Source organism: Vibrio spartinae (assembly GCF_024347135.1).
In the GTDB taxonomy this organism is placed as follows: domain Bacteria; phylum Pseudomonadota; class Gammaproteobacteria; order Enterobacterales; family Vibrionaceae; genus Vibrio; species Vibrio spartinae.
Map to the genome: position 1 here is coordinate 574,424 of NZ_AP024907.1, position 57,175 is coordinate 631,598.

The following is a 57,175-nucleotide window of genomic DNA, read 5'->3' on the forward strand; positions in this document are numbered from 1 at the left end:
TGCTTTGCTATAGCAGTCAATATCCGGAGCTGACGCGGTGGTCGGATAATGTCAGAATTTTCGAGTCATTGATGATGGCCGGGATAATGTCATCGGAGCAGATGCAAGCACTCATTGAGGCTTATACCACAATGAGAGACCGAATCCATCATCGTAATTTGCTGAATCTGGATGCGGACGTGAGTCAGGATAAACTCTCGACAGAACGTGAAGTGGTGATTCAGACCTGGCAACAGTGGCTGGGATAATATCTCGGAGCGTGGTTATTCAGCCTGTGATAGGGCTGTGATAAACTCTGAACAAATCGAAAAACTGGAGATTTCTAATGAAGCCAATTCTACCTGACTATAACCAAGCAGGTGTTTTAATTGTTGGTGATGTGATGTTGGATCGTTACTGGTATGGTCCGACCGGGCGAATTTCACCGGAAGCCCCGGTACCGGTTGTGAAAGTCGAACACAATGAGGAACGTCCGGGTGGGGCAGCAAACGTTGCTATGAATATTGCATCGCTTGGCGGTCAGGCGCATATCGTCGGATTAACCGGCCAAGACGAGCCTGCCGCAGTTTTGGAAGAAAAGCTGACTTCATTAAATGTTCATTGTCACTTTGTGGCTTTACCGTCTTATCCGACGATTACCAAGTTACGTGTCTTAAGTCGTGGTCAACAGTTAATCCGTCTTGATTTTGAAGATAAATTCGAGAATATCGACCCTGAGCTGGTACTGTCCAAGATGGAAAGCTCTCTCCCTCGGGTGCGCTCTGTTATCCTGTCTGATTACGCCAAAGGTGCACTGGAGCATGTGCAGCAGTTTATTCAGAAAGCGAAACAGTTCGGTGTGCCTGTCTTTATTGATCCGAAAGGCGCCGATTTCGAACGCTATCGTGGGGCGACTCTGCTCACCCCGAATATGGCTGAGTTTGAGATGGTTGTCGGTAAAGTTCATTCAGACGATGAGCTGGTTGCTAAAGGGTTTGCATTGATAGAGCAATACGAATTCGATGCATTGTTAGTGACGCGCAGTGAGCATGGAATGACCTTGCTACGTCGTGATCATGAACCGTTTCATTTACCGACACTGGCGAAGGAAGTTTATGATGTGACGGGGGCCGGAGATACGGTGATTTCTGTTCTGGCAGCTTCGGTTGCCGCTGGCAAACCGTTGGACGAAGCCTGTGCGTTGGCAAATGCAGCCGCCGGGATCGTCGTTGGCAAAGTCGGGACATCAACGGTATCGACGATTGAATTGGCGGAAGCGATTCATGGTAGTCAGGACACCGATTTCGGGGTTGTGAGTGAGAAAACGCTGATTGAAGTTGTCAAAAAAGCACAGGCTCGTGGTGAGAAAGTCGTTATGACCAATGGGTGTTTCGATATTCTTCATGCCGGACACGTTTCTTATCTCAATCATGCGGCACAACTGGGAGATCGTCTGATTGTTGCTGTGAATACCGATGAGTCGGTGAAGCGGTTGAAAGGGCCCGGTCGTCCGGTCAACCCGACGGATCGTCGGATGGCGGTTCTGGCTGGATTGGGTGCGGTCGATTGGGTTGTCCCATTCAGCGAAGATACCCCGCAACGTGTGATTGCGACCATATTGCCCGATCTCTTGGTCAAAGGTGGCGATTATCGTCCTGAAGAGATTGCGGGTGGTCAGGAAGTGATTGCTGCTGGTGGCGAAGTGCGAGTGCTGAACTTTGAAGATGGCTGCTCGACCTCTGAAATTATTGAAGCAATTAAAGGTGGTCGTGGCTAATGCCTCTATAAGCAATTGCATTCAAATAAAAAAGCCAGCAAATTGCTGGCTTTTTGGTCAATCATCACTGGTTGTCTGACGTACCCTGAATGATTTCAGAGCGATATTTATTTCAGACCTGCATTGATAGCGAGAATATCTTGCTCGTTTAGCGTTCCAACCGACTGTTTTAACTGAAGTACATTCAGGATGTAGTCATAACGCGCATCCGACAGGTTTCTGTTGGCATCATAGAGGCGACGGGTTGAATCCAAGACATCTACGATGGTCCGAGTTCCAACATCAAAACCAGCTTCAGTGGCTTGCAGTGCCGATTTTGCCGATACGACTGCTTGTTGGTAAGCCCGGATGGCTCCGATGGAAGCATTGATGTTGTTATTGTATGCACGAACGTTTTTAACGACGCTACGATAACTGGCTTCAAGATCTTCACTGGCTTGCGTTAAACCATATTCCGCCTGCTTAGTCTCCGCAGTAATTTTACCACCGGTATAAAGCGGAACGGAAAGGTTCACACCCACACTGACATTATTGATCGGATCGAAAGCGTCATAATTCGCATTGGATTGCTCATATTCATGCTTGGTACTATAACCGGCATCCAGACTTAGGCTGGGTAAATGCCCGGAACTGGCTAAAGCAATTTTTTCACGCGCAATATCTTGCGAGATTCTGGCCGTCAAAAGCGATAAATTCTTCTTCTGGGCTTCATTCACCAGCTCAGTCATCGTTTGGTCCATTTTACTGGCAGAGAAACGCTCGGTATCCAATGAGCTGAGTTGGTGAGGTTCCTGACCGGTAATTTCCCGAATGGCTTCGTAACTGTTGGTCAGGCTATTTTCAGCTAAGACTTCATCAGCCAGAACACTATCGTATTGTGCCTGAGCATCGTGGACATCGGTAATCGCAGATAAACCGACTTCAAAACGTTGTTTGGTCTGTTCCAGTTGGCGAGCAACCGCATTTTTTTCGGCACGCACAAAAGCAAGGTTATCTTTGGCTCTCAGCACTTCAAAGTAGGCTTGAGCGACACGTAAAATGAGGTTCTGCTGTGTTTGTGCATATTGAGAATCGACTTGGCGTGCTGATTTCTCAGCGATTCCCAGATTCAGCCAGCTGTTTCGGTCATACAGCGCTTGAGATAACGTCACACCCGCAGACCATTGCTTGCTGTCTGCAACGTCTTTATTACTACTGATAATGTTGTAACCTGTTGACAGGTTAATTTGTGGTAATAGTTCTCCCCGAGTTGACTTTATTGCTTCATAGGCTGAGTCTCGTTGTGCCGCAGCGCTAAGCAACTGGGGGTCATTTTGTTTGGCTTGGTCATAGATGTCCGCAAGGGTATCTGCCCAAACGATGGGGGACAGACTTCCCAGGGTGATACTGACGCATAGTGGGAGCAGTTTTTTCATTCTTCCTATTCCTGCAATATTGTCATGAGAGATTGCGCTCGATAGTTTAACTTAAATTTGCTAAGAAGTGCTCAGGGAGTTTGTCATTTTTCTGGTTAATTATCCATCTGTATAGTAAACAAATTACTTAATTTAACTATTTTAGTAATTTTTATATAAAAAATTGAGCTGCATCCTTGGTGAGTAAACTCTTACATGGTTAAATTTAAAGATTCAAATGGAGAATAGAAAGAATGCGATCATCACGAAAAGAGCCGACACAATTTTCTGCTCAAGATTTGCAGGTTGTCAAAAAAGAGACACTTTTTAACGGCTTCTTCAAAATGGTAAAGTATTATTTCAAATATAGGCAGTTTGAAGGTGGCTGGAGTCGGGTTGTTGAACGGGAAATGTTTGTGCGGGGGCGTGCTGCCGCAGTGCTTCCTTATGATCCGGTGCTTGATCAGGTTGTCTTAATTGAGCAAATCCGTGTTGGCGCGCTTGAAAACCAGCATCCATGGCAGTTTGAAGTCGTTGCCGGGATTGTTGAAGCGGGTGAATCTTCGGAAGACGTGGTTCGTCGCGAAGCTGTCGAAGAAGCCGGCCTCAACCTCGAACAGATTGTTCCGGTGACGTCATACTATCCTTCATCTGGCGGATGCAATGAGATGATTGATGTCTATGTTGGTGAAGTGGACGCCGCTAAAGCGCATGGGGTTCATGGGCTGGACGGGGAAGATGAGGATATTCGTGTTCATGTGTTAAGTCGGGAAGAGGCTTATCACTGGGTGAAAACGGGTAAGATTGAAAATGGGGCCTCCATTATCGCGTTACAATGGTTGGCGTTAAATTGGGAAGAACTGAAGACACAATGGCAAAAGTAGCAATGAAAAAGCCGTATCACGTTGACTTGCCGGAATTGATGCGGGTTTATGAAACAAACTATGCAAAATTGAATGCGTTGTTGCCATCAATGCACAGTGCTGAGGATGTGCGTTGTTACCAAGCCTTGCGTATGAATTATCAACTCGAAGTCATGGAAGTGACCAGATATACGACATTGGTCAAGATATGTCAGAGTGATGATGTGGCTGTATTTCCCCTACCGACCATGTCTGTCAGGTTATATCATGATGCGCGTGTTGCCGAGGTATGCAGTGCTGAACAGGTACACCGATTAAAGCCTCGTTACGATTATCCGAACGATAGCATGGTACAAAAAGATGAAAAGGCTCAGACCAACCGTTTTTTGGGGGATTGGCTGACCTTTTGTTTAAAGCATGGTATTACTCGTGCACCGATTAATATCCGGGATCGATCATCTTCATAAGGTTAAGTAGATTTGGACGTATCGTTTTACACCGAACATCTTGATAGTATAAAACTGCTTCAGATGACCGATACTCATTTGTTTGCTTCTGATGAGGGCAGTCTGCTCAGCGTCAATACGGCAAATAGTTTTAAAGCGGTCGTGCAAGAAGTTATCGCGAGGAATGTCGATTATCAGCTCATTCTGGCGACTGGTGATATCTCTCAGGATCATTCTCAAGCATCTTACCAGTTGTTTGTTGACAGCATTGAGCCGTTACAGAAGCCTTGTTTGTGCCTGCCGGGAAATCATGATGAGCAGCACGCAATGAAAACCATTCTGGCGAATTCTCAAATCACCCAGCCGAGACATGTAACGGTGGGGGCCCACTGGCAGATGATTTTGCTTGATTCACAGGTCTCCGGAGTGCCCTATGGTTACATCAGCCCGGAGCAGCTCCAACAGATGGATGACATGTTACGTGAGACGCAAGCAAAACATACGCTTATCTTACTCCATCATCACCCGCTGTTAGTCGGCAGTCGTTGGTTGGATCAACATACGCTGAAAAATAGCGATTCATTCTGGGAGATTCTGTTGAAATACCCTCACGTTAAAGGTGTAGTATGTGGTCATGTTCATCAGGTGATGGAACGCGATTATCATGGGATTCAGGTGATGTCGACGCCTTCAACTTGTGTTCAGTTTAAACCGCACACTGATGAATTTGCGCTGGATCTGGTCTCTCCCGGCTGGCGTGAGCTGGAACTTCATCCTGACGGACAACTGACGACACAGGTTGGTCGTGTGAAGCAAGGTCTTTTCTTACCTGATTTCTCAGCAAACGGATACTGATAACAGCGAATGACTTACGTGAACAGAAGATGAGGCAATCCATGCGTAAACCTTCTTTATTGATCTATATTCACGGTTTTAACAGTTCTCCTTTATCTCATAAAGCGATGATTATGCAGCAATACTGCCGTGATTATCGTCCTGATATGCGCGTGATTGTGCCACAGCTACCCTGCTTCCCTGACGCTGCCGCCCAAATGCTTTCTGAGTTGATTCGAGAGAAACAGCAACAATATCGTATTGGTTTGGTGGGAAGCTCGCTCGGGGGATATTTGTCTGTCTGGCTGAATTCTCAGTTTCAGCTCAAAGCTGTGGTCATCAATCCAGCCGTTCGCCCTTACGAATTGTTACAAGACTATCTTGGCGAACAAGTGAATCCATACACCCATGAAAAGTATACTCTGGCGGCTTGTCATATCGAGGAACTTAAAGCATTGGATATTGAGGCTCTGCCGGACTCTGACCAATTTTGGCTATTACAACAAATGGGTGATGAAGTGCTTGATTATCGTCAGGCTGTTGAAAAATTCCACGATGCCCGACAAACCGTAGAACAGGGCGGCGATCATAGTTTTGTTGGCTTTGAACGTTACGCTGCTGCTATTCTTGAATTTCTGGAACTTTGACATGCATTGAGAAAAGTGTCAGAAACTAAGGCCGAAGCCAGACAGAAGCTTGACAGGAAGCCTTCTCTTCCAGACTATACCTCAAACATCGATGGGAAAGGAGAGGATTGAAGTCTCTGTCATTTCCCACGGATGATGAGTCCCATACAAATAAACTTTTTCAGTGACAACTGTAAATAATCTCGAAATGTTTACAGATTGAGCGCAAAGTTAGAATCATTGATTGATATAAGCATCCCGAAATATGACTGAACAATATAATGCTGGTGCCATTGAAGTATTGAATGGTTTAGAGCCAGTACGTCGCAGACCTGGGATGTATACCGATACCGCACGTCCGAACCATTTAGGTCAGGAGGTCATTGATAATAGTGTTGATGAAGCGTTAGCCGGTTATGCATCGAAGGTACAAGTTATTCTTCATTCTGACCAATCTCTGGAAGTGAGCGACAATGGGCGAGGTATGCCCGTTGATATTCACCCGGAAGAGAAAGTCTCAGGCGTTGAGCTGATCATGTGTAAGCTTCACGCCGGAGGAAAGTTTTCCAATAAAAGTTATCAGTTCTCCGGTGGCCTGCATGGGGTGGGTATTTCGGTCGTCAATGCCCTGTCCAAACGTGTCGAAGTCACAGTACGGCGTGACGGACAGGTCTATGATATTGCGTTTGAGCATGGCGATAAAGTCTCTGATCTGACGGTGACCGGCACCTGTGGGCGTAGGAATACAGGAACCAGCGTTCACTTCTGGCCGGATAGTGTCTACTTTGATTCCGGTAATTTTTCAGTCTCTCGGCTGATCAATAACCTGCGTGCCAAGGCGGTATTATGTCCCGGTCTTGAAATTACCTTCGAAGATAAAGTCAATGGGAATGATTACCGTTGGTTCTACGAAGACGGTCTGAAAGATTATCTGGCAGAAGGGGTGAAAGGGTATACGCTGTTGCCCGAAGAACCGTTTACCGGTGAGTTTAAAGCTGAAATCGAAGCTGCGAGTTGGGCTGTCATTTGGCAACCTGAAGGTGGTGACATGATCACCGAAAGCTACGTCAACTTGATTCCGACCGTACTCGGCGGGACACATGTCAACGGGTTGCGTCAGGGATTACTCGATGCCATGCGTGAGTTTTGTGAATTCCGCAACTTGTTGCCGCGTGGCGTCAAGCTAACAGGTGATGACGTTTTTGAGCGTTGTTCCTATGTATTGTCTGTCAAGATGCAGGATCCGCAGTTTGCCGGTCAAACCAAGGAGCGCCTGTCATCGCGTCAAACCGCAGCATTTGTTTCCGGTGTCGTCAAAGACGCATTCAGTCTATGGCTGAACGAAAAACCTCAACTGGCGGAGCTATTGGCGGAAGTCTGTATTGCCAATGCCCATCGCCGGATGCGAGCCAGTAAAAAAGTCGTCCGCAAAAAAATCGCTTCAGGGCCAGCTCTGCCGGGGAAACTGACCGACTGTACGGTACAAGATCTAAGTCGTACAGAATTGTTTTTGGTGGAAGGTGATTCTGCCGGAGGGAGCGCTAAACAGGCCAGAGATCGTGAGTTTCAGGCTGTGATGCCACTACGGGGTAAAATTCTTAACACGTGGGAAGTCTCAGCCGATCAAGTCTTGGCTTCACAGGAAGTTCATGATATTTCGGTGGCTTTGGGGATTGACCCTGACAACGATGATCTGGACAGTCTGCGTTACGGTAAAGTCTGTATTCTCGCGGATGCGGATTCAGACGGGTTGCATATCGCGACCCTATTATGCGCGCTATTTACGCGCCACTTTCCTGCATTGGTCCGTGCCGGACATGTCTATGTTGCGATGCCACCCCTTTACCGAATCGATTGTGGTAAAGAGGTTTATTATGCATTGGATGATCAGGAAAAAGATGGCGTACTAGAACGTCTGAGTCAGAAAAAAGCCAAAATCAACGTGCAGCGTTTTAAAGGACTGGGGGAGATGAATCCACTTCAGTTACGTGAAACAACCATGGATCCCAATACGCGCCGTCTTGTCCAACTCACGATCGACGATATCGAAGCGACTGATGAGATGATGGACATGCTCCTCGGTAAGAAAAGAGCTGATGACAGAAGATCTTGGTTGCAACACAACGGTGACTTGGCAGAGGTATAAACATGGCAACAGAAATCAGTTTTGACGGAGTAGAACAGCTGCCGTTACGTAAATTTACGGAAGACGCATACCTGAACTACTCGATGTACGTCATTATGGACCGTGCACTGCCTTACATTGGTGACGGTCTGAAACCCGTTCAGCGCCGTATCATTTATGCGATGTCGGAGCTTGGGCTATCGGCTTCGTCCAAATATAAAAAGTCGGCACGGACCGTCGGGGACGTGTTGGGTAAATATCATCCTCATGGTGACTCGGCCTGTTATGAAGCCATGGTTCTGATGGCTCAACCTTTCTCTTACCGTCACCCGCTGGTGGATGGTCAAGGGAACTGGGGGGCGCCGGATGATCCGAAATCTTTTGCCGCGATGCGTTATACCGAAGCCAAACTGTCTCGTTTTGCGGAAGTTTTATTGAGTGAACTCGGGCAAGGCACGGTTGAATGGCAGCCGAACTTTGATGGCACCATGAACGAGCCACAAATGCTGCCGGCTCGTTTACCACATATCTTATTGAATGGCGTGACAGGGATCGCTGTGGGGATGGCGACTGATATCCCACCACATAATGTCCGGGAAATCACAGATGCTGTCATTCATCTCATCGATAAACCTCAGGCGGGCTTAGATGAGATCATGGGCTATGTTCAGGGACCGGATTATCCGACGGAAGCGGAAATCGTCTCTGTGCGTACCGATATTGAAAAAATATATCGAACCGGCCGCGGTAGTATCAAAATGCGGGCGGTTTGGCACAAAGAAGGCGGTGATATTGTCATCACTGCGCTGCCTCATCAAGTTTCCGGTGCGAAACTGTTAGAGCAAATTGCCAGCCAGATGCGCGCGAAGAAATTGCCGATGGTCGAAGATCTGCGCGATGAGTCTGACCATGAGAATCCGACGCGGATCGTGATTGTACCGAGTAAGAAAAGAATCGATTGTGACGTCCTGATGAATCATCTGTTCGTTTCGACTGATTTAGAAAAAAGCTTCCGTGTGAACCTGAATATGATTGGTCTGGATAATCGTCCTCAGGTGAAAGGTTTAGTGGAAATCTTGTCCGAATGGCTTGAATTCCGCCGCAATACGGTCAAGCGTCGCTTGCAGTACCGACTGGACAAAGTTCTGGCAAGATTACACATTCTTGAAGGTTTGTTGGTTGCCTACCTGAATCTCGATGAAGTCATTGAGATTATCCGCAACGAAGATGAGCCGAAAGCCGTTCTCATGGCTCGTTTCGGGATTTCTGAAATTCAGGCGGATGCGATTTTGGATACGCGCTTACGTCATTTAGCGAAACTGGAAGAATACAAAATCAGTGCTGAGCAAGAAGCGCTGGAAAAAGAGCAAAATCAATTAGAACAACTGCTTGGTTCGGAGCGTCGTTTGAATACGCTGCTGAAAAAAGAGCTGAAAGCCGATGCTGAGAAATATGGGGATGAGCGTCGTTCTCCATTGGTTGAAAGAGCTGAAGCCAAAGCATTGACAGAAAGAGAACTGGTTCCGAGTGAACCGATTACGGTCATCTTGTCGGATAAAGGCTGGATTCGCCATGCCAAAGGCCATGACATCGATTGTCAGGGGCTGAATTATAAATCGGGTGACCAATACTTGACTCATGCTTGTGGGAAAAGTAATCAGCAGGCGGTGTTCTTTGGCAGTGACGGACGCAGTTATTCACTCGAAGCGCACACCTTGCCGTCAGCCCGCTCTCAGGGAGAACCGATTACCGGGCGTCTGAATGTCGCTGAAGACACACAAATTCGTCAGGTGGTCATGGGAGATGAAGATCAGTTGTGGCTGGTGGGCTCGGATGCCGGATATGGCTTTGTGTGTAAAGGGAGTGATTTTCTCTCCAAGAACCGTAGCGGTAAAGCATTGGTGAATTTGCCGGATAACGCCCTGATCATGACACCACAGCCGTTGAACCATTTAGAATCGGATGAAATTCTGGCGATCACCAATCAAGGTCGAATGTTGTTATTCCCGATAAAAGATCTGCCGCAACTGGGTAAAGGTAAAGGCAACAAGATCATTAATATTCCTTCAGCGAAAGCCAAAGAAAGAGAAGAATTTGTTTCTCATTTGATGGTTCTGCCGCAAGGCGCTGCAATGACGATCTATGCCGGTAAGCGTAAGCTCGGGCTGAAGCAGGACGATCTGGAAAACTTCCGTGGTGAACGAGGCCGGAGAGGGGCATTACTGCCGCGGGGGCTGCAACGGGTGACCCGGATTCATATCGAAGAGGTAGCGGCTGAGGAAAATGGGCAAACATCTGGCAGTGATGATGCTTGATTGAACCAATCGACTTCACCGCAATGGAAAAAATCACTGGGCAATGAAAATTGCCCAGTTTTTTTTATGGCTCAATTTTTATTGATGGGCCTAGTGATGGCGGCGAAAACGCAGCAGATGATCCAGTGATATCGCTCCCGCACCCTGGTACATAATCCAGGCACTCAGCGCCAGCCAGGTGGCATGTGTCGGATAAGCATCCGGATAAACAAAAATCTGAATCACCAGTGTCATCCCAAAAATGCCCAGCGCGGCAAACCGGGTCATCAATCCGGTGAGCAGTAATATGGCCAGCAGATGCTCGGCAATGGTGGCCAGATAAGCGGCCCACACATAAGGGATGATCGGCAGGTTGTATTCATATTCGAATAGGGCAAATGTGCTGTCTTTAACCGTCGGCCAACCCAGATCAATTGGGCCGGAAATCAAATTGAAAGCAAAACCTTCAATTTTGGTCTGTCCGGATAGCCAGAAAATTGCAGCGAGACCGAAGCGGCTCAGCAATAAAATGATCGATACTGTCCACGGAGAGGCCGAGATTTTCTTCAGCAATGGCAGTGACATAAACAGGCTCCTATTGTGGCAAAATCGCGCGGATAATGGGTTTCTGTAAGAGTGTTGTAAATAACGCGGGAAAGTGATCAGGCACGATGGTTTGACTCGCTTGCGCTAGCGTGATGCCTTGCTGTAACTGCTGAAGTAAGTGGTATTCATCTGCAGAAAGCGCATAGAAAACCCCATAGCGCTCTCTTTTGGTGAGTAGTAGGTACTCACTTTTATCCCACTGGATATCTTGAAGTCTGAGCGCTGAATCTGGCTGGTGGGCCTGATAGATTAACCCGACCGCATAAGATGTCTGCCATAACAGACAGGGCTCGGTAAGTTGCCAGACCGATTGTGTCGGATCGGCGCATTCTGCCAGATGCTGTTGAATATCGGTGATGGAGAGCACCGGGCTATCCGCTGCGTGGGTCAATTGCAGTAATTGATATTCCAGTCTGGCTAATTCACTGAAATAAGGCAGTGATGAAAGCTGAGGGATTGTGCTGGAAAATTCAGCAAAATGTTCACCATATTCGCTTAAAACTGGCGAGGTTGGCGGATAACGTTGAATGAAACGTCCTGCCAGCATTCGAAAAAAATCCTCACCGACAAGCTGCTGGCAGACCGGGTAAATCTCTTCCAGCGCTTCGGTTAGTGAATGATAGATATTGTTGCGGTAAACGGTGAAGCGTGCTTGTTTTTCCGCGATTGACGTGGCGTCGATTTGTGACAGGGCCTCATCGCTTTGCATCAGGATTGACTGGCTAAATTGTTGTTGCATGGTCTGCCCCTGAATTTGATTGACTTAGCTTCGATTGAAAAGTGTCTTGAATGCGAGTCCGTATCTGATCAGCCATGGTAGCCTGTTGTTGCAGCACGGCGAATTCCGGCAGTTGTCCGTCCCATTCAATCAACGTGGGCTTATCTCCCCACTTCTGCAAAGTATATTGATATAGTTGCCAAACATCGTCAGTGACTTCTCGATCATGACTATCGATCCTCAGTGGGACTGTCTCATTCTGGTCAATCGCATATCCAGCCAGATGAATTTGTCGCACAGACTGGCCGGGAAATTGATCGATATATTGGTAAGGATCCTGCTGATGATTGAAGCAGGAGACGGCAACATTATTGACGTCAAGTAACAACTGGCAACCGGTCCGCTCGATGATCGTTGTGATAAATTCCAGCTCACTCATGGTGGTTGTGTTGAAACGCAAATAGGTGGATGGATTTTCCAACAGCATCGGGCGTTTCATTTGCTCCTGAACCTGATCAATGTGTGCACAAACTTGTCGGAGCGTTTTTTCCGTGTAAGGGAGTGGCAGCAAATCGTTAAAAAAATGATCGAAGTGGCTGGACCAAGCTAAATGCTCAGAGAAGACCAGCGGTTCGATCCATTCAACCAGTTGAGCGACTTTTTTCAGGTGCTCTCGGTTTAATGGTGACTCGCCACCGATAGAGAGGCCAACCCCGTGAACGGTGATCGGATAGTGTTCCCGAATCTTTTCCAGATAGTAGCGGTTAGGCCCTCCGGCGGAGAGATAGTTTTCGGCATGGATTTCAAAAAAACCGACTGACGGTTTTTCTGCCAAAATTGTTTGATAGTGACAGGGTTTTAAGCTCACCCCACTTCGGCGAGGAAAGCCCGAAGACGTTTGCACGTCTTCGGTGGATTGGGTTAGACGAGATATAATCATCGCGAAAATCCCGACTTAGAATGCTTTGAGCAGACCATGGCCTGTCGGCGAGGTTTCTGATTTCATCTCCATGCAGGTCCCTTTAGGAACAAACTTCCAGGCATCTCCCTGATAATCTGTTTTTGATGTCCCGGCACAAGAGGTTCCGGGGCCGGCTTTACAATCATTTTGCCCGGCAAGTGCAATTCCGTAGCATTTTTCTTTACTGGCGGCTTGAGCCGGCAGTGTCACTGCCGAAAGTGCAACCGCAGTTGTCAGAGCGAAAGCAAGAGATGTTTTTGATGTGTTCATAGTGTTTTCCTCACAAGTGTACTGTCTAATTCCCTTATTCGACGGATGAACAGGGGTCGGTATTACACAAAAAATGAAAAAAAATTTATTCTTCTTTATCTTTTAATTCCGTGCACATATAAACCTTTGATAATGAACGGATATCATCCATTTGCTTCCCAAAGCGGCGGCAACTGCTACACATGCTCGTATGGAGACGCAGCGCTAATTTTTCTTTGGTTGTGAGTGTTCGCTCCATTCGTTCGGAAAGAAGGCGTGTGGCTTGTTTACAGTTCATCATCATCGTTCCTCCGACAGATACCAGTTATTTTCTAAACACTCCCTGAGTCTGAGACGAGCACGGTAGAGCGTGACATTGAGGTGACTAACCGATATCTCTTCATGATGACAAATCTCGGGGGTTTCCAGTTCAAGGAACTCTCGCATCATGAATAATCGACTGTAGCGTTCCGGTAAAGCATTCAGGCAAGCATCAAACACGCGCCAAAAATGTTCGTTTTCAATACAATTGTCAGGTTGTTGCCATTTCACAGGACGCTCATGTTTATGCCAGTGGCCATGTTGATCAAACAGTTTTTCAATCAGGGCATCGCCTTGAATACCGTCCCCTTGCTCAAGCTGACTGGCGACAGTGATGCGCTTTTCTTTTCTCAGTAAATCGATCAACTTATTTTTGAGAATGGCAAAAATCCAAGTTTTCAGCGCAGCTTGCTGTTCAAACTTATCGATATGTTGATACGCGGCAATCATCGCTTCTTGAACAGCGTCCTCGGCCAGTTGCTCGTCTTGAACCTGCAACCGAGCAAATTTCAACATCTGCTGCCTTAATGGTTGGATAAACTGCTCATCATCAAAGAGACGGCGTGAGTGTATGTTTGGTTGAATCTCTGAGTCGGCTAATGTCATTCAATATCTCAATTCAATATTTCAATAGAAAGGAACTCTGTTAGTTTAGACGAATCTTGAATCAATTCCTTACAGTACATTTTTATTTTTATAGTTTTGACAGCCGCGCAGGGCTCTGGCGTTGCGTCGCGTGTTGAAATAACGGGGGATCACTGATGCGCGAGTCGGAGCGGATTCAGGTCTGAGCGGTGATCAATAGAAAGAGGAAAATTGATAGAGGAAATAAAGACATCCGCCCGATTCAGGCGGATGTGAAGGTTAATCGAGATCGTCTTCTGACCAATCTTCCGTATCGGATATATTGGGTGCACTGGGGATGGCATTCTCTTCATTTGCCCAACTGCCAAAGTCGATCATTTGGCATTGTTTACTACAAAATGGCCGAAAGGGGCTTTGCTCACCCCAAATAACAGTGTTGCCACATTGAGGACATTGAACGGTGGTAATTTTTGGATTCGTCATAATTCTCTATATAGTTCGTTAGAAACATCGTCTGTTAGAAACATCGTCCGTTAGAAACATAGCTCGTTAGCAACAAACCGCCAGCTCAAACTGAATATCACTGGCGCTGGCTTGATTCGTTTCAAATTCAATAAATTTTATCGCAAAACGATTTTTGTGTCCTGAAATCATGGGATAAACCCCATATTCCAGAGGAATCATCAGGCGGAGAATGTTCGCACCCTCAGCATCGCTCTGATAAAAGCCTGATTTTGCTGTATAAGCCCGGTACTGACCGGTTTCCCGGGCAAGTTTCAGCCATAGACTCAGTGCCGATGAGAGTGGTTTCAGGGTTTGGAGCCAAGCAGAAGCATCCCGCTGTTTTTGTTCCGTCGGTGTATGCAGCCAGTAATGCAGGGCCGGCAGATCAAAACAGCATGAACCACCGGGAAGATTGAATCGCTGGCGAACAGAGAGCAGAAAGCGATCTTCTTTGAGTGAGATACCAAAGCGTTCTGAATTCATCAAATTTGAATGGACTTCATCGACTTCTCTCAGTAACGCCAGTAATGTATTTTGATCGACACCGTCAACATTCAACCAATTGCGGTACATGATTCGCTGCTTTTCGATATCTTTTGCCAGTTCACTGCGGAGCTGAATTTGTTCAAAAATATCAAGCAGGTCAAATAATGCCCGGAAAAACAGCTGATATTGGTCACTATCATCAAATTGAGATGCACGATGAAGTTGGGCCAGCAGGGCTTCGACTCTCAGATAAATTCGAGTCTTTTCATTCAGGGGATGTTCGAATTGATGGATCGTCATTTCGCTAGCCTTTATTTATATCGATATTATTTTCACAAATTTCTGCCGCTCATGGCTAGGTACTTTTGATGCAATTCTGTGATTTGAGGCAGAAGTTGGTGGTTTTCTGCACTATTGTTAATCACATCATCGGCCACTGCAAGGCGTTCAGCTCTTGTCGCTTGGGCAGACAGGATGTTCTGAGCGTGCGGATAACTGATTCCGTCACGGCGCATTGTGCGCTGGATTTGTATCGTTTCATCCACATCGACGACTAAAACTCGGTCCGTCATCGACTGGAGTTGATTTTCGACTAAGAGTGGGATAACTAACAATGCGTAGGGAGAGGTGGTATGAGCGAGTGCATACTGCATTTGTTGTCTTATCATCGGGTGAAGCAGTTGATTCAGCCATGATTTTTCATGCGCATCGGCAAAAATAATCTCTCTTAGCTGCGAGCGATTTAATGTACCGTCATGGTTAAGTATGGTTGGACCGAAATGTTCTGTAATAGCAGCCAGCCCCGTTGTACCCATGGCAACCACCTCTCTGGCAATGACATCTGCATCAACGACATCAATCGCAAACTGTTGATGAAAGAGATTGGCCACCGTTGTTTTCCCGCTTGATATCCCTCCGGTTAACCCGACGACGAATGTCATATTATGCTCCTAACACGATTGATGTATACCAGCTCATCATGGGCTCCCCCCAGATGAGACAGATCCATCCGGCAATCGCCAGAGAAGGGCCGAATGGAAAGCTCTGATTACCTTGCTTTCTTATCAACAGTAGAGTGGCTCCTAAAATGATGCCAATCACGGAGGACAATAAAATCACCATCGGTAGCGTTTGCCAGCCGATCCATGCACCTAAGGCTGCAAGATATTTAAAGTCGCCGTATCCCATGCCTTCTTTTTTGGTCAACAGTTTAAACATCCAGTAAATCGACCAGAGAGATAAATAGCCGGCCACCGCGCCTATCAGCGCATCGGATAAAGGGAGTGGGTTGATGTGTGTCAGTGATAGTAACAGCCCAAGCCAGATTAATGGGATGGTTAAATTGTCAGGAAGTAACATCTGGTTGAGATCGATACATGCCGCGGCAATGCTGATGTAAGTAAAGAGAAGCAATGCCAATGTATAATAGGTCATACCGCCATGAATCGCGATGATGCAGCTTGCCAGTGCCGTCACGAGTTCTACCAGTGGATATTGTATCGATATCCGTTCGCCACAATCTGTACATTTGCCACCGAGCAATAACCAGCCAAACAGTGGAATATTATGCCAAGGCCGGATTCGGTGATGGCAGTGTGGACAGAATGATGCAGGGAGACTGAGTGAAATTTTTTCCTGCTTCGTTGGGGAAGGAATATCGTACTCGGGGAAAGCTTCGGCAAATTCTTGCTTCCAGTTTGTGACCATCATTTGTGGTAAACGATAGATGACGACATTGAGAAAACTGCCGATGATGAGCCCGAAGAGGCTCGCAAAAACAGGAAATAACCAAGGATAAATCAAAAATGCATCCATTCAACTGTGCTCAATGTTATTCGATAATCCACCCCGTTTGACGAGGTGGCTTCAATTCAGATCGGTCGCTCAGTGTGTCTCTGAGTGGACAACCGCGGGCATTATACTATCCCATCACCTGCATTAAGTTAAAGACAGGTAAATACATTGCGATGACTAACCCCCCGATCAAGCCGCCAAGCAACACGATCAAGCAGGGTTCAATCATTTCTCCGAGCTGTTCAATACACTGATCGATGTCTTGTTCGTATTGTTGGGCTACTTTCGTCAATACTTGACCTAATGTACCGGATTCTTCTCCGATGAATACCATTTGTGTGACAAATTCAGGAAAATGGTGACTGTTCTGCATTGCCACATATAAGCTGCTTCCGGCAGACACTTGTACTAAAACTGTTTCTAGTGCTGCTCGATACCGCAGCGACCCTGCAATATTTTGTGCGCTTTTCAGGCTATCCAGTAAAGGAATACCGCAATCATAACAGGTTGCCAGAGTGCGACAACAACGAATCATAATCGCTTTTGTTCTCAAAGGGCCCAATAGCGGTAGCTTAAGTTGGAGTGTTTCAGTCATCGTTTGGAGTATCGTAAGGCGATGCCAGAGACACCTCAACAGGCAAAGCGCACCAATCATGAAGGCGAGCATCCACTTTCCCCAAAATCGTAGCACGTCTGAGATGGTCAGAACCTGACGAGTCAACCAAGGTAACTCAGCGTGCATATGGGCAAACATCTGAGCAAATTCAGGGATGACTTTGGTTAACATCAGTGTGGTGAGTAGCAGTGCGCTCGTCAGAACAATCGACGGATACGTTGCTGCTTTGATCATTTTTGCCCGGAGTTGTGCATGTTTTTCTCGGTAGTCAGCAATTTGAGTCAGTGTCTCAGCGATTCTCCCGGTCATTTCTCCGGCATGGATCATGTCACCATACAGACCACGAAAAGCGGGTGAACTTTGTTGGAGTGCATTGGTGACTGATGCACCGTTCATCAGTGCATCGTGTGCTTGTAATACAATGAGTTTTCCGCCAAAACGAGAGAATTGTGAGGCCATCAAAAGAAGCGCTTGAACAATGGGGATCCCTGCGTTCAGCATGATTGCCAGTTGTCGTACAAGGTCTGTGATATCTTTCACGCGAGCGCGATTGAGCCAGCGGGTGAGTGGATTGGGCGGATCTGGGCGAATGATGTGAATCGCTGTCAGCGTTTGTTGCAACTGGCGGAGTGCTTCTGCCTGAGAGAATGCCCAGAGATGTCCGGTTTTCCGCTGTTGATCGAGATGAATACCTTGCCAGTAATAGCGATGAAGTTCAGGCGTTGGGGACGGCATCATGGTCTCCTCTGTCTGTGGTGTGGAGCAATGGTCTCGGCTGGTGGTGTTCCCAGCACACGGACAATCTCTGCATAAGCGGTTACACCCTGGCGGACTTTCTCCAGCCCTTCATGCCACAGGACTGCTGTGGTGCCGTTTCCCGGGGGCTGCATGTGTTCTTCCACAGGATGGGACGCTTTATTTGAGAAGGCCGTATTTGAGAAGGGAGTATCTGAGAAGGCGGAGAGCTGGGTGGGCTGGCACATCTCATAAATGCTGAAGCGACCTTGATAGCCGGCAATACAGGCGTGACAACCTTGAGGTGAAGGCTGATAAGTCTGTCCGTTATTTAAAATTGGCCAGCGTTGGCACAATTCAGGCGCCAGTTGTACGGTGACCTTGCAGCGTGGACAAAGTTTGCGGAGGAGTCGCTGGGCCACCACCAGACGAATGGTCGGCAGGATATGATAGGTTTCCAATCCCATGTAGATCAGTCTGGTCAAGGCTTCATGAGCCGAGTTGGTATGCAGCGTTGACAATACCAGATGCCCCGTCTGAGCTGCCCGAAAGGCAATTTCTGCGGTTTCCGGATCCCGGATTTCACCAATCATCAGGGTGTCAGGATCCTGCCGGAGTAGCGCTCTGAGTATATGACTGAATGACATCCCGATTTTTTCGTTGACTTGAATCTGATTGACGCCAGAGAGTGCGATTTCTATCGGATCTTCTACGGTTGAAATATTGCGTGATTCGTCGTTGAGCCAAGTGAGTGCAGAATAGAGGGTCACTGTTTTGCCACTACCCGTCGGGCCGGTAATCAGGATCATGCCCTGAGGGTGCTGGATGGCCTGTAGGAATATCTCATGTTGAGCCGCTGAAAATCCCAGTTGATCAGGGTGTAGTTCCATTTGATGGCTATTGAGAAGCCGAATGACAATCTTTTCTCCCCACTGGGTCGGTAATGTTGAAATCCGGAGATCGATATCGATTGTCAATAAAGCTCCGAGTTTGATCCGTCCGTCTTGTGGTAAGCGACGTTCCGCAATGTTCAAATTGGCTAACACTTTTAGCCGAGATGCGAGCCTGCGACTGACTTTATTCGATGGTGTATGTGTCGTCAGCAGTAATCCATTGATTCTCATGCGAATACGATAAGTGTTTTCATAAGGTTCGAAATGAATGTCTGAAGCATGTCTTTGATGGGCTTCCTGAATGAGCTGTAGGATAAACTGCGTGACCGGGGCGTCGTTGGGCTGGATATCCGTTGTCTGGTAATCATCATGCGCTTCTTGAATTACATATTCATCCAATCGATTTTGGGCGGGAATACTATGACCGGCTTTGTCGCTGGATTCATAGTGTGTGATTGCTTCTTGTAATTGTTCTGCATCAGCAACCACCACATCAATATTGAGTCCGGTAGCAAACTGAAAATCTTCGCGAAGGTGAGGGATGGTTGGATCTCCGACAGCCAGTGTCAGCCATTCGTGCTGGATTGATAGTGGCAGAGCTAAGTAAAGATGCATCAGATCACTGACATCGAGTTGCTGACAGGTTTCTGCATAGGTGTAAGTGTGGATGTCGATCTGGCGCAGCTTGAGATGTTGGGCGATGAAATCTGCTATCTGTCTTGCGGTCATCAGTTGAGCGTCTAACAGGACTCTCAGTGGCGCGGTTGCATGGTGTCCGCATTGTTCAGTCATCAGGGTCAATTGTTCTTGCGTCAGGTGGTGTTCTGAGTGGAGCAGCCGAAGTAATATACTCATGGTTTGAGCCTCTGATCGTTCTGGTCATGGTTCTGGTTATAGTTGTGGTTATCATGCCGGATCGTTATCTGGCATATAGGGAGTTACATGATGGTGCCTTGCTGACAGCCTTTGATGTGTTCTGCCGCATCCTGAATACATTGCCATCCCGTGGTGGCACTTTTTCGCCATTGCACCTTTTTCCCGGAAACCGATGTCGTGGCATTAAATTCGAACAACAACACTCCTTGCTCAGCGACCTCGGTATCCGGGAGTAGCGATAGGGTTCCCAAAGCGCTCATGGTGGCAGTTGCGCCAATCTCGCTCAGATCTGTTGCGGGCGGAAACTTACCGTTCTCCTGAATAAATAAATCGATATTGGTTGTCAGCGCACTGGCTGTACTGACACCGGCGGTGATTTCTGATTTTTGGATGTAGTTGTGATAAGCCGGGACGGCAATGGAAGACAGAATGCCGATAATGGTGACGACAATCATCAATTCAACCAGGGTAAACCCAAGTTGTCGGCTGGTTGTTGAGGGCATATAAAGATCTCCGTTGTTAGATGAACGGAGCACATCATAATTCGGTGCCGGATCATTGAAACGGACACGCTTTCTGAATGCGGGAGAGCACTAGGGCGCTCATTTCTGACCGACATATAAGTCTCAGAATATTTCGACAAAGTCCGCATTTTTTATGGCGAATATCACGCGGGAACCTGTTTGTCTTAGTCTCTGGACCACTCATATTGACAGGCATCGAAATGCTTTTTCGTGCAGAAATAGTGCTTATTTTTCTGAATGAACTGATCTTTTTTCAGAAATGCCAATGCCCAGTTGCGGGGCTGGAAGGTGATGGATTGCTGAGCGAAGGTGATGGATAACGGGTGAGGTCTCGTCATGACCAGACGAAAAGAGAGTTCACGGCCATTTTCATGGCAGATGAGTGGCTGTTGCTGTGGCCCTTTGTCACGCTTGACGGTGACGGTATACGTTTGATCTGGCGTGCATGAGTGATTGAAGATCGTGAACAGATCAAAGCGGTTGTCTAGTGTGAGAGAGGTAAAGATAACGGCTTGCTGAAAAGGATAAACGCGGCGAAACAGTAACTGATGGGTATCCGTGGTTCGCGTGACCTGTACACCACCGATGTCGTACCATTCCCAGTCCATTTCTTTATTCTGAAATGTCAGCAGATAATGGGACACCAGCCAAAGACCAATGGTGATTACCAGCAGAAATAGCAGGACAATTTTCGTGCTCGTCGCGCGCAGCAGGGATTTTACATTGATCATATCGGTTGTGATTTTATCCGGTATTCGTTCACAGTGAACATTCAGCATCTTGACTGAATAGACACAATCCGTGTGTCAGTGTTCAGAATTTTTTGTTTTTTCTTGCATGCCTGATGCGCCACCTGACTCATCAAACAAACCATGCTTTATGAATCCGAGGGGTATGCTTGAGTGCCATGACTGGCTATCCCTGAAAACGCATCGACAAATCGAGCGCCTGAATATGCTTGGTGAGCGCCCCGACAGAAATATAATCAACGCCCGTCATGGCATATTCACGAATGGTTGCCAGAGTTACATTACCTGAGGTTTCGAGCGCGGCTCTGCCGGCATTGATACCAACCGCTTCTCGCATCATGTCACAATCAAAATTATCCAGCATAATGATGTCGGCACCCGCTTCGATCGCTTGTTGTAGCTCTTCGAGCGATTCGGTTTCAACTTCGACGGGTTTGCCGGGGTTGAGTCGTTTCGCTGTTTGAATGGCAGCGGCAATTCCCCCACAGGCGATAATATGATTTTCTTTGATCAGATAGGCATCAAACACACCGATGCGATGGTTCAATCCTCCCCCGCAGGTGACTGCATATTTGAGTGCGTTACGCAGGCCGGGGACTGTTTTACGCGTGTCGAGCAGACGGCATTCAGTGCCTTGAAGCATTGCTGCATACTGCGCAGTGTTGGAGGCGCAGCCGGATAATGTCTGAATAAAGTTCATGGCATTTCGTTCACCGGTCAACAGCACCCGAGAGGGGCCGCGCAGGGTGCACAGGGTTTGATTGGATTCGACGCGATCACCATCTTGTACATGCCATTCGATCGTCACGCTGCCGCCAAGTTGCAGAAAGACTTCATCCGCCCAGGCTTGACCACAAAAGACACCGGCTTCTCTGGTGATGATTGTGGCTGTATTCTGTTGATCTGCCGGAATCAGGCTGGCTGTAATATCGGCGCTCGGATCGACGGTGCCGCCCAGATCTTCATAAAGGGTTTCTCTGACGACTCGAGTAATATCGAGAGGTAGCTGCTGTTTGAGGTAGCTGAGGCGTTCCTGACTATTATGGCTGTTTTTCATCGACGATCTTTCGCTGTTGGTTAGACATTTTAAGTGATATAGATGCGGCATCATACGATGACCGGATGTGAAATTCAGCCATTGCGTTCGAATTTTCCGGTAATTTGCGTAAAATTCTGAGATAAAAGCAGTGAGAGGATGACAGGAATGATCGATCCGAATGGATGGTACGATAAAGCTCAACAGGTGATTTCTCCGTTTTATGATCAACGGGAAAGCCCTGAGGATATATCCTTGTTGGTGATCCACAATATCAGTCTGCCACCGGGGCAATTTGGCGGGCCTTACATCGAGCAGCTTTTTCAGGGCAAACTACAGGCGGAGCAGCATCCTTTCTTTCAAGTTGTTGCTGATTTTCGGGTGTCTGCGCACTGTCTGATCCGACGTGACGGCCATGTGATTCAGTTTGTTTCTTTTCTGGACCGGGCATGGCACGCTGGTGTGTCTTCGTTTGCCGGACGGGCTCGCTGCAACGATTATTCGATTGGTATTGAATTAGAAGGCACCGAATTGACCGCGTATACCGATGCGCAGTACCAGTCTCTGGCAACATTGACCCAAGCTATCCTCGCGTGCTATCCGCAGATCTCCCAGCAACGTATTACCGGTCATCAGTACATTGCACCGCTACGCAAAACGGATCCGGGGTTAACCTTTGACTGGCGGCGCTATCGACACATGCTGAAAAATAACGTCAATGATATGCTGAGATGAGGATGAATATCGTACGCTCTAGAGCGCATCATGATATTCAACGAGGATTTGTTCACACCAGTTTGCGATGCGCTCGTCACTCAGCTCGTATTGAGAGTCTTCATCCAGCGCAAGGCCGACAAAATGGCGGCCATCTTCGGTCAGTGCTTTCGATGCATCGAAGTGGTAGCCTTCGTTCGGCCAATATCCGATAAAATGGACGCCACACTGTTGTAGTTCATCGTGAAGCAACCCCATGGCATCGAGATACCATTCACCATAGCCTTCTTGATCGCCTAGTCCGTAGAGTGCAACATACTTTCCGGCCAGATTCGGCTGTTGAATGTGATCCCAGATTACTTGCCAGTCTTCCTGGATTTCGCCGAAATCCCAAGTCGAGATCCCGAGGATCAGCAGATCGTAGTCTTGCATGCGTGTTAAAGAGATATCTTTCACGTTGTGTACATCGACGATATCTTCACCGATCATCGCGCGAATTTTTTCGGCTGCCATTTCGGTGTAACAGGTGGTGGAACCGTAGAAAAGACCAATCTTCATAACAATTATTCCGGCAAATCAATGTGTGCCAACGGGCTCAAGGTTGTCGGATTCTAACGCTATCCCCCGACGAGCTCAAGATGAGTGATTCGCGATAAAAATGATCTGTTTTTGGTGATGTTTCTTCTGTCGGAAGATGATTCTATGGTATTAAGGGCAGGTGCAATGAAAGTGAGGTTGATAGTGTCTGAGATTTTTGCAGCTGATCAGCGCTGGGTTGAACAGTTTTTGGATGCGATGTGGATGGAGCGTGGTTTATCAGAAAACACGTTGGCGTCTTATCGTCATGATTTGGAAAAGCTGTTGCGCTGGATGCAGCGTCACGACTATCGACTGGCATCCGTTCTGACACCTGAACTACAGGCGTTTCAAGCTTGGCTGGTGGACGAGAATTATAAACAGACATCCCGGGCCAGAATGCTTTCTGCGATTCGTCGTTTATTTCAATATCTGAATCGTGAAAAAATCAGAACGGACGATCCGAGTGCTTTGCTGGTGACGCCAAAGTTACCGAAACGGTTACCGAAGGATTTGAGTGAAGCTCAGGTGGAAGCATTACTGGACGCCCCAAATCCTGACGACCCCGTCGAGTTACGTGATAAAGCTATGCTTGAGTTGTTGTATGCGACTGGATTACGGGTGACGGAACTCGTCACGCTGACGATGGAGAATATCAGTTTGAGGCAGGGGGTTGTCAGAGTATTCGGTAAAGGCGGCAAAGAAAGACTGGTACCGATGGGCGAAAATGCGATTGAGTGGATTCAGACATTTTTGCAACAAGGGAGAGGGACTTTGTTGGGTGATCATTCATCTGATGTCTTGTTTCCCAGCCGTAGGGCGCGTCAGATGACGCGTCAGACATTTTGGTACCGGATTAAATATTACGCAGTTCAGGCTGGTATCGATACGGACATGTTATCGCCTCATGTGCTACGACATGCATTTGCAACTCATTTGCTGAACTATGGTGCAGATCTCAGAGTCGTACAGATGTTGTTGGGGCATAGTGACTTATCGACAACGCAAATTTATACTCATGTGGCGACTGAAAGATTAAAACAGCTCCACAACGAACATCATCCAAGGGCTTAAGTAAGGTGACAATGATGCGCGCAATCCGCGAATTAGTTTTATTAGGTTTAGTATTTTTTTCTCTGGCAGCGTCGGCCGCTGATTCATTTGATAAACAGGCATTAATGCAGCGATTCCAGTCGTTGGGATTGAGTGTGAAGGACATTGTCCCTGCTGATGTTGATGGCCTGGTTGAAGTTCAAACCTCTAAAGGTGTGCTGTTTGCTTCTCCCAAAGGGGATTATTTCATTGCCGGAACCCTGTATAAAATGAAAGGCAACGGTCAGTATGAAGATGTGATTGCAAAACGTCAGGCACCGATTAATGCCAAACGAGTTGAACAAATGAAAGATCAGATGATCGTGTATAAAGCTGATCATGAAAAATATGTAGTCACGGTGTTTACCGATATTACTTGTGGTTATTGCATCCGTCTGCACAGTCAGTTGAAAGCGTATAATGATTTAGGTATTACAATCCGTTATCTGGCGTTCCCACGTCAGGGACCGACCGGACAGGTTGCTGAACAAATGGCCGCAATTTGGTGTGCGGATGATCCAGCGAAAGCGCTGAATAATGCCAAAATCAATCGCGATATTCCGAAGCCTGAAGATGATATAGGCAAGTGTAAGCAGGAAGTGGCGAAGCATTACCAGCTTGGCCGGGAACTGGGCATTAGCGGGACACCTGCAATTTTCCTACCGAACGGAGAAATGGTCGGTGGCTACTTACCGCCAGAGAAATTACTTGAGCGTTTAAAAGCGATTTAATCGATACCAGCGCTCTTCGCACCGACCGATTTGGCCCGATAGTGATCGGGCCATTTATTTATCATGCTATTTATTTCTCGGGCTACTTATTACTCGGGTTATTTATTACTCTGGCCATTGGTATCGACCTGCCGGGATCACATATGGTCTGAACAGAGACTTGGTCAGCATGGTATGATCCGAGTATCCGAATCATCTTGCCGTGAACAATGACTGAAGGAAAATATGATTGAAGTAAAAAGAAGACCTGTCGCTGATATTTCCTTGCTACCGGATAGTATTCCTCCGATTCTGAGACGTTTGTATATTGGGCGCGGTGTTCAGCATATCAGCCAATTGGAGAAGAGTGCCAAATCTTTGCACAGTTACCAGTTGCTTGACGGAATTGAACGGGCGGTTGCCATTCTGTTTGATGCCATACAGCGCCAGCAGCGAATCATCGTTGTCGGTGATTTCGATGCCGATGGTGCGACCAGCTCGGCATTATCTGTCTTGGCACTGCGGATGATGGGAAGTCAGCAGGTCGATTATCTGGTGCCGAATCGTTTTGATGACGGTTATGGTTTGAGTCCGGAAGTTGTCGATCAGGCATTGGCGATGAATGCTGAAGTGATCATGACCGTTGATAATGGGGTTTCTTCGATTGAAGGGGTCCGTTATGCCAAGCAGCAGGGGCTGACGGTGATCGTGACTGATCATCACCTGCCGGGTCATGTGTTACCTGAAGCGGATGCAATGGTCAATCCGAATTTACCCAGTTGCCAGTTCCCTTCGAAATCATTGGCTGGTGTCGGGGTTGCTTTCTATCTCATGATGGCGCTTTGTGTTGCCATGCGTGGTCACAATTGGTTCGGACAGAACGGTATACCGGAACCGAAATTAATGGAATTGCTGGATTTGGTCGCGCTGGGAACGGTCGCCGATGTGGTGCCGCTTGATGAGAATAACCGTGTGTTAGTCTATCAGGGGCTGCAGCGTATTCGGGCTGGACATGTGCGCCCCGGAATTCAGGCGCTCATTGAAGTTGCTAAACGAGACTCTCGCCATCTGGTTGCTGCTGATTTCGGCTTCGCTTTAGGGCCGAGAATCAATGCCGCAGGCCGGTTGGATGATATGTCCTTCGGTGTTGAACTGTTGTTATGTAACAATATTCATGCCGCACGGAGAATGGCCAGTGAACTGGATGCGTTGAATCAGACTCGTAAAGAAATCGAGTCAGGAATGAAGCAAGAAGCGATGGCATTTTGTGAGCGATTGAAATTAGGGGAAGGAAGTGAACTCCCTTTCGGTATCGTATTGTTTCAACGAGACTGGCATCAAGGGGTCATCGGGATTCTGGCTTCTCGAATCAAGGATTCTTATCATCGGCCTGTGATTGCTTTTGCCGATGCCGGAGACGGTTTACTCAAAGGATCTTGTCGCTCAATTTCCGGCCTGCATATGCGTGATACGCTGGACTTAATTGATACGCATCATCCCGGTTTGATTCTGAAATTTGGCGGACATGCGATGGCTGCGGGACTGTCAATCAGAGCCAGTGACTTTGAACATTTCTCTCATCAGTTTGATCGGGTGGTTCGCGATAACCTTGACGAAGCAGCACTCAAAGGTGTGCTTTTGTCTGACGGAGAACTGCTGCCAGAGGAGTTTTCTATGTATACCGCGGAAACGATCAGAGCCGGAGGACCTTGGGGACAGGCATTCCCTGAGCCACTTTTTGATGGTGAATTTAAAGTGCTGGATCAGAAATTGGTCGCAGAGAAGCATCTGAAACTCATGCTTGAGCCTATTTATCAGGGACATACCACGCATAAAATGATCGATGCCATTGCATTCAATGTCGATGTTCGCCGTTGGCCTGATCGATCCGTCAAAACCGTGCATCTTGTTTATAAGCTGGATATTAATGAGTTTCGTGGTAATCAGTCGTTACAGCTGATTGTCGATCATATTGAAGCACGTTAATGTGTCTGCCTGCCCCTTTTGTGAGATGATTTCGCCTGCGGAAATCATCTTCATCTCCTCCTGATTTCTACTGGGTCATCTGTGGTTGCTTGGCCAATTTTATTGCTCAGATCTGCTGAATTTATCACCTGATGACACTATGTTTATTAGCAATTATGAATGAATATTGTTGCTAGTATGTTTAATTGTGATGGGTTCCATGATTTGGGTCAAATTTTATCTGGACAGGCAAGTTTTGAATATGTTAATTTCTGCACCAGTTGGTAATTGGTATTACCAATTGACTAGGTGAAAATACAACATAGCAGAACAATAAGTATGGCTTATAAAAGGATTCGTCAGCCGAAACTTGCAGATGTGATAGAGCAAGAGTTGGAAAGGCTGATTGTGGAAGGAATATTAGCGCCTGGGCAGCAACTTCCTCCAGAGAGAGAACTCGCCCGACAGTTTGATGTCTCCCGTCCATCCGTCCGAGAAGCCATTCAACGACTTGAAGCGAAACGTTTGTTGACTCGTCGCCATGGCGGAGGAACATTTGTGACTGCAAGTATCGGGACGAGTTTTTCGGATCCGTTACTCGATTTACTATCTAGCCATTCTGAAACTCAATTAGATTTACTTGAAGCCCGCCATGCTTTGGAAGGAATATCTGCTTATTTTGCAGCACTGCGTGGTACCGAAGAAGATTTTGTGCGAATTCAGGCCTGTCTGGATAAAATCAGCGAAAAACAAGCAGAAAAAAATATCGCAGAAGAATCATCCAGTGTTGTCGAATTTTTAATCGCACTGACTGAAGCCGCACATAATGTGGTCTTGCTACATATCGTTCGTAGTCTGGCTTCGCTGCTTGAGCAAAATGTATTACAGAATTTTAAATTATTACACCGCCGCCCTGAAGTGGTGGAGAAAGTGAGTAAACATAGGGCAAGTATCGTAGATGCTATCGTTTCCGGAGAACCTGAAAAAGCTCGTGAAATGTCGCATTCTCATCTCGCCTATATTGAAGAAACACTGCTGGATCTCACGCGTGAACAGACTCGACGAGAACGTTCGCTACGCAGGATTCAGCAAGGTAATAAGCCTGACTGACAGCCTCGGTCGAATGGGCTTTATTACTGATTTGTTTTGATCAAACCAACAAAAGGAAAGATCGCATGTCTGACATGAAGCATGACGTAGATGCACTGGAAACTCAGGAGTGGTTAGAAGCACTTGAGTCAGTTGTCCGTGAAGAAGGCGTTGAACGTGCTCAGTTTCTCTTAGAAGAAGTTCTGGAGAAAGCACGTATTGATGGCGTCGATATGCCAACAGGCGTTACAACAAACTATATCAATACAATTCCTGCCGATCAGGAGCCTGCCTATCCGGGCGACACAACACTTGAGCGCCGTATCCGGTCGATTATTCGCTGGAACGCCATCATGATTGTTCTTCGTGCTTCGAAGAAAGACTTGGAGTTGGGAGGCCATATGGCTTCATTCCAATCTTCAGCGGCATTTTATGAAACATGCTTTAACCACTTTTTCCGTGCACCAAACGAGAAAGATGGTGGCGATCTGGTTTACTACCAAGGTCATATCTCTCCGGGGATTTACTCTCGTGCTTTTGTTGAAGGCCGTCTGACTGAAGAGCAACTCGATAACTTCCGTCAAGAAGCTGATGGCAAAGGGATTCCATCTTATCCACACCCTAAATTGATGCCTGAATTCTGGCAGTTCCCAACGGTATCAATGGGGCTTGGACCTATCTCTGCAATTTATCAGGCGCGTTTCCTGAAATATCTTGACGGTCGTAGCTTAAAAGATACCTCTGAACAGCGTGTTTATGCCTTTCTTGGTGATGGTGAAATGGACGAGCCAGAATCTCGTGGCGCGATCTCTTTTGCCGCACGTGAAAAGCTGGATAACCTCTGTTTCCTGATTAACTGTAACCTGCAACGTCTGGATGGACCGGTGATGGGTAACGGTAAAATCATTCAGGAACTGGAAGGTCTCTTCCGTGGTGCTGGCTGGAACGTCGTGAAAGTGCTTTGGGGCAACAACTGGGATGCTCTGTTGGCAAAAGACACTTCTGGCAAACTGTTGCAGTTGATGAATGAAACGATTGACGGTGACTATCAGACATTCAAGTCAAAAGATGGTGCTTATGTTCGTGAGCATTTCTTCGGTAAATACCCTGAAACAGCAGCACTGGTTGCTGATATGACCGATGATGAGATCTTTGCCCTGAAACGTGGTGGTCACGATACATCGAAGTTGTTTGCTGCATTTAAAAATGCTCAGGACACCACAGGTCGTCCAACCGTCATTCTTGCTAAGACCGTGAAAGGTTATGGCATGGGTGATGCTGCTGAAGGGAAAAACATTGCGCACCAAGTGAAGAAAATGGATATGACCCATGTTCTGAAAATGCGTGATCGTTTAGGCCTGCAGGATTTGATTTCAGATGAAGCGGTGAAATCTCTGCCTTATCTGCAACTGGAAGAAGGTTCAAAAGAGTATGAATACCTACATGCTCGCCGTAAAGCGTTGCATGGTTATACACCACAACGCCTGCCAAAATTTACGCAAGAATTGGTGACGCCGGCGCTGGATGAATTCAAACCGCTGCTGGAAGAACAAAAACGTGATATTTCTTCGACCATGGCGTTTGTTCGTACGTTGAATATTCTGCTGAAAGATAAAAGTATCGGTAAACATATTGTTCCGATTATTGCCGATGAAGCGCGTACGTTCGGGATGGAAGGTCTGTTCCGTCAAATTGGTATCTATAACCCACAAGGCCAGACATATACACCGGAAGACCGGAGTGTGGTTTCTTATTATAAAGAAGATACTTCAGGTCAGGTATTACAAGAAGGGATCAACGAGCTGGGTGCGATGTCATCTTGGGTTGCGGCTGCAACATCATACAGCACTAACGACCTACCGATGATTCCGTTCTATATCTATTACTCCATGTTCGGTTTCCAACGTGTTGGTGATATGGCATGGATGGCCGGCGACCAACAAGCACGTGGTTTCTTGTTAGGTGGGACAGCCGGACGGACAACGTTAAACGGTGAAGGTCTGCAACACGAAGATGGTCACAGCCATATTCAGGCTAGCACGATTCCAAACTGTGTTTCTTATGACCCGACATTTGCTTATGAAGTGGCGGTCATCATTCAAGACGGTATCCGTCGCATGTACGGTGAACAAGAAAACGTTTACTACTATCTGACGCTGATGAATGAAAACTATGCGATGCCTGCAATGCCAGAAGGTGCAGAAGAAGGCATTCGTAAAGGGATCTATAAGCTGGAAACTCATGCCGGTGATAAAGGCAAAGTTCAGTTGATGGGGTCTGGCACGATCATGAATGAAGTCCGTAAAGCGGCTGTGATTCTGAGCGAAGAATACAGCATTGCTTCTGATGTCTTCTCCGTCACTTCATTTAATGAGCTGACGCGTGATGGTCAGGTATGTGAGCGTGACAACATGCTGCACCCTGAAGCCGAAGAAAAAGTACCTTATATCCGTACTGTTATGGGGGCTGAGCCAGCAATCGCAGCAACGGACTACATGAAAAACTATGCCGAACAGGTTCGCGCTTATGTGCCTGCTGAATCTTATAAAGTGCTGGGGACTGATGGTTTCGGTCGCTCTGACAGCCGCGAAAACTTGCGTCGTCACTTCGAAGTGAATGCCGGTTATGTCGTCGTTGCAGCATTGAATGAACTGGCAAAACGAGGCGATATCGAGAAATCTGTTGTGACAGCAGCGATTAAGAAGTTCGATATTGATACAGAAAAAACCAATCCGCTATACGCTTAATTGAGGTAGAAAAACAATGACAATCGAAGTTAATGTACCAGATATCGGTACGGATGAGGTTGAAGTCACTGAGATTCTTGTAAGCGTTGGTGACAAAGTTGAAGAAGAGCAATCCCTGCTGACCGTTGAAGGTGATAAGGCCTCAATGGAAGTACCGGCGCCATTTGCCGGTACCATCAAAGAGATCAAGGTTAAAGAAGGCGACAAAGTGTCAACCAAATCGCTGATCATGATTTTTGAAGATGAAGGTGCTGAGCCAGCCGCAGAAGCGAAGACTGAAGAAGCAGCGCCAGCTGCATCAACAGCAAGCACGGCAACGAAAGAAGTTGTTGTTCCGGATATCGGTGATGATGAAGTTGAAGTGACTGAAATCATGGTTGCTATCGGTGATCAGGTTGAAGAAGAGCAATCTTTGCTGACCGTTGAAGGTGATAAAGCGTCAATGGAAGTACCGGCACCATTCGCTGGGACAGTGAAAGAGATCAAGATTAAAGAAGGCGACAAAGTGTCAACCAAATCTCTGATCATGCTCTTCGACGTTGCGAGTTCAGGTGCTGCACCGGCTGCGGCCTCTGATGAGCAAGCACCTGCTGCCGCTTCAACTGCATCAGCGCATAAAGATGTGCATGTTCCTGATATCGGTGGTGATGAAGTTGAAGTCACTGAAATCATGGTTGCCGTGGGTGACTCGGTTACTGAAGAGCAGTCGCTGATCACGGTTGAAGGTGATAAAGCTTCAATGGAAGTGCCTGCGCCATTTGCTGGTACGGTCAAAGAAATCAAGATCAAAGAAGGCGACAAAGTGTCAACAGCGTCTTTGATCATGGTCTTTGAAGTTGCCGGTGCTGCACCTGCTGCGGCCCCTGCAAAATCAGAGTCTGCGCCTGCGCCAAAAGCGGATGCCGGAAAACCAGCTCCTGCTAGTGCTGCACCGGCAACGGGTGATTTCCAGGAAAATAACGAATATGCCCATGCTTCTCCGGTTGTTCGTCGTCTGGCACGTGAATTTGGTGTCAACTTGGCAAAAGTCAAAGGAACGGGTCGTAAGAGTCGTATCCTGAAAGAAGATGTGCAGAACTTTGTCAAAGAAGCATTGAAACGTCTTGAATCGGGTGCTGCTTCTGGTCAAGGTGACGGTAGTGCACTTGGACTGTTGCCATGGCCGAAAGTGGACTTCAGCAAGTTTGGTGAAACTGAAGTTAAGCCGTTATCTCGGATTAAGAAAATTTCTGGTGCAAACCTTGCCCGTAACTGGGTGATGATCCCGCACGTAACACAGTGGGATAATGCTGATATCACTGAGCTTGAAGCATTCCGTAAAGAACAGAATGCGATTGAAGCGAAGAAAGATACCGGTATGAAGATTACGCCACTGGTTTTCATTATGAAAGCCGCGGCCAAAGCACTCGAAGCTTTCCCATCATTCAACGCTTCTCTGTCTGAAGACGGTGAAAGCCTGATTATGAAGAAATACGTGAATATCGGCATTGCAGTTGATACGCCAAATGGCTTAGTCGTACCTGTATTCAAAGATGTGAATAAGAAAGGTATTTACGAGCTTTCAGAAGAGTTGATGGCCGTTTCTAAGAAAGCCCGTTCAGGTAAATTGACGGCATCAGATATGCAAGGCGGTTGTTTTACAATTTCTAGCCTTGGTGGTATCGGTGGCACAGCATTTACACCAATCGTGAATGCACCTGAAGTCGCAATTCTGGGTGTGTCTAAGTCAGAAATGAAACCGGTCTGGAATGGCAAGGACTTTGTTCCTCGTCTGCAACTTCCGTTGTCTCTCTCCTACGATCACCGTGTGATCGATGGGGCTGAAGGGGCTCGTTTCATTAGCTATCTGAACGGTTGCATGAGCGACATTCGTCGTCTGGTACTGTAATCTCATGAAATGAAAAGGCGGCTGAATAGCCGCCTTAATCAATAGAATCAAAGGGCAATTTAAACCGGAATGTTATTCTCGGGTTTTAATTGTTGACTGGCTCACAGGCTTTGGGGTTTATCTTTTCATATCATTAACATCTCTGTAAACTGGGTTGGTTTTAGGATTCACTCCTCACATGTTTTAGACGTATGTTTTTGAAGCCCCGTTAGCCTGTAAGGGATAATGACTACAAGAGGTCAAAATGAGCAAAGAAATCAAAACCCAGGTGGTTGTGCTAGGTGCAGGTCCTGCTGGTTACTCCGCTGCTTTCCGTTGTGCCGACTTAGGTCTGGATACTGTAATTATTGAGCGTTACAACACCCTCGGTGGTGTATGTTTGAATGTCGGTTGTATTCCATCTAAAGCTCTGTTGCATGTTGCGAAAGTAATTGAAGAAGCGAAAGCATTATCAGAACACGGCATCGTGTTTGGCGAACCGTCAACAGACATCGACAAAATTCGTCTGTGGAAAGAAAAAGTAATCAATCAGTTGACTGGCGGTCTGAGCGGTATGGCGAAGATGCGTAAAGTGAACGTCGTCAATGGCTTTGGTAAGTTTACGGGTCCGAATAGCATCGAAGTTGAAGGTGAAGATGGCAAAACCGTCATTAACTTCGACAACGCGATTATTGCTGCGGGTTCTCGTCCGATTGAATTACCATTTATTCCGCATGAAGACCCACGCATTTGGGATTCAACTGACGCGCTGGAATTAAAAGAAGTGCCGAAGAAAATGCTGATCATGGGCGGCGGGATTATCGGTCTTGAAATGGGAACGGTTTATCATGCGCTCGGTTCACAGATTGATGTGGTTGAAATGTTTGATCAGGTGATTCCCGCGGCAGATAAAGATGTCGTGAAAGTGTTCACCAAACGCATCAAAGACAAGTTCAGCCTGATGCTGGAAACCAAAGTGACAGCGGTTGAAGCGAAAGAAGATGGTATCTACGTTTCAATGGAAGGCAAAAATGCCCCGGCAGAAGCTGAACGTTATGATGCGGTACTGGTTGCCATCGGTCGGACACCAAACGGTAAAATGCTCGATGGTGAGAAAGCCGGTGTGGAAGTTGATGAGCGCGGCTTTATCAATGTTGATAAACAAATGCGTACCAATATTCCTCATATCTTTGCGATCGGTGACATTGTTGGTCAGCCAATGCTGGCACACAAAGGTGTTCATGAAGGGCACGTTGCTGCTGAGGTCATTGCTGGTAAGAAACATTACTTTGATCCGAAAGTTATTCCATCAATCGCATATACTGAGCCTGAAGTTGCATGGGTTGGTAAGACTGAGAAAGAAGCGAAAGCAGAAGGGATCAGTTACGAAGTGGCAACTTTCCCTTGGGCTGCATCTGGCCGCGCCATCGCGTCTGATTGCTCTGACGGTATGACGAAGATGATCTTCGATAAAGACACGCACCGTGTCATTGGTGGTGCGATTGTTGGTACCAACGGTGGTGAGTTGCTGGGTGAAATTGGTCTGGCGATTGAAATGGGTTGTGATGCTGAAGATTTGGCTCTCACCATTCATGCGCACCCAACGCTTCATGAGTCTGTTGGTTTGGCTGCTGAAGTTTTTGAAGGCACCATTACGGATCTGCCAAACGCGAAAGCGAAAAAGAAATAATGGGTTGATCCCCTTCAATAAAAAACCGCTGTCATGACAGCGGTTTTTTTATCTCTGAAATCTCTTACTGGAATGAACACGTTTTCCAGTCGAACACAAAGAGAATCTATTTCTGGATAATCAGTTAAGCCCGACGGTTGTTATAAATGCATAACATGTCCAAGTAGCTGTTTACGAGAGCATCGATCTCTTTTTGATCTTGTAAACGGTTCACTTGCACAAACAGGGAATAGAAAATTCCGAGGAACAGCGTGACTAAATGTTCAGGATCATAATGATCGCTGACATCGCCGCGTTCGATTGCGTTGACAAACATATTTTTTACCAACAGGCGGTTGGTATGGTTAGTCGATACGAACAACGGCCAGACTTCGTCGCGAGTCGATGCACTCCATTCAAACCACACTTTCAGCCAATGACAATCTTCAAAGACCAGCTTTGTCATTTTATGGGTGAGATGATAGAGATTATCTTTGATATAACTATCGACATCGATATTGTCTGCGAGGAAGTTTGAGAATTGGTGAACGACATGAGTAAGAACATCATCAACTAAATCCTCACGAGTTGGGAAATAGTTAAATACTGTTGCGACAGAAACCTGAGCAATTTCAGCGATATCTGCATGTCCACCACGTCCGATACCTCGTTTAGCGAAGACTTCAAGCGCAATTTCCATCAACTGAAGTTTACGTTTCTGAGGTGATAATCGTGTACGAGGGCGTTTTTCTATTGAAGCGTCCATAATTTTTTTCCTTGCCAATTACGTTGAATGAATATGTGTTCTAATGATTATTTTATTATTTTGTGTTCGATATATGAGTGCAATGGTGCATATGTGTCAGGTCAATTCTTTATATGAAGTTTTTGTGCAGTACCTCAAGTATCATTTGTGACAGGATATGAATCATACTAGTGATAATTATCGTGTAATTATGTCTTTATTTTATAGATGAATTTTATTCATCTAGAGTTGGTCGGATCTGTGTGGACATTTTTTCGTTGCGTATAGAATGAGTCTAGACCGTCCTGTCAGGTTTGTTTCACTCTGATCTCAGAGGTGGTATTATACGCTCCCTTCATTGATAGGCTTATCATTTCATCATGCCAGAGTCAATGAAACAAGACGCATTAATTTAAAAGCCACACCAAAGCAATGAGATTCTTATGAAGCATACCGTTGAAGTCATGATTTCTGAGCAGGATGTCCAGAAACGTGTACAAGCCCTAGGGAAGGAAATTACCGAATATTATCAGCATAGCGAAGAATTGGTTCTGGTTGGATTACTCCGCGGATCATTCGTTTTTATGGCTGATTTAGCCCGAGCGATTCAACTGACGCATCAAGTCGATTTTATGACCGCTTCCAGCTATGGGAATGATATGGAGAGTTCACGGGATGTCCGTATCCTGAAAGATCTCGATGATGACATTAAAGGAAAAGATGTCTTGTTGGTTGAAGATATTATCGATACGGGCAATACCTTAAATAAAGTGAAAGAGATTCTGTCGATTCGCGAGCCACGTTCGATTCGGATCTGTACATTGCTGGATAAGCCTTCACGCAGAGAAGTCCCCGTTGATGTTGAGTGGATTGGTTTTGAAATTCCGGATGAGTTTGTTGTGGGTGTCGGCATTGATTATGCGCAGAAGTATCGTCACCTGCCTTATATTGGTCGGGTCACAATACAAGCGTCATAAGATTTATCCGGAAGATGGGCTACAGCATGCGATTCAAATGGTATTTGTTAACGTATCGTATGTCTGAACAACATGCTATGTGTGAAAATAAAAGCCCGAAAAGGGCTTTTATTATTTTTATCCGGGCGGGAAAATCGCAAGCCGTGCTCAGCGACAGAGTAGCTCGTAATCTGGATTGAGAATTTTTTCCATCGCTTGATGGTAGGCATCCTCAACGGTTTGTGGTGAGTTGCAGCGAACCCCCAGATATTCCAGCTTTCCGTCTTCGATGCCGTAGACCACACCGTGTAGTTCGATTTGTTGTCCTCGCTCCCAAGCGCCTTGAAGGATAGTCGAGTTACCCATGTTATAAACCTGTTCTGCGACATTGATTTCAGCTAGCTTATCGGCACGGTCTTGATCAGACATCTTGTCAAGGTAAGTTCGGTGTTTACAGTAGACATCGTGAATGTGAAGTAACCAGTTATTAATGAGGCCGAGCTTCGGCGTATCGATTGCGGCATTTACGCCACCACAGTGATAGTGTCCACAAATGATAACATGTTTCACTTTAAGTACATCAACAGCGTACTGGACGACAGAAAGGCAATTCAGGTCGGTATGAATGACTAAATTGGCAACGTTGCGGTGAACAAATAATTCACCGGCATGAAGCCCGGTCAGACGTTCTGCCGGCACGCGGCTATCGGAACAGCCAATCCAGAGGAAATCTGGATTTTGACCTTCTGCCAGTTTACTGAAATATTCAGGATTCTCCGCTTTAATCGATTCGGTCCATTTCGCATTGTTTTCGAATAGTGTTTTAATCTGGGGCATCTTACTTTCCTTATCAGCAATGGGGTGTCTTTCCCACAGCCTAAAGATCATCAATCCGATTGTTCGGTAGGTTTAACTGAGAATTAATATACACAATATAGTGGCGAATATATTGCTTTTTTCACTCATCTGATCAGATATGCTAAGAGTGGGAAAAATAGTGGTGATAAATTTACCGATTTTAAAAGGTTCAGACAGATAATGAGGCGGTGACGTTAAACTGTGCATTTTCACCGTAAATGTCCTCATTTAAATTCATTTTTTTGAGTTTTAGCGGCAAGTTTGCAATTTCATTTTTTTCTGATGTAAGGTTGAAACTGACAGGTTGAACCTCCATATGAAAACTATTCGTCTACTTGCTTCTCTATCATCAGTTGCTGCTTCAGCAGACGATGCCAATGACACAGGATCTTATTCAATATGAATGCATTAGAACTAACCGATTTGCGTAAAACGTATGCCGGTGGATTTGAAGCACTAAAAGGCCTCAATCTGACGGTGAGAAAAGGGGATTTTTACGCCTTACTTGGGCCGAATGGGGCCGGGAAGTCAACCACAATCGGTATTATTTCCTCACTCGTCAATAAAACCTCGGGAAAAGTATCCGTCTTTGGCCATGATTTGGACAAAGAAATGGAGCGGGCTAAGCTTTCTTTGGGATTAGTGCCGCAGGAGTTTAACTTCAACCAGTTTGAAACGGTTGAGCAAATCGTGATCCAACAAGCGGGATACTATGGTGTGCCTCGTGCCCAAGCCAAAGAACGGGCGAAGAAATACCTGACTCAGCTTGACTTATGGGAAAAGCGGAAAGAACGCTCCAGAAATCTCTCCGGCGGTATGAAGCGTCGTTTGATGATTGCCCGGGCTTTAATGCATGAGCCTCAGTTATTGATTCTCGATGAACCCACCGCCGGTGTTGATATTGAATTGCGCCGTTCGATGTGGAATTTCCTTCAGCAGCTTAACCGGCAAGGTATTACGATTATTCTGACAACACATTATCTGGAAGAAGCCGAAATGCTGTGCCGCAATATCGGGATTATTCACGGTGGGGAGTTGATTGAAAATACCTCGATGAAAGCGTTACTCGGCCAGCTTAAAGTGGAGACCTTCATTCTGGATATTGCACCAACAGTCACGGATATCCCTCAACTGACGGATGTACTCAGTCAGAAAAATGTGGACGGCTCTCTGGAGATTGAAATCGAAAAAACACAAGGGTTGAACCATGTTTTTCGTCAGTTAAGTGAGCATGGTATTCCGGTCCTGTCGATGCGCAATAAGGCCAACCGACTGGAAGAATTGTTTGTCCGTATTGTCAATGAATCAACGACGGGTGGGCACGCCACCGCAAGTCATGATGCGGATACTACCGATCATGAGACGTCAACGAACTAAAATGAGAGGAAGCATGTATAAGCTTTATTGGACCGCCTTTTGCAGTTTGCTGGGGAAAGAAGTGGTCCGTTTTTCCCGTATTTGGGTGCAAACCCTCGTACCACCAGCGATTACGATGACACTCTATTTTATCATTTTCGGTAATTTGATTGGTTCTCGCATCGGGATGATGCATGGTGTCAGTTATATGGCCTACATCGTGCCCGGCCTGATTATGATGTCGGTAATTACCAACTCCTACTCCAATGTTGCCTCCTCATTTTTTAGTGCCAAAATGCATAAAAATATTGAGGAGCTGTTGGTTGCACCGGTACCGACTTATATCATCATCGGTGGTTATGTGATGGGCGGGGTTACCCGAGGATTATGTGTCGGAGTCATGGTGACATTGGTGTCGCTGTTTTTTGTCGATCTTCAGGTTGAACACTGGGGCATTATTGTCATGACTGTTTTCCTGACATCTGTCGTGTTCTCTCTTGGTGGATTCATTAATGCCATCTATGCAAAAAGTTTTGATGACATTTCGATCGTCCCGACATTCATTCTGACACCGCTGACTTATCTGGGTGGGGTTTTTTACTCATTATCGCTGTTGCCTGAATTTTGGCAGTATGTGTCCAAGGTCAATCCCATCGTGTATATGGTCAATGCATTCCGTTATGGATTTCTGGGGATTTCCGATGTGAGTATTCAGGCATCGTTTTCAGTGTTAGGGATCTTCATTGTGTTGCTGTATTCACTGGCTTACATGCTGGTGAAAAAGGGCACGGGTCTGAGAACTTAATTAAAGGCTCAATTGAGCCGTGATTCATTGACTCGCCTGACCGACAATTTAAGACGATTTGAGCAGCAGGGGGCACCGATAGCGGTGCCCCTTTTTATATGAGTGTTTTCATATGAATGTATTTTTATAAAAATGCGCTTTATAAAAAAGGCCATGACGTAAATAATACGCTCAGGGTAAGTAGCAAGCTCATTCTGATAAAGAACAGAACAGATTTTATATCACACATTTCATTTTTCCTCAGAACATCAATACCGTCATTGTATCTATCCTTCTATTTTATCTGATTTCTCCATATCTATTACTTTTTTGTTGTAATTTTCCTTCATTTTTTCTTATTCATTCGGATTTAAAGCACATTACAAGTTTAATAAGCTGTTTTTTATATCAATTGTGTTTTTTTATTTCATTTTTATGCGTTTCGCATAGTGAAACAAAAACCGCCAATTGTTTTAAATTTAAATCATTGGCTCACAAAGTAAGCAATTTGAGATTTTAAAATTCGGAATAAAACGTAGCATCAATTACGTAATGTGAAATGAACTGGAGATAAGCAATGCCTCTCGTATCCTTAAATGAACTGCAACATCAATTTGAAAGTGCCTTGCTCAAAAGGGGCATGCAAGCCGATTCTGCAACCCAACTTGCCCAAGGGTTTGTTGAAATGGCGAATGAAGGAACCTACTCACACGGTATCAATCGGTTCCCAGTTTTTATTTCTCAGGTGGATCAAGGGCACATCAAACTCAATGCCGAACCTGAGTGTGTCAATAGTCTTGGCGCATTGGAACAGTGGGATTGCCATTTTGGTCCCGGTGTTCTGAATGGGTTGATTTGTACTGACCGTGCTATTGAACTGGCGAAACAGTATGGGATCGGCATGGTCGCAATGCGCAATTCAAACCACTGGATGCGCGGTGGAACTTACGTTCTCAAAATGGCTCGTGCCGGATTGGCTGGCATTGCGTCCACCAACTCTATCGCTGTGATGCCGGCTTGGGGAGGAAAAGATCATCGCGTTGGCAGTAATCCATTAATTATGGCCGTAGCGGGAGATCCGCCGGTATTGGTGGATTGTTCAATGAGTCAGTATTCCTATGGTCAACTGCAAAACTATGTGCTGGCCGATAAAGAACTGCCTGTCGTGGGGGGCTTTGATGATGAAGGTCATCTCACCACTGATCCGCATGTGCTTTGGGAAAACAAACGACTACTCCCCATGGGATTCTGGAAAGGATCGTCGATGGCCGTGGTGCTGGACATGCTCCTGACGGCTGTGAGCGGTGGCTATTCCGTCCCTGCGTTAACCGAAGATATGCAAGCTGAATTCGGGGTCTCGCAGTTTTTGATTGCAATTGATACCAGCAAAACGATGGACGGGGAACGTTTGATCGAAGAGATGAAACGGATCCGAGAATATGTACTCGACTCAGAACCCGCTGAAAGTGGCAAAGTCATGATTGCGGGATCTGAAATTCAGTCTTATATCGACAAGCATCGACAGCAAGGTGGTATCGAGATTCACGATGAGATTTGGCAACAGATTCTTGAACTCTAGATTGACCGTATCAGTCGATCTGACAACAAGAGTCGCTCTGACAACAAGAGTCGATCCGATAACAAGCATGATTCAGATAAGTGAGCATCGCCGGAGAGTTGTATATGCGTACGGTATTGAAATGGGTTTTGGACAGTATTGACATCATCATGGCAGCGATATTGGTCGCAATGTTGGTGCTGGTATTTACCAATGTAGTCCTCAGGTATGGATTTTCTTCAGGGCTTAGGGCATCGGTTGAATTGTCTCGTCTGGGGTTAGTCTGGGTTGTCATGCTGGGGGCGGTGATCGTCCTCAAACGTGATGAGCATCTGGCGGTTAAAGAATTTACCGAGAAACTCATGCCGTGCTGGGTCCCATTCCTCAGACGGTTATGTTGGTTGATCATTTTGATCTCGGTCGGGATGCTGTTTTATGGCGCATTTGGTCAGATGATGGCGAACTGGCGCGATATCTCGCCTTTGACCGGTCTGCCGTCGGCGCTGTTTTATCTTGCCGGTGCGATTTCCGGCGGGTTGATGGCTATTCTAGCGGCAGGACGGATCTTTTTCCCACAGTGGTTGATTGACCATTCTGCGCATGACGCAACTGCGGCAACACAGACGCAGGAGGATAAAGCATGACGCTATTTATCTTCTTAACGGTCTTGATTGTTTCGATCCTTTTGGGATTACCCGTAGCCTTTGCATTACTCCTATCGTCAATCGCACTGATGGTGCACATGGATCTGTTCAGCTCTGACATTCTGGCTCAGTCGCTGATCAATGGTGTTGATAGCTTTACGCTGCTGGCTATTCCATTCTTCCTGGTTGCCGGTGAGGTGATGTCGGCTGGTGGGTTATCGACGCGAATTGTCCGGTTGGCGAGCTGCTATGTCGGTCACCGTAAAGGTGGGTTGGGGTATGTCGCCATTATGACATCGGTTCTGCTTGCCGGGCTTTCCGGCTCTGCGGTTGCTGATGCTGCGGCACTGGTCAGTATTCTTTATCCGATGATGAAAGCCGCCAAATACCCGCAGAGCTCATCGATGGGTCTGTTGGCTGCGGGCGGCATCATCGCCCCGGTCATTCCCCCGTCTCTGCCGTTAATCTTGGTTGGGGTTGCCGGTAGTATTTCGATTAAGAATCTATTTCTCGGTGGGATTGTGCCCGGTATTTTAATGGGATTAACACTGATGTTTGTCTGGGCGTTCACCGTCAGAAGCGAAGATCTGGATGTGCAGCCCAAAGCCTCAAGCGCGGAGAAACGAGCAGCGCTAAAAGATGGGATTTGGGCGCTATTGTTACCCGTTATCATTATTGGTGGGATCCGCTTTGGTATCTTTACCCCGACAGAAGCTGCGGTTGTGGCGGCAGTATATGCCATCTTTGTGGCTTCGGTGATATACCGGGAAATCAATCTACGCAGCTTTTATCACATCCTACTTAATGCCGGACGTTCGACCGCGATGGTGATGTTCTTGGTCGGATGTGCGATGGTCGCCGCCTGGCTGATTACGGTCGCTCAGCTACCGCAACAACTGGCGCAGATGCTGGCACCGTTGATTGACAGTCCGCGTCTGCTGATGGCAGTCATTATGCTGCTGGTTTTGTGTGTCGGTATGGTGATGGATCTGAGCCCGACCATTCTGATTCTTGTGCCGCTCCTGATGCCTGTTGTCAAACTGGCAGGGATCGACCCTACCTATTTTGGACTGATGTTCGTGATCAACTGTTCGATCGGTTTGATTACGCCACCGGTTGGCACCGTGCTCAATGTCGTGTGTGGCGTGGCAAAAGTGCCAATGTCGGCGGCGGTCAAAGGCATCTTTCCATTTATTCTGGCGTACTCCGTGTTACTCACGCTGTTCGTCATCTTCCCGAGCATTATAACAATACCAATGAAACTTATTATCGGATAACGGAGAAACAACATGAAATCAATTCTGAAAGTCGCAGGCTTGGTGACAGCACTGGCAGTGTTCACAACCCAGTCTTATGCCACCACGTTGAAGCTTGCCCATGCTGCACCTGAATCGGATCTGCAACAGGACATGTCACTTTTCTTTAAAAAAGAAGTCGAAGCGCGTTCTCACGGGGATATCAAAGTGAATATCTTCCCTCAAGGACAATTGGGAAATGATAAGCAGATGATTGATGGTACCCGGGCGGGGATCATTGATATCTCGATGGTTGGACTGAATAACTGGTCTGGCTTAATCCCTGAGTCGGCTGCTTTCACTTTGCCATTCATTTTTCCGAATCGGGAAGCCGCTTATAAGGCATTGGACGGTGATGTCGGCCAGGATGTGCTTAAGTCGATGGAAAAATATGGCATTAAAGGGTTGGGATATCCGGAAAACGGTTTTCGTAATATGACCAATAATCGTGGACCAATCCGTAAACCGGCAGATGTCGCCGGGTTGAGAATGCGAGTGAATAATTCCAAAGCACTCAATGATATGTTCAATGCATTAGATGCGAATCCCCAACAGATCCCTGTCTCTGAACTTTATACCGCCTTAGAAACCGGCGTGGTCGATGCGCAGGATCATCCCATTGGTGTCACCCTGTCTTTCAAGTTCTATGAAGTACAGAAATATTTGAGTATGACGCAACACGCATATTCACCGCTGGTCTTAACCATGAACTTAAAGAGCTTCAAAAAACTCAGCGCTGCTGAACAGAAAATTATCACAGATGCTGCAACTGAAGCCGTCAATATGCAGCGCCAAATGAGTATTAAGCGAGAAGATCAGATGATCGCTGAATTGGAATCTCATGGGATGAAAGTCAACCGCGATGTCGATGGCGCAGCATTTCAGGCTGTGGTGAAACCGGTTTGGAATGAATTTATCAAAGAAAACGGTGACGACATGATCAATCGTATTTTGGCGACTCAAAAATAAAGTCAGCGATGAATGAGGCTTTCGGTGTGCGGTGCTGCTGTACACCGAAATTCAGAGGAGAAATATCGACAAGGCTTGTCGATAGGAGCATGTATGTATTCTGAAATCAAACAACGCGTATTCGATGCGAATCTGAGTCTGCCGAAGTATGGTCTGGTGACATTCACATGGGGCAATGTCTCTGAGATTGATCGGGCGAGTCATATTATCGCGATCAAGCCATCGGGTGTGGCATACGATGACATGACGGTCGACGACATCGTCGTCGTCGATCTGGATGGCAATATTGTCGAAGGGACGTTGAATCCTTCAAGCGATACCAAAACCCACCTGGAACTTTATCAAGCATTTCCAGCGATCGGGGGCATTGTGCATACCCATTCACGTCATGCCACGATCTGGGCTCAGGCCGGATTGGATATACCTGCGCTCGGAACCACGCATGCCGATTATTTTTACGGCAACATTCCCTGCACTCGTCCGCTGACACCAGCAGAGATTCAGGGCGACTATGAGCAAAATACCGGCTTGGTGATTATTGAAGCGTTACAGCAGCGACAGATTGATCCGGTTGCTGTACCCAGTGCGATCATTGCCGGTCATGCCCCGTTTAGTTGGGGGAAAAATGCCAATGAAGCGGTTCACAATGCCGTGGTTTTGGAAGAAGTCGCAGCAATGGCTCTCGGCACCCGTTCCCTGAATGCCGACATTATGTTGCAGCAAGAACTTTCGGATAAACATTACTTCCGCAAGCACGGCAAAGATGCCTATTACGGACAAAAGAGTAAATAAATCAGTCGGTTTACTGATGGCGGAGCAGAATATGGGTCAAAGCACAATGCGTTATTTTCTTGGGATTGATTCCGGTGGCACGGTTCTGAAAGCGGGTCTGTTTGATTGTCACGGACGTCAAATTGCGTTGTATCGTGAAAATACCCAAGTGATTCGTGAACAACAGGGCTGGATCGAACGGGATTTAACGCTGTATTGGCAAGAAGCCTGTCGCGCGATTCAAGGGGTGATCAAGCAGAGTGGCATCCGTCCGGCGCAGATTTGCGGTCTGAGTATTTCGGCACAGGGCAAAGGGCTCTATTTGCTGGATAAACACGGACAAGCGTTGCGTCATGGCATTCTGTCGTCTGATTCCCGTTCTATCGAAATTGTCAGACAGTGGCAACAAGACGGCATTCCTCAGACGATTTACCCTCTGACCCGTCAGACTTTATGGACGGGGCATCCCGTGTCGATCCTGCGCTGGGTGAAAGAATATGAACCTGATATTTATGCGCAGATCGGTGCGGTCTTGATGTCACACGACTATTTACGTTACCGCCTGACCGGCGAGATCCGGGCAGAGGTGACCAATATGTCGGAAAGTAATCTCTATCATGCTGACAAGCAACAGTACGATCCGGCACTCCTGTCGATATTTGGTATTGAAGAAGTTTGGCCGGCACTGCCTGAGTTGATTTATCCTGCAGAATGTTCCGGTACGATCAACGAAGACGCTGCCCAAGCCACCGGATTAATGGTTGGCACACCGGTTTATGGTGGGTTATTCGATGTGGTTTCGACCGCGATCTGTTCCGGAATTGATGCCGGGCAACCGATGCTGAATGCGGTGATGGGGACTTGGTCGGTGACTTCCGGGATCACGACCGATCTTGAAGATCACCCTGATGAGCAGTTTGTTTACGGACATTATGCGATGCCCGGTGCTTATATTGTCCATGAAGCCAGCCCGACATCAGCGAGCAACTATGAATGGTTCGCCCCTTATCTGGGGGGTGAAAAGATCGATCATCAGGAGAATGAGCGTCTAGTCAGCGCACTGGCGCCATTAGCCAGTGACGTGCTCTTTGTGCCTTTTCTGTATGGCTCTAACGCGGGGCTGGGGTTGAAAGGATCGTTATATGGATTGCAGGCTTATCACAGCAAAGCCCATCTCATTCAGGCGATCTGGTTGGGCATCTTGTTTTGTCATCATGTCCATCTGCAAAAAATGTTACATCGTTTCCCTGAAACCCGTGTGTTACGGGTGACCGGCGGTACCACACAGTCACCGACCTGGATGCAGATGCTGGCCGATTTAACCGGACTGATACTCGAAATTCCCGCAGTCGAGGAAACCGGCGCATTAGGGGCCGCTCTCGTCTCAATGGTTGGCAGTGGTACTTATCCCGATCTCGCCACTGCATTGGCTGCCTCAGATATCCCGATAGAAACGGTTCATCCCAATCCTGATTTATATGACAGTTATCAAAGTCAGTATAAACGCTATCTACGCTATGTCGAAACGCTGAAAAATTTTGAGGAAATTGTATGAACCCGACACAACCTTATTTGCAAATCGCACTGGATTCGACGGATCTGAGTACCGCCTTAAATGATGTTGATCATGTCGCGGATGTCGTCGATGTGATTGAAGTCGGTACGGTACTGGCTTTCTCAGAAGGTATGAGTGCGGTTAAGACGCTTCGGCAACACTATCCCCGACATATATTGGTGTGTGATATGAAGTTGCTTGATGCCGGAGAAACATTAGCGGAGATGGCATTTGCCAGCGGCGCGAACTGGATTACTGTCGGTGCGGCCGCACATATTGAAACCGTCCGCTCAGCTCAGCGGGTTGCGCAGCAATTTGACGGTGAAATTCAGATTGAACTGTTCGGACACTGGACAATTGAGGACGCGAAACTCTGGGTAGAAAGTGGTGTGACACAGGCGATTTATCACCGCTCCCGGGATGCACAGGCTGCCGGTGTGGGGTGGGGGGAGCATGATTTGATGCAAATGGAACAATTATCTGAGGTCGGGCTTGAACTCTCGATTACGGGTGGTATTGTTCCGGAAGATATTCATTTGTTTAAGAATATCCGTGCAAAATCGTTCATCGCTGGACGCGCACTGTCAAACCAAGAGGGCAAAACCATTGCCCGTGAATTTCGCAAACAGATCAACCACTACTGGTAAGGTTTCTTTATGAATGAGCAGGTAAAATCATGAGTGAGCAGGTAAAATCATTGGTGAAGTCTATGGCTGTGCTGGAGTTTCTTAGCCACCACCCCGATGGGGTCGCGTTGCATGAAATTGCGCAGCAGACTGGCATCAACAAAACCTCGGCTTATCGTATGCTCAGTACTTTTGAGGCGTTGGGGTATGTCGCCCAACATTCAGCGTCGAAGAACTATCGGTTAACCTTAAAACTACTGCATATCGGTCATTCGGCTTTGAGTTCTGATGTGTTGTCTACGACTCGGCCGAAGCTGAATGAGCTGGTGAAAGACCTGAATGAAACGATCAACTTTATTTCCCGTGAGGGGGATAAAATTGTGTTTCGGGATAAGCTGGAACCTCAGCATTCGCCTTTCAGAACCCGTACATTTGTCGGTATGTATTCCGAAATGTATTGCACCGCTGCGGGAAAAGTCTTTCTGGCATTTTCAACGCAGGAAGACCAAGAGAATTACTGGCAGCGCAATGTCGGACTGATTCAGAAGTTAACCGAAAATACCATTATCAACAAACCCCATTTTCTCGATGAGCTGAACAAGATCAGAGAACAGGGGTATGCGATTGACAATGAAGAAAATGAAGCCGGGATTTCTTGTACTGCCGTGCCGATTTTTGACCGTTCAGGCTCACCGGCCTATGCCGTCAGCCTCTCAACACTCACACCCCGGTTAAGAAATATCGGACCGGATAACCTCGCGAAGAAGATCAAACAAACGACAGAAAAGATAGAACAAGAACTGTTTAAGCAGTGATTGAAAAGGATACCAGCGATGAACAACCATACCCTCAAATCTCGCATCGGCTTATATGAAAAGGCGATGCCGGCAACGCTATCGTGGGAAGATCGTCTCAGAGAAGCGAAATCACTTGGCTTCGATTTTGTCGAAATTTCTGTCGATGAAACCGACGCTCGGCAACAACGGCTGGACTGGGGAGATGATGAGATTGATCAGCTTCGTCAGCTCTGTTTTCAGTACGACATACCATTACAAAGCATGTGTTTGAGTGCGCACCGTAAGTACCCATTTGGCTCTGAACATCCACAGGTTCGAGAAAAAGCCCGTGAGATTATGGAAAAAGCCATCAAACTAGCCTACCGACTGGGGATCCGGACCATTCAATTGGCTGGATACGATGTCTATTATGAGTCTCAATCAGTGCAGACCCACCAGCGTTTTATTGAAGGAATGCGTTGGGCCGCGAAGCTGGCAGAGCGGGCTGGCGTGATGTTGGCGGTTGAAATCATGGATACGCCCTATCTGAATTCGTTATCCAAATTTGAAGTCTTAAAACGGGAAGTCCCGTCCCCTTATTTTATGGCTTATCCCGATGTCGGTAATATCACGGGCTGGAATCACGATGTTTGTACCGAGCTGAAACTGGCCCGGGATCATCTGGTGCAGATTCATCTCAAAGATACGCTGAAAGTGAAACACGGTTTTTCCGGGAAGTTTCGGGATTTGGTGATCGGTGAAGGCGAAGTTGATTTTCCGGCTATTTTTACGGCACTCAAAGAGATTCACTACGGTGCCCCGTTTGTGATCGAAATGTGGGCTCACGATGAGCACTGGCGAGACAATATCATCACCGCCAAACAGCGTTTAACCGAGATGGCGCACAGCGTCGGGTTTGAGCTATAAGCTGTTTTCTACTCGTTAGTTTTCCAGATTCAATTGCTGATAAGGCGCGTGTCAACGCGCCTTATTTTTCATTTCGATCCATGATGACCGTTGAGGGGGATCCTAAGCCGAAACAGGATTCGCAGCAAATGTGATCCAATTCACTTAAAGATCAAAAACAAACGACATCTCTATCAAATACAGATCTTGCTCACTTTTTGAACACAAAAAACACTATAACTTAATTTGGAATTTAAAAGAATATTATTCCACATTATGGAATTTAAGCGTGATTGATTACGTGATTGGCTGTGCGCTGATATCCCGCAAAACAGTCATATCATCATGAGGTATCTATGGAAGTGCTCAACAATCCACAAGGAAGCCTGCTCTCGATTGATCGGTTAACCAAGCGATTCTTTAATTTTATTGCATTGGAGTCCGCTTCTTTCCATGTTCATCCGGGACGTTGTGTGGCGTTACTTGGAGAAAATGGTGCCGGAAAGTCTACCTTGATTAAAACGCTGGCCGGTATTCATAAAAAAACCGCTGGTGAGATTCGCTTTAAAGGGGAATCGATTGAGGATGCCGCGCATTTAGCGTCAGCCAATCAAGTTCCCATTGCTTTTATTCATCAGGATCTTGGCTTGATCGAATGGATGACGGTTGCGGAGAACATCGGTTTAACACTCGGTTTTCCGAAACGCTGGGGGATGATCAACTGGAAAGCCGCAGCAGAAAAAGCCCAGCAAGTTCTGGATTTAGTCGGATTAGATGTGAAAGCGTCTGAGCGCATTTTTAACTTAAGTGCGGCAGAAAAATCCTTACTGGCCATTGCCCGTGCCTTGGTCGCTGATGCGGAGGTTTTGATCTTAGATGAGCCGACGGCTTCTCTTGTTGCCAGTGATGTCGGCCGGATGTTTGAGGTTTTGAAACGTCTGAAAGCACAAGGGGTGGGGATGATTTATGTCTCCCATCGACTGGATGAGATTCATGATATTTGCGATGACGTTGTGGTGTTACGCGATGGGCGTTTAGTGGGGTCAGGGTTGGTCAGTGACTACACCATTGATGAGCTGGTCACTTTGATCGTCGGTTCGCAAAAAGAGATGAATTATCGTACGCCCCTCCAGCCGGAGCAGGATGATATTTTGCAAGTGCGCAATCTACAACTCGGTGATTTAGAGCCGTTTAATATGAGGTTGCGTCATGGCGAGCTGGTTGCTTTGGTTGGTCTGCGCAATGCCGGACAAGAAGCGATTGGGCAGGCGTTATTTGGGTGTCTCAATCTCAAGTCCGGTGAGGTGTTCATTCGCGGAGAAAAGGCCGATATCAGTTCACCGGCGAAGAGTATTCGTAGTGGATTTGCCATGGTGGCGGCTGATCGGGTCAAAGAGAGTATTTGCGGCTCAATGAGCGCGATGGAAAACCTCAATTTAAATCCGACCATCAATGGTGGCGGTTATCTGACCTTCCTGTCAAAGCCTCAAGAATATCGTCAGACTCTCGAGGCGATGAAGCAATATGACGTTCGCCCGATGGATCCTGACATTGCGATCAGTTCGATGAGCGGCGGTAATCAGCAAAAAGTGATTCTGGCTCGCTGGTTCAATCTGAATAAGCCCATTGTCATTTTGGATAATCCAACGGCGGGTGTTGATATCGGTGCTCGTTCTGAAATCTATCGGATCATGCGTGAGTCAATTCGGCAGGGATTGTCTGTGATTGTCATTTCCAGTGACTTTGAAGAGGTGGTGAATATCTCGAATCGGGCATTGGTGTTTAACCGGGGAAAAGTGGTGAAAGAGCTGACCGAACAGCAAGTGACGGTGGCGAATTTATTGAAGTATGCATCAGGTTCAAAAGTAGGAGAGGGCGAATATGGCGACGTCTAATATTAAATCGACCGCATTAGAGACGGAGGTCACTCTCTCTTCGGGGATTGGGAATTTCATCACTCAGATTGCAATGCGTTATGGCCTATTACTATTAACGATATTTTTAATCCTGTTGTTTAGTCTGACGACCAACACCTTTTTTTCAATGCTGACGCTACAGGCCATTTTGAGTGAAAAGAGCGTTGTTGCCATTCTTGCTTTAGCAGCGATGGTGACCATGATCACCGGCAAAATGAACCTCAATGTTGGGTTTGGTGTCACGTTCTGGCATGTCTTTGCCATTACGCTACAGCAACGGTATGGGTTCTCCTGGGAAGCTGCGGCATTGATTGTTGTGCTGTGCGGGTGTTTGTATGGTGCATTTAACGGCATGTTGGTGGCGTTGGCTGATATTGACTCTTTCGTGGCAACGTTAGGCACCGGGACTGTCATTTATGCCGTGTCACTATGGCACACCGGTGGCCGTCAGATCGTCGGTGTATTGCCGGAGAATTTTTATCTGTTCAGCAGCTATGAAATTGTCGGCATTCCGATCATCGTGTTCTACCTGCTCGCTATCACGCTACTGCTCTGGCTGGTGACTGAATATACCGCTTTAGGGCGCAAACTCTATGCCGTCGGTGCGAATCCGAATACTGCATCCTTAAATGGCATCAACACAACCTCTTGTTACATTGGCGCTTACGTGGTCTCGGATGGGTTGATCGCTTTTGCCAGTGTGTTATTGGCCTCTCATATCGGGATCGGTTCTTCTTCGGTTGGTCAGGACTACATGTTACCGGCTCTGGTCGGCGCATTCTTAGGCTCAACCACATTTCGGGCCGGGCGGGTTAACGTCTGGGGGACCTTGATCGGGGTTTCTCTGGTCAGTGTCGGGATTTCAGGTCTTCAACAGTGGGGCACTCCATTCTTTGTCGAGCCGTTATTCAATGGCGCGATTCTCTTAATTTCCATCACTTTGGCTGGCTTTAGCCAAAAACGTAAACAAACAGCAACCAAAAATAATGTGAAGGTGAAATAATGAAAAGACGAGTCAAAATACTAGCCATGGTGATCGGTGCTGCATTCACAACCCTACCAGTGCTTGCTGATGAAGCATCAGATTATGTTGAGATGGCAAAGCAGGTTGTCAAACAGGCATCAACCGATAGTGCTGCTGCCTTTTCACTCCCCGAAGGACCCGTTGCAGCCAAGGATAAGACGATTATTTTTATTGCTTCTGATCTGAAAAATAGTGGTGTTTTAGGTGTGATGAAAGGCTATCAGGAAGCAGCGAAAGCCATTGGCTGGCATGTGCGAGTGCTTGACGGGGCTGGTAGTGTGCCATCACAGTCATCTGCTCTGAAGCAAGCCATCGCGTTGCAGCCGGATGGGATTATCGTTGGTGGATTCACCCCCAATACGATGATTCCAACGCTGCGTCAGGCGCACAAGCTAGGCATTCGGATTGTCAGTTGGCACGCCACTCCCGAGCCCGGGCCGATTGAGAAACTCTATATTGAAGATAACATCACCAGTTCGGCTGATGATGTTGCCAAAGTCTCAGCGATGTATGCGATTGCTAAGTCCAATGGTCATGCGCATGTCGTAATTTTGACCGATGGTTTATACAGTATCGCGGTACGTAAAGCGGACGTGATGAAATCTTATATTGAAAAATGTACCGGATGCTCTGTGCTGAGCTATGAAGATACGCCACTGGCCAATACATCAGCGCGGATTCCGCCTCTCACATTCTCGCTGGTTCAGAAGTATGGTGATAAGTATAACTATACGCTGGCAATCAATGACCTCTATTTCGACTACATGGCTCCGGCGCTTCGTTCACTGTCCGGTAAGAAAAAAGGGGAAGGCCCTTATAATATCTCTGCCGGAGATGGCAGTGAATCTGCATTTGAGCGCATTCGTAATGGTAGTTTTCAGGTCGCAACTGTCGCTGAACCGTTAAACCTGCATGGATGGCAGTTAGTCGATGAACTCAATCGATTGTTCCATGATCAACCCACCAGCGGTTATGTCACGCCGGCACACTTAGTCACGGCAGAGAATATTCATCAGTCAGGTGGGGATCGCAATTTATACGATCCGGAGAATGGCTATCGCGATTATTACAAAGCGTCTTGGAAAGTGAACTGAGCGAGGTGAATATGTCTTTTGAAGCGGCTCTGTTGTCGCCACTGCATCAGGTCAGTGGCGGTCATATCTGGTGCGAGGGGGCTGCATGGTTGCAGCACTCTGGTCAACTGCTGTTTTCGGATGTAAAGAAGAATGCACTCTATCTTTATCACCCCGATTCTCACGTAACAGAACTCGTCACGGATTACTCACATTTTGCGAATGGTAATTACTCACTGGCTAATGGTGATGTGGTGACATGCGAACACGGGCGGCGCTGTCTTTCTATTCGGCACAAAAACAATCTGGCACTCGCCAAGGTTTTGGTTGATAAGTATGATGGTAAACGGCTCAACTCACCGAATGATGTTGTTGAGCGTCGCTCGGATGGGACGATTTGGTTTACGGATCCGCCATACGGGATTATCAGTGATGCGGAGGGGTATAAATCGGAGAGTCAGATAGTCGGGTGTTATATCTACTGTTATGATCCGAAGGATGATTCATTGACGATTGCATCGACCGATATTCAGCGACCCAATGGTCTGGTTTTTTCTCCCGATGAAACAACCCTGTATGTGGCGGATATGTCGATTGTTGATTTTCCAACGCAGGGGTTAAAACACTTGAAAGCCTTTGATGTACATGGAAAAGTGCTATCTCAAGGGCGTTTGGTTTATCAAGTGGAACACGGTATCCCTGACGGGATGACCATGGACCGTTTCGGAACGCTCTATTGCAGTTCGTCTGAGGGGGTTTTAGTGCTCAATCGTGAGATGGCGCTGGTGGGATGTATTCCCGTGCCTGAGACGGTTTCTAACTGTACGCTGAATCACGATGAAAGTACGCTATATATCACGGCATCGACTTCGGTTTATGCTATCGATCTCAACTGCCAGACATTGGCAGAATTATAAGGAATTATTATGTTCGCTTGCCATTTTCGTGCCTCTGATTATCGTGCTTTGTTACCCGAACTCTTTGTCCGTGCGATTGACTATGTGACGACCCAAGATTTGAATGCGCTTGACCCCGGACGTCATACCATTCCCGGCATCGATCAGGATGATGCTTTTTTTATGATCCTCGATTATCAAACGGCGGCAGAAAGCTCGGTTGGTCCTGAATTTCATCACAAATATTGTGATGTTCAGTTTATTATTCAGGGAGAAGAACAGTTTGGCTGGACTGAATTGACCGATGAGCAACATCAGCAGCTATCGCATGACTATCATTATGACCCACAAAAAGATATCTGTTTCTTTGATCAACAACTCATGACTCTCTCTTATGAGACCATGTCTCATGATCAATTCTATCTGTTTACACCGAGAACTGCCCATATGCCGAATCTCTCGGTCACCACCACATCACAGGTTCGCAAAGTTGTGATTAAAATTAAATATCCGGCTTGATTGAGTCTGTCCGTGTGACCATTGATATCGAGCGCATGGTTTATTCGAATACATGGTTTATATCAAATACATGTTTTATATCAAATACATGTTTTATATCAAATATATAGTTTTGTGAAAAATGGTTGGTGACAAATTGTTTTGTGAAAAATGGTTTTGTGGAAATACGCTATCGATTGATACGCAAGACTGTATTTCATTGTCATTGGAAATTGAAGTGTGGTGGAAGCCGCAAGCACTATTGAGTCACTATGCAATCCGTACATAAAACCTTTGAAGTCCTGGAGACTGTTGCTGTCGCTTCGGATGGGATGAGCCTTGATGCTTTGTGCAAGGTGATACCATATCCGAAAACGACGGTACACAGAATCTGTAAATGCCTGTGTCAGTGTGGTTATCTCCGTCAGGCAGAGAATGGAAAATACTATCTGACGACGAAGATGATCACCTTAGGTTATTCGGTGATCCATCATGATGCGTTTGTCACGGAAGCCGCCCCCTATATGGCAGCACTTGCTGAGCGAACTGGATTTACGGTCAATTTACAACGGCGTGATTTTGATAAAGTGATTCTGTTGAAAAAAGAAGAACCTAAGAATTCGGTCTTTCATACCAATGCTCATGCCGGATTGGCTTCATCGCTGTTGCATTCCGCTTGCGGTAAAGTGGTTTTATCCTATTTCTCCCCGGATGAACAACAGAAGTGCTGGGAGAGTCATCAGCATGATTTGGCGAGTTTTCGCCATTTCGGTCAGGCAGAAATCCATACAGATCATGATTTTTACCGAGAGCTGGCACTCATCAGACAACAAGGATTTGCGGTTGACGGGGAAGGCAATGAATCCGGGATTACTTGTATTGCTGTACCACTGGAAACCGATCAGCTTGTCAACTATGCCATCAGTGTCTCGGGGCTGACACCGGAAATTCATCGGTTTGGGCAGACGCAATTAGTTGAGCGACTCCGAGACGTGGTTGGCACGCTGGGAGGCAAAATACGTTAGTCAGCCGGGTATCAAGTCAGGGGGAGATACCGAAGACAGCAAGCGCAACGCGGGCTATCTTCGGTCGGAATTAGCTATCGCTCTCTTTGTTCTCTGCTTCGCTGGTATTCTTATTCGCCTCTTTGCCTTCCCGGGCGAGCTCGACAACCTGATTATCAATCAGGCGGACTTTGCCCATAAAGGCTGACGTGAGAATCACGGCCTGTTTGCTGGTCTCTGTTATTGGCAGGAGCGTACGGGCATCGCGAATAAAGATTTCATCCGGTTCCAAGTCAGCGGCTCTGAGTTGATCAATCGCATCTTCGATTATGGTGTCGAAATCCGTCCGCCCGCCTCGAATCGCACTACTAATCCAGCGCATGGTTCTGGCTAAAACCGGTGCGCGCTGACGTTCATCCAGCGTCAGCAGATTATTGCGTGAACTCATCGCCAAACCGTCTGCTTCCCGAATGGTCGGAACACCGACGACCTCAATATCAAAACAGAGATCAATTACCATCTGACGGATGAGTGCGAGTTGTTGGTAATCTTTTTCACCAAAACAGGCTATATCCGGTTGGACGATATGAAATAGTTTCGTCACAATGGTGGAGACACCACGAAAATGACCGGGGCGTGAATCCCCTTCCAATATACGAGAGAGTCCGGGGACTTCGACAAATGTTTGGTTATCCAATCCTTCCGGATACATGCTGTTGGCCGAAGGCGTGAAAACCAGTTCGACCCCTTCTTGAGTCAACTTGGCCAGATCTTCATCCAACGTTCGTGGGTAGTTGGTCAGATCTTCTGCTTTATCAAATTGCATCGGATTGACGAAAACACTAACAATGACAATGTCGGCCATTGCTTTGGCTTTACGCACCAGCGTTAAATGACCGTCATGCAGATTCCCCATGGTCGGGACAAACCCAATGGTATGGCCATCACGCTTGTACTGTTTAATCTGCGCTTTGAGCGCTGAGATATCAGTGTAAGTCTGCATGATTTGCTCCTTGCGACAATGAGGCTTTAGGCAATCTCTGGCCTGATAACTTTGTATTAGTCAATGCTGCATTCGTTAATATTGCATTCGGTAATACTGCATTAGGCAATACTGCATTAGGCAATGGTGTGTTCTTCATCAGGAAAAATACCATGTTCCACATCTTCCATGTATTTGGCGACGGCTTGAAGGATATCGCCAGTTTCCGCTAAAAAGTTTTTTGAGAACTTAGGCATGTAGTTGGCCGAAATTCCAAGCATATCGTGCATGACCAGTACCTGACCATCGGTATCAGCACCGGCACCGATCCCGATGACCGGAATCTCAAGCGCTTGGGTAATCTGAGCGGCTAACTTGCTAGGGACACACTCTAGCAACACGATTTGTGCACCGGCCTCTTGCAATGCCAATGCATCATGTAACATCTGTTCGGCTTGCTGTTCTTCTCGTCCTTGTATTTTATAACCGCCGAAGATATTCACCGACTGTGGCGTCAGACCTAAATGTGCACACACAGGAACCGCCCGTTCAGTCAGCATTTTGACGGTGTCTACCAGCCAATGACCACCTTCAATTTTGACCATGTTTGCACCAGCCTGCATAAGTTTAGCAGCATTTTCACACGCTTGGACTGGCGTCGCGTAACTCATAAATGGCATATCAGCCATCAAGAGTGAATTGGGGCTACCTGCTTTGACACATCGTGTATGGTAGGTCATGTCTTCAATCGTCACGGGCAGCGTATCTGTCCGGCCTTGCAGAACCATTCCCAGAGAATCACCGACCAGTAATACGGGCATATTCTGGCTTTCAAAAAGTTGCGCGAAACTGGCATCGTAAGCGGTTACGGACGCAAATTTACGGCCTTCTTGTTTCCAGCGCATCAAATGATTGATCGTAATTTTTTTCATTATTCATCATCCTTACGAGACATCGGCAGGTGAGTGCCAAATCGTGAGTCCATTTTGATCAACTTGTTGGAGGAGTTGATTCAGCTCAGTCCCATCTGGGAGAATTAAGTGAGGTGCGATCTCAGCAAGCGGGTATAACACGAATTCTCGTTCTTTCATGCCATAGTGGGGAACCACCAGTCGTTCAGAATTGATGACGGTATGACCATATAAAAGAATATCAAGATCTAAGGTTCTCGGCCCCCAACGTTGCTCTTTTCGCACCCGTCCCTGATCCTGTTCAATGGCTTGTGTATGATCTAATAAATCAAGTGGTTTTAAATGCGTTTTGATCTCAACGACAGCATTGATATAGTCCGGTTGATCCGTTGGCCCCATGGGCGTACTGCTATATAGCTGAGATGCTTGAATAAATTCCGATTCAGGCAGATGCTGTAAGGCCTGAATCGCTTGCAGGGCTTGTTGGTCCGGTTGTGCCATATTACTTCCGATCGCAATATAAACTGTGATCATGGCACATCCTGGCTATTTTTTTGCTGTCCCGTTTGGCGTTGGCGTGCCTTCGCCTTTTTGGAATTGATTCGGCCGATGTCATTCACCATCGCCTGACGCATATTTTTCCCGGCATTTT

At 46.8% G+C, this 57,175-nt stretch carries 58 protein-coding genes (2 of these 58 cut by a window edge); 34 read left to right on the forward strand and 24 right to left on the reverse strand.

The window, feature by feature from the left end; genetic code table 11:
* Both glnE and hldE read left to right on the forward strand, forming a co-directional pair.
* Positions 1-248, forward strand: the end of a protein-coding gene (gene glnE, locus OCU60_RS02590) for a bifunctional [glutamate--ammonia ligase]-adenylyl-L-tyrosine phosphorylase/[glutamate--ammonia-ligase] adenylyltransferase (RefSeq protein ID WP_074372734.1). The gene continues 2,599 nt to the left of window position 1, outside the view; the window shows 248 of its 2,847 coding nt (coding positions 2,600-2,847); its start codon lies off the left edge, out of view; its stop codon occupies positions 246-248.
* Positions 249-325: 77 nt separating this feature from the next.
* Positions 326-1,756 carry a bifunctional D-glycero-beta-D-manno-heptose-7-phosphate kinase/D-glycero-beta-D-manno-heptose 1-phosphate adenylyltransferase HldE gene (gene hldE, locus OCU60_RS02595; protein ID WP_074372735.1) on the forward strand — a complete coding sequence of 477 codons (1,431 nt, stop codon included), beginning with the start codon at positions 326-328 and terminating at the stop codon, positions 1,754-1,756.
* 107 nt (positions 1,757-1,863) lie between these two features.
* On the opposite strand, the gene tolC is transcribed toward hldE, so the two are convergent.
* Positions 1,864-3,171: an outer membrane channel protein TolC gene (gene tolC / locus OCU60_RS02600; RefSeq protein ID WP_074372736.1), complete on the reverse strand. Its 1,308-nt coding sequence runs from the start codon at positions 3,169-3,171 to the stop codon at positions 1,864-1,866.
* A 233-nt stretch (positions 3,172-3,404) separates the two neighbouring features.
* Between tolC and nudF the strand changes: the two genes are divergently transcribed.
* The 6 genes from nudF (at position 3,405) to parC (ending at position 10,359) form a co-directional block, all read left to right on the forward strand.
* The gene (gene nudF, locus OCU60_RS02605) at positions 3,405-4,034 is read left to right on the forward strand and encodes an ADP-ribose diphosphatase (protein WP_074372737.1); all 630 of its coding nucleotides are present in this window, start codon (positions 3,405-3,407) and stop codon (positions 4,032-4,034) included.
* A complete protein-coding gene (locus tag OCU60_RS02610; RefSeq protein ID WP_074372738.1) occupies positions 4,022-4,480 on the forward strand; it encodes a DUF1249 family protein in 459 nt (152 codons plus the stop codon). Before nudF ends, OCU60_RS02610 begins: the two co-directional genes overlap by 13 nt.
* A 12-nt stretch (positions 4,481-4,492) precedes the next feature.
* On the forward strand, positions 4,493-5,314 hold the full coding sequence (gene cpdA / locus OCU60_RS02615) for a 3',5'-cyclic-AMP phosphodiesterase (protein WP_074372739.1): 822 nt from the start codon (positions 4,493-4,495) through the stop codon (positions 5,312-5,314).
* A gap of 41 nt (positions 5,315-5,355) precedes the next feature.
* Positions 5,356-5,940 (forward strand): esterase YqiA, encoded by a 585-nt coding sequence (gene yqiA / locus OCU60_RS02620; RefSeq protein ID WP_074372740.1) that lies wholly within the window; start codon positions 5,356-5,358, stop codon positions 5,938-5,940.
* Between the two features lie 244 nt (positions 5,941-6,184).
* Positions 6,185-8,065 carry a DNA topoisomerase IV subunit B gene (gene parE / locus OCU60_RS02625; protein ID WP_074372741.1) on the forward strand — a complete coding sequence of 627 codons (1,881 nt, stop codon included), beginning with the start codon at positions 6,185-6,187 and terminating at the stop codon, positions 8,063-8,065.
* A gap of 2 nt (positions 8,066-8,067) precedes the next feature.
* Positions 8,068-10,359, forward strand: coding sequence for a DNA topoisomerase IV subunit A (gene parC, locus OCU60_RS02630; RefSeq protein ID WP_074372742.1), 2,292 nt, complete (start codon positions 8,068-8,070; stop codon positions 10,357-10,359).
* A gap of 90 nt (positions 10,360-10,449) precedes the next feature.
* Here the strand turns inward: parC and OCU60_RS02635 are convergent, their stop codons facing one another.
* The 15 genes from OCU60_RS02635 to nadC all read right to left on the reverse strand — a co-directional run bounded on the left by OCU60_RS02635 (position 10,450) and on the right by nadC (position 22,012).
* On the reverse strand, positions 10,450-10,923 hold the full coding sequence (locus OCU60_RS02635; RefSeq protein ID WP_074372743.1) for a DoxX family protein: 474 nt from the start codon (positions 10,921-10,923) through the stop codon (positions 10,450-10,452).
* A 10-nt stretch (positions 10,924-10,933) separates the two neighbouring features.
* Entirely contained in the window at positions 10,934-11,683 is a 750-nt protein-coding gene (locus OCU60_RS02640) for an HvfC/BufC family peptide modification chaperone (protein ID WP_074372744.1), read from the reverse strand.
* Entirely contained in the window at positions 11,667-12,602 is a 936-nt protein-coding gene (bufB, locus tag OCU60_RS02645) for an MNIO family bufferin maturase (protein WP_074372745.1), read from the reverse strand. Before bufB ends, OCU60_RS02640 begins: the two co-directional genes overlap by 17 nt.
* 15 nt (positions 12,603-12,617) lie before the next feature.
* Positions 12,618-12,893 carry a BufA1 family periplasmic bufferin-type metallophore gene (locus tag OCU60_RS02650; RefSeq protein WP_074372746.1) on the reverse strand — a complete coding sequence of 92 codons (276 nt, stop codon included), beginning with the start codon at positions 12,891-12,893 and terminating at the stop codon, positions 12,618-12,620.
* An 85-nt stretch (positions 12,894-12,978) separates the two neighbouring features.
* Positions 12,979-13,176: a zf-HC2 domain-containing protein gene (locus OCU60_RS02655; RefSeq protein ID WP_205410487.1), complete on the reverse strand. Its 198-nt coding sequence runs from the start codon at positions 13,174-13,176 to the stop codon at positions 12,979-12,981.
* A complete protein-coding gene (locus OCU60_RS02660) occupies positions 13,173-13,799 on the reverse strand; it encodes an RNA polymerase factor sigma-70 (protein ID WP_074372748.1) in 627 nt (208 codons plus the stop codon). Before OCU60_RS02660 ends, OCU60_RS02655 begins: the two co-directional genes overlap by 4 nt.
* A gap of 258 nt (positions 13,800-14,057) precedes the next feature.
* Entirely contained in the window at positions 14,058-14,261 is a 204-nt protein-coding gene (gene yacG / locus OCU60_RS02665; protein ID WP_074372749.1) for a DNA gyrase inhibitor YacG, read from the reverse strand.
* Positions 14,262-14,327: 66 nt separating this feature from the next.
* On the reverse strand, positions 14,328-15,068 hold the full coding sequence (gene zapD / locus OCU60_RS02670) for a cell division protein ZapD (protein ID WP_074372750.1): 741 nt from the start codon (positions 15,066-15,068) through the stop codon (positions 14,328-14,330).
* Positions 15,069-15,100: 32 nt separating this feature from the next.
* Entirely contained in the window at positions 15,101-15,709 is a 609-nt protein-coding gene (coaE, locus tag OCU60_RS02675; protein ID WP_074372751.1) for a dephospho-CoA kinase, read from the reverse strand.
* A gap of 1 nt (position 15,710) precedes the next feature.
* Positions 15,711-16,583 carry a prepilin peptidase gene (locus tag OCU60_RS02680; protein ID WP_074372752.1) on the reverse strand — a complete coding sequence of 291 codons (873 nt, stop codon included), beginning with the start codon at positions 16,581-16,583 and terminating at the stop codon, positions 15,711-15,713.
* Between the two features lie 106 nt (positions 16,584-16,689).
* Positions 16,690-17,916, reverse strand: coding sequence for a type II secretion system F family protein (locus OCU60_RS02685; RefSeq protein WP_074372753.1), 1,227 nt, complete (start codon positions 17,914-17,916; stop codon positions 16,690-16,692).
* Positions 17,913-19,661 carry a GspE/PulE family protein gene (locus OCU60_RS02690; RefSeq protein WP_074372754.1) on the reverse strand — a complete coding sequence of 583 codons (1,749 nt, stop codon included), beginning with the start codon at positions 19,659-19,661 and terminating at the stop codon, positions 17,913-17,915. The genes OCU60_RS02685 and OCU60_RS02690 overlap by 4 nt, the downstream gene beginning before the upstream one ends.
* A gap of 83 nt (positions 19,662-19,744) precedes the next feature.
* Positions 19,745-20,185 (reverse strand): pilin, encoded by a 441-nt coding sequence (locus OCU60_RS02695; protein WP_074372755.1) that lies wholly within the window; start codon positions 20,183-20,185, stop codon positions 19,745-19,747.
* 185 nt (positions 20,186-20,370) lie between these two features.
* Complete coding sequence (locus tag OCU60_RS02705; RefSeq protein WP_074372756.1) at positions 20,371-20,985, reverse strand: hypothetical protein; 615 nt, start codon at positions 20,983-20,985, stop codon at positions 20,371-20,373.
* A gap of 136 nt (positions 20,986-21,121) precedes the next feature.
* Positions 21,122-22,012, reverse strand: a complete 891-nt coding sequence (nadC, locus tag OCU60_RS02710; RefSeq protein WP_074372757.1) for a carboxylating nicotinate-nucleotide diphosphorylase — start codon at positions 22,010-22,012, stop codon at positions 21,122-21,124.
* A gap of 147 nt (positions 22,013-22,159) precedes the next feature.
* On the opposite strand from nadC, the gene ampD reads away from it, so the two are divergent.
* Entirely contained in the window at positions 22,160-22,726 is a 567-nt protein-coding gene (ampD, locus tag OCU60_RS02715) for a 1,6-anhydro-N-acetylmuramyl-L-alanine amidase AmpD (RefSeq protein WP_074372758.1), read from the forward strand.
* Between the two features lie 18 nt (positions 22,727-22,744).
* On the opposite strand, the gene fldB is transcribed toward ampD, so the two are convergent.
* Positions 22,745-23,263 (reverse strand): flavodoxin FldB, encoded by a 519-nt coding sequence (gene fldB, locus OCU60_RS02720; RefSeq protein ID WP_074372759.1) that lies wholly within the window; start codon positions 23,261-23,263, stop codon positions 22,745-22,747.
* Positions 23,264-23,446: 183 nt separating this feature from the next.
* On the opposite strand from fldB, the gene xerD reads away from it, so the two are divergent.
* The 7 genes from xerD to lpdA all read left to right on the forward strand — a co-directional run bounded on the left by xerD (position 23,447) and on the right by lpdA (position 34,441).
* Positions 23,447-24,355, forward strand: coding sequence for a site-specific tyrosine recombinase XerD (xerD, locus tag OCU60_RS02725; protein WP_370738673.1), 909 nt, complete (start codon positions 23,447-23,449; stop codon positions 24,353-24,355).
* A 14-nt stretch (positions 24,356-24,369) separates the two neighbouring features.
* Positions 24,370-25,104, forward strand: coding sequence for a bifunctional protein-disulfide isomerase/oxidoreductase DsbC (dsbC, locus tag OCU60_RS02730; RefSeq protein WP_074372760.1), 735 nt, complete (start codon positions 24,370-24,372; stop codon positions 25,102-25,104).
* A 225-nt stretch (positions 25,105-25,329) separates the two neighbouring features.
* A complete protein-coding gene (gene recJ / locus OCU60_RS02735; RefSeq protein ID WP_074372761.1) occupies positions 25,330-27,069 on the forward strand; it encodes a single-stranded-DNA-specific exonuclease RecJ in 1,740 nt (579 codons plus the stop codon).
* A 318-nt stretch (positions 27,070-27,387) separates the two neighbouring features.
* Positions 27,388-28,158: a pyruvate dehydrogenase complex transcriptional repressor PdhR gene (gene pdhR, locus OCU60_RS02740; protein ID WP_074372762.1), complete on the forward strand. Its 771-nt coding sequence runs from the start codon at positions 27,388-27,390 to the stop codon at positions 28,156-28,158.
* A 65-nt stretch (positions 28,159-28,223) separates the two neighbouring features.
* Positions 28,224-30,884, forward strand: coding sequence for a pyruvate dehydrogenase (acetyl-transferring), homodimeric type (gene aceE, locus OCU60_RS02745; protein ID WP_074372763.1), 2,661 nt, complete (start codon positions 28,224-28,226; stop codon positions 30,882-30,884).
* A gap of 16 nt (positions 30,885-30,900) precedes the next feature.
* Positions 30,901-32,772, forward strand: a complete 1,872-nt coding sequence (aceF, locus tag OCU60_RS02750) for a pyruvate dehydrogenase complex dihydrolipoyllysine-residue acetyltransferase (RefSeq protein WP_074372764.1) — start codon at positions 30,901-30,903, stop codon at positions 32,770-32,772.
* A gap of 244 nt (positions 32,773-33,016) precedes the next feature.
* Positions 33,017-34,441, forward strand: coding sequence for a dihydrolipoyl dehydrogenase (lpdA, locus tag OCU60_RS02755; protein ID WP_074372765.1), 1,425 nt, complete (start codon positions 33,017-33,019; stop codon positions 34,439-34,441).
* Positions 34,442-34,565: 124 nt separating this feature from the next.
* Here lpdA and OCU60_RS02760 read toward each other — a convergent pair whose 3' ends face one another.
* Complete coding sequence (locus OCU60_RS02760) at positions 34,566-35,186, reverse strand: LuxR/HapR/OpaR family quorum-sensing transcriptional regulator (RefSeq protein WP_074372766.1); 621 nt, start codon at positions 35,184-35,186, stop codon at positions 34,566-34,568.
* 422 nt (positions 35,187-35,608) lie between these two features.
* On the opposite strand from OCU60_RS02760, the gene hpt reads away from it, so the two are divergent.
* Positions 35,609-36,142, forward strand: a complete 534-nt coding sequence (gene hpt / locus OCU60_RS02765) for a hypoxanthine phosphoribosyltransferase (RefSeq protein ID WP_074372767.1) — start codon at positions 35,609-35,611, stop codon at positions 36,140-36,142.
* Between the two features lie 147 nt (positions 36,143-36,289).
* On the opposite strand, the gene can is transcribed toward hpt, so the two are convergent.
* The gene (can, locus tag OCU60_RS02770; protein ID WP_074372768.1) at positions 36,290-36,958 is read right to left on the reverse strand and encodes a carbonate dehydratase; all 669 of its coding nucleotides are present in this window, start codon (positions 36,956-36,958) and stop codon (positions 36,290-36,292) included.
* A 420-nt stretch (positions 36,959-37,378) separates the two neighbouring features.
* Between can and OCU60_RS02775 the strand changes: the two genes are divergently transcribed.
* The 17 genes from OCU60_RS02775 (at position 37,379) to OCU60_RS02855 (ending at position 54,651) form a co-directional block, all read left to right on the forward strand.
* Positions 37,379-38,356 carry an ABC transporter ATP-binding protein gene (locus tag OCU60_RS02775; protein ID WP_074372769.1) on the forward strand — a complete coding sequence of 326 codons (978 nt, stop codon included), beginning with the start codon at positions 37,379-37,381 and terminating at the stop codon, positions 38,354-38,356.
* Positions 38,357-38,369: 13 nt separating this feature from the next.
* Positions 38,370-39,140 (forward strand): ABC transporter permease, encoded by a 771-nt coding sequence (locus OCU60_RS02780; RefSeq protein WP_074372770.1) that lies wholly within the window; start codon positions 38,370-38,372, stop codon positions 39,138-39,140.
* A gap of 556 nt (positions 39,141-39,696) precedes the next feature.
* The gene (gene yiaK / locus OCU60_RS02785) at positions 39,697-40,698 is read left to right on the forward strand and encodes a 3-dehydro-L-gulonate 2-dehydrogenase (RefSeq protein ID WP_074372771.1); all 1,002 of its coding nucleotides are present in this window, start codon (positions 39,697-39,699) and stop codon (positions 40,696-40,698) included.
* Between the two features lie 104 nt (positions 40,699-40,802).
* The gene (locus OCU60_RS02790) at positions 40,803-41,321 is read left to right on the forward strand and encodes a TRAP transporter small permease (RefSeq protein ID WP_074372772.1); all 519 of its coding nucleotides are present in this window, start codon (positions 40,803-40,805) and stop codon (positions 41,319-41,321) included.
* The gene (locus OCU60_RS02795; protein WP_074372773.1) at positions 41,318-42,598 is read left to right on the forward strand and encodes a TRAP transporter large permease subunit; all 1,281 of its coding nucleotides are present in this window, start codon (positions 41,318-41,320) and stop codon (positions 42,596-42,598) included. Before OCU60_RS02790 ends, OCU60_RS02795 begins: the two co-directional genes overlap by 4 nt.
* A gap of 12 nt (positions 42,599-42,610) precedes the next feature.
* Positions 42,611-43,585 carry a TRAP transporter substrate-binding protein gene (locus OCU60_RS02800; protein WP_074372774.1) on the forward strand — a complete coding sequence of 325 codons (975 nt, stop codon included), beginning with the start codon at positions 42,611-42,613 and terminating at the stop codon, positions 43,583-43,585.
* Positions 43,586-43,678: 93 nt separating this feature from the next.
* Positions 43,679-44,377, forward strand: coding sequence for an L-ribulose-5-phosphate 4-epimerase (locus tag OCU60_RS02805; RefSeq protein WP_074372775.1), 699 nt, complete (start codon positions 43,679-43,681; stop codon positions 44,375-44,377).
* Positions 44,378-44,423: 46 nt separating this feature from the next.
* Positions 44,424-45,911 (forward strand): FGGY-family carbohydrate kinase, encoded by a 1,488-nt coding sequence (locus OCU60_RS02810; protein ID WP_074372891.1) that lies wholly within the window; start codon positions 44,424-44,426, stop codon positions 45,909-45,911.
* The gene (locus OCU60_RS02815) at positions 45,908-46,558 is read left to right on the forward strand and encodes a 3-keto-L-gulonate-6-phosphate decarboxylase UlaD (protein WP_074372776.1); all 651 of its coding nucleotides are present in this window, start codon (positions 45,908-45,910) and stop codon (positions 46,556-46,558) included. Before OCU60_RS02810 ends, OCU60_RS02815 begins: the two co-directional genes overlap by 4 nt.
* 29 nt (positions 46,559-46,587) lie before the next feature.
* Positions 46,588-47,352 carry an IclR family transcriptional regulator gene (locus tag OCU60_RS02820; RefSeq protein ID WP_074372777.1) on the forward strand — a complete coding sequence of 255 codons (765 nt, stop codon included), beginning with the start codon at positions 46,588-46,590 and terminating at the stop codon, positions 47,350-47,352.
* A gap of 18 nt (positions 47,353-47,370) precedes the next feature.
* Complete coding sequence (locus tag OCU60_RS02825; RefSeq protein WP_074372778.1) at positions 47,371-48,240, forward strand: L-ribulose-5-phosphate 3-epimerase; 870 nt, start codon at positions 47,371-47,373, stop codon at positions 48,238-48,240.
* Between the two features lie 335 nt (positions 48,241-48,575).
* Complete coding sequence (locus OCU60_RS02830; protein WP_074372779.1) at positions 48,576-50,114, forward strand: sugar ABC transporter ATP-binding protein; 1,539 nt, start codon at positions 48,576-48,578, stop codon at positions 50,112-50,114.
* The gene (locus OCU60_RS02835; RefSeq protein WP_074372780.1) at positions 50,101-51,138 is read left to right on the forward strand and encodes an ABC transporter permease; all 1,038 of its coding nucleotides are present in this window, start codon (positions 50,101-50,103) and stop codon (positions 51,136-51,138) included. The genes OCU60_RS02830 and OCU60_RS02835 overlap by 14 nt, the downstream gene beginning before the upstream one ends.
* Complete coding sequence (locus OCU60_RS02840; protein WP_074372781.1) at positions 51,138-52,253, forward strand: ABC transporter substrate-binding protein; 1,116 nt, start codon at positions 51,138-51,140, stop codon at positions 52,251-52,253. The genes OCU60_RS02835 and OCU60_RS02840 overlap by 1 nt, the downstream gene beginning before the upstream one ends.
* Positions 52,254-52,264: 11 nt before the next feature.
* Positions 52,265-53,149 carry an SMP-30/gluconolactonase/LRE family protein gene (locus OCU60_RS02845; RefSeq protein ID WP_074372782.1) on the forward strand — a complete coding sequence of 295 codons (885 nt, stop codon included), beginning with the start codon at positions 52,265-52,267 and terminating at the stop codon, positions 53,147-53,149.
* A gap of 9 nt (positions 53,150-53,158) precedes the next feature.
* A complete protein-coding gene (locus OCU60_RS02850; RefSeq protein ID WP_074372783.1) occupies positions 53,159-53,647 on the forward strand; it encodes a YhcH/YjgK/YiaL family protein in 489 nt (162 codons plus the stop codon).
* Positions 53,648-53,898: 251 nt separating this feature from the next.
* Positions 53,899-54,651, forward strand: coding sequence for an IclR family transcriptional regulator (locus OCU60_RS02855; protein WP_074372784.1), 753 nt, complete (start codon positions 53,899-53,901; stop codon positions 54,649-54,651).
* Positions 54,652-54,721: 70 nt separating this feature from the next.
* On the opposite strand, the gene panC is transcribed toward OCU60_RS02855, so the two are convergent.
* The 5 genes in view from panC to pcnB are tightly spaced (at most 12 nt apart) and all read right to left on the reverse strand, a layout consistent with a single transcriptional unit that may run on beyond the window.
* Positions 54,722-55,633 carry a pantoate--beta-alanine ligase gene (panC, locus tag OCU60_RS02860; RefSeq protein WP_074372785.1) on the reverse strand — a complete coding sequence of 304 codons (912 nt, stop codon included), beginning with the start codon at positions 55,631-55,633 and terminating at the stop codon, positions 54,722-54,724.
* On the reverse strand, positions 55,617-55,796 hold the full coding sequence (locus OCU60_RS23000) for a pentapeptide repeat-containing protein (RefSeq protein ID WP_139302104.1): 180 nt from the start codon (positions 55,794-55,796) through the stop codon (positions 55,617-55,619). The genes panC and OCU60_RS23000 overlap by 17 nt, the downstream gene beginning before the upstream one ends.
* The gene (panB, locus tag OCU60_RS02865) at positions 55,750-56,544 is read right to left on the reverse strand and encodes a 3-methyl-2-oxobutanoate hydroxymethyltransferase (RefSeq protein ID WP_074372786.1); all 795 of its coding nucleotides are present in this window, start codon (positions 56,542-56,544) and stop codon (positions 55,750-55,752) included. The genes OCU60_RS23000 and panB overlap by 47 nt, the downstream gene beginning before the upstream one ends.
* A 12-nt stretch (positions 56,545-56,556) precedes the next feature.
* Positions 56,557-57,057, reverse strand: a complete 501-nt coding sequence (gene folK / locus OCU60_RS02870; protein ID WP_074372787.1) for a 2-amino-4-hydroxy-6-hydroxymethyldihydropteridine diphosphokinase — start codon at positions 57,055-57,057, stop codon at positions 56,557-56,559.
* Positions 57,054-57,175 carry the end of a polynucleotide adenylyltransferase PcnB gene (gene pcnB / locus OCU60_RS02875; RefSeq protein WP_074372788.1) on the reverse strand. The gene runs 1,246 nt beyond the window's last position, so only the last 122 of its 1,368 coding nucleotides appear in the window; its start codon lies off the right edge, out of view; the stop codon is at positions 57,054-57,056. Before pcnB ends, folK begins: the two co-directional genes overlap by 4 nt.

What these genes read in the sequence shown, in the direction of transcription:
- hldE (WP_074372735.1), top strand. Translation starts at nt 326, where the DNA reads ATGAAGCCAATTCTACCTGACTATAACCAAGCAGGTGTTTTAATTGTT.
- tolC (WP_074372736.1), bottom strand. Translation starts at nt 3,171, where the DNA reads ATGAAAAAACTGCTCCCACTATGCGTCAGTATCACCCTGGGAAGTCTG.
- nudF (WP_074372737.1), top strand. Translation starts at nt 3,405, where the DNA reads ATGCGATCATCACGAAAAGAGCCGACACAATTTTCTGCTCAAGATTTG.
- OCU60_RS02610 (WP_074372738.1), top strand. Translation starts at nt 4,022, where the DNA reads ATGGCAAAAGTAGCAATGAAAAAGCCGTATCACGTTGACTTGCCGGAA.
- yqiA (WP_074372740.1), top strand. Translation starts at nt 5,356, where the DNA reads ATGCGTAAACCTTCTTTATTGATCTATATTCACGGTTTTAACAGTTCT.
- parE (WP_074372741.1), top strand. Translation starts at nt 6,185, where the DNA reads ATGACTGAACAATATAATGCTGGTGCCATTGAAGTATTGAATGGTTTA.
- parC (WP_074372742.1), top strand. Translation starts at nt 8,068, where the DNA reads ATGGCAACAGAAATCAGTTTTGACGGAGTAGAACAGCTGCCGTTACGT.
- OCU60_RS02635 (WP_074372743.1), bottom strand. Translation starts at nt 10,923, where the DNA reads ATGTCACTGCCATTGCTGAAGAAAATCTCGGCCTCTCCGTGGACAGTA.
- OCU60_RS02640 (WP_074372744.1), bottom strand. Translation starts at nt 11,683, where the DNA reads ATGCAACAACAATTTAGCCAGTCAATCCTGATGCAAAGCGATGAGGCC.
- bufB (WP_074372745.1), bottom strand. Translation starts at nt 12,602, where the DNA reads ATGATTATATCTCGTCTAACCCAATCCACCGAAGACGTGCAAACGTCT.
- OCU60_RS02650 (WP_074372746.1), bottom strand. Translation starts at nt 12,893, where the DNA reads ATGAACACATCAAAAACATCTCTTGCTTTCGCTCTGACAACTGCGGTT.
- OCU60_RS02655 (WP_205410487.1), bottom strand. Translation starts at nt 13,176, where the DNA reads ATGATGATGAACTGTAAACAAGCCACACGCCTTCTTTCCGAACGAATG.
- OCU60_RS02660 (WP_074372748.1), bottom strand. Translation starts at nt 13,799, where the DNA reads ATGACATTAGCCGACTCAGAGATTCAACCAAACATACACTCACGCCGT.
- yacG (WP_074372749.1), bottom strand. Translation starts at nt 14,261, where the DNA reads ATGACGAATCCAAAAATTACCACCGTTCAATGTCCTCAATGTGGCAAC.
- zapD (WP_074372750.1), bottom strand. Translation starts at nt 15,068, where the DNA reads ATGACGATCCATCAATTCGAACATCCCCTGAATGAAAAGACTCGAATT.
- coaE (WP_074372751.1), bottom strand. Translation starts at nt 15,709, where the DNA reads ATGACATTCGTCGTCGGGTTAACCGGAGGGATATCAAGCGGGAAAACA.
- OCU60_RS02680 (WP_074372752.1), bottom strand. Translation starts at nt 16,583, where the DNA reads ATGGATGCATTTTTGATTTATCCTTGGTTATTTCCTGTTTTTGCGAGC.
- OCU60_RS02685 (WP_074372753.1), bottom strand. Translation starts at nt 17,916, where the DNA reads ATGATGCCGTCCCCAACGCCTGAACTTCATCGCTATTACTGGCAAGGT.
- OCU60_RS02690 (WP_074372754.1), bottom strand. Translation starts at nt 19,661, where the DNA reads ATGAGTATATTACTTCGGCTGCTCCACTCAGAACACCACCTGACGCAA.
- OCU60_RS02695 (WP_074372755.1), bottom strand. Translation starts at nt 20,185, where the DNA reads ATGCCCTCAACAACCAGCCGACAACTTGGGTTTACCCTGGTTGAATTG.
- OCU60_RS02705 (WP_074372756.1), bottom strand. Translation starts at nt 20,985, where the DNA reads ATGCTGAATGTTCACTGTGAACGAATACCGGATAAAATCACAACCGAT.
- nadC (WP_074372757.1), bottom strand. Translation starts at nt 22,012, where the DNA reads ATGAAAAACAGCCATAATAGTCAGGAACGCCTCAGCTACCTCAAACAG.
- ampD (WP_074372758.1), top strand. Translation starts at nt 22,160, where the DNA reads ATGATCGATCCGAATGGATGGTACGATAAAGCTCAACAGGTGATTTCT.
- fldB (WP_074372759.1), bottom strand. Translation starts at nt 23,263, where the DNA reads ATGAAGATTGGTCTTTTCTACGGTTCCACCACCTGTTACACCGAAATG.
- dsbC (WP_074372760.1), top strand. Translation starts at nt 24,370, where the DNA reads ATGCGCGCAATCCGCGAATTAGTTTTATTAGGTTTAGTATTTTTTTCT.
- recJ (WP_074372761.1), top strand. Translation starts at nt 25,330, where the DNA reads ATGATTGAAGTAAAAAGAAGACCTGTCGCTGATATTTCCTTGCTACCG.
- pdhR (WP_074372762.1), top strand. Translation starts at nt 27,388, where the DNA reads ATGGCTTATAAAAGGATTCGTCAGCCGAAACTTGCAGATGTGATAGAG.
- aceE (WP_074372763.1), top strand. Translation starts at nt 28,224, where the DNA reads ATGTCTGACATGAAGCATGACGTAGATGCACTGGAAACTCAGGAGTGG.
- aceF (WP_074372764.1), top strand. Translation starts at nt 30,901, where the DNA reads ATGACAATCGAAGTTAATGTACCAGATATCGGTACGGATGAGGTTGAA.
- lpdA (WP_074372765.1), top strand. Translation starts at nt 33,017, where the DNA reads ATGAGCAAAGAAATCAAAACCCAGGTGGTTGTGCTAGGTGCAGGTCCT.
- OCU60_RS02760 (WP_074372766.1), bottom strand. Translation starts at nt 35,186, where the DNA reads ATGGACGCTTCAATAGAAAAACGCCCTCGTACACGATTATCACCTCAG.
- hpt (WP_074372767.1), top strand. Translation starts at nt 35,609, where the DNA reads ATGAAGCATACCGTTGAAGTCATGATTTCTGAGCAGGATGTCCAGAAA.
- can (WP_074372768.1), bottom strand. Translation starts at nt 36,958, where the DNA reads ATGCCCCAGATTAAAACACTATTCGAAAACAATGCGAAATGGACCGAA.
- OCU60_RS02775 (WP_074372769.1), top strand. Translation starts at nt 37,379, where the DNA reads ATGAATGCATTAGAACTAACCGATTTGCGTAAAACGTATGCCGGTGGA.
- OCU60_RS02780 (WP_074372770.1), top strand. Translation starts at nt 38,370, where the DNA reads ATGTATAAGCTTTATTGGACCGCCTTTTGCAGTTTGCTGGGGAAAGAA.
- yiaK (WP_074372771.1), top strand. Translation starts at nt 39,697, where the DNA reads ATGCCTCTCGTATCCTTAAATGAACTGCAACATCAATTTGAAAGTGCC.
- OCU60_RS02790 (WP_074372772.1), top strand. Translation starts at nt 40,803, where the DNA reads ATGCGTACGGTATTGAAATGGGTTTTGGACAGTATTGACATCATCATG.
- OCU60_RS02795 (WP_074372773.1), top strand. Translation starts at nt 41,318, where the DNA reads ATGACGCTATTTATCTTCTTAACGGTCTTGATTGTTTCGATCCTTTTG.
- OCU60_RS02800 (WP_074372774.1), top strand. Translation starts at nt 42,611, where the DNA reads ATGAAATCAATTCTGAAAGTCGCAGGCTTGGTGACAGCACTGGCAGTG.
- OCU60_RS02805 (WP_074372775.1), top strand. Translation starts at nt 43,679, where the DNA reads ATGTATTCTGAAATCAAACAACGCGTATTCGATGCGAATCTGAGTCTG.
- OCU60_RS02810 (WP_074372891.1), top strand. Translation starts at nt 44,424, where the DNA reads ATGCGTTATTTTCTTGGGATTGATTCCGGTGGCACGGTTCTGAAAGCG.
- OCU60_RS02815 (WP_074372776.1), top strand. Translation starts at nt 45,908, where the DNA reads ATGAACCCGACACAACCTTATTTGCAAATCGCACTGGATTCGACGGAT.
- OCU60_RS02820 (WP_074372777.1), top strand. Translation starts at nt 46,588, where the DNA reads ATGAGTGAGCAGGTAAAATCATTGGTGAAGTCTATGGCTGTGCTGGAG.
- OCU60_RS02825 (WP_074372778.1), top strand. Translation starts at nt 47,371, where the DNA reads ATGAACAACCATACCCTCAAATCTCGCATCGGCTTATATGAAAAGGCG.
- OCU60_RS02830 (WP_074372779.1), top strand. Translation starts at nt 48,576, where the DNA reads ATGGAAGTGCTCAACAATCCACAAGGAAGCCTGCTCTCGATTGATCGG.
- OCU60_RS02835 (WP_074372780.1), top strand. Translation starts at nt 50,101, where the DNA reads ATGGCGACGTCTAATATTAAATCGACCGCATTAGAGACGGAGGTCACT.
- OCU60_RS02840 (WP_074372781.1), top strand. Translation starts at nt 51,138, where the DNA reads ATGAAAAGACGAGTCAAAATACTAGCCATGGTGATCGGTGCTGCATTC.
- OCU60_RS02845 (WP_074372782.1), top strand. Translation starts at nt 52,265, where the DNA reads ATGTCTTTTGAAGCGGCTCTGTTGTCGCCACTGCATCAGGTCAGTGGC.
- OCU60_RS02850 (WP_074372783.1), top strand. Translation starts at nt 53,159, where the DNA reads ATGTTCGCTTGCCATTTTCGTGCCTCTGATTATCGTGCTTTGTTACCC.
- OCU60_RS02855 (WP_074372784.1), top strand. Translation starts at nt 53,899, where the DNA reads ATGCAATCCGTACATAAAACCTTTGAAGTCCTGGAGACTGTTGCTGTC.
- panC (WP_074372785.1), bottom strand. Translation starts at nt 55,633, where the DNA reads ATGCAGACTTACACTGATATCTCAGCGCTCAAAGCGCAGATTAAACAG.
- OCU60_RS23000 (WP_139302104.1), bottom strand. Translation starts at nt 55,796, where the DNA reads ATGTGGAACATGGTATTTTTCCTGATGAAGAACACACCATTGCCTAAT.
- panB (WP_074372786.1), bottom strand. Translation starts at nt 56,544, where the DNA reads ATGAAAAAAATTACGATCAATCATTTGATGCGCTGGAAACAAGAAGGC.
- folK (WP_074372787.1), bottom strand. Translation starts at nt 57,057, where the DNA reads ATGATCACAGTTTATATTGCGATCGGAAGTAATATGGCACAACCGGAC.